This is a genomic window from Sphingosinicella sp. BN140058 (assembly GCF_004135585.1).
In the GTDB taxonomy this organism is placed as follows: domain Bacteria; phylum Pseudomonadota; class Alphaproteobacteria; order Sphingomonadales; family Sphingomonadaceae; genus Allosphingosinicella.
The window spans coordinates 169,881-221,476 of record NZ_CP035502.1 but is presented as its reverse complement, the minus strand read 5'-3'; the positions used below and the strand labels follow the sequence as shown (position 1 = coordinate 221,476).

The following is a 51,596-nucleotide window of genomic DNA, read 5'->3' as shown; positions in this document are numbered from 1 at the left end:
TCGAAGCTGTGCGCGAACTGCAGACAGATCTCTCCGACACCCAATCACAGCTCGACGCCTTGGCGGGCGAGTGTCCGGACATCATCGCCAAGCTCGCGCGTCGCCGCGACGCTCTCAACCGCCTGATCACCGACAAAATGGGCGAGCTTCGCCGCCGCCTCGCCGCGGCTTGACCGCAGTCCCGCAAAACCAAAGGAACCGCCATGCAGTACATCACACCCACAGGCTGGGCACGGGCGAAGGGCGCACCGGTCAAACAGCTCGGATCCACCGAGGCTGTCGTTCGGGCGCTGCCTGAGACTGGCGCGATCCTCATCATGAGCCCCAAGCAGACGCCGGAGCTACCCGCCTTGCTCGCAGCGGCCGGCCGCAAGCCATTTTCCGTCCGCGCGATTTCGGCGGGCTGCGGCCCGACAGGTCTCTACGAGATCCCCTCGCACACCCACGTCGGGGTCGCGGTGGACGCTTTCGCTGGCGTGCCTTCCGCGGTCTGGGCCGCCATGCAGCCCATCATCGCCAAGCGCTTTGCCTCCGTCGTGTGGGGCTGACGCGCGAGTTCCTGAGGGAGATGAAAGTGGATTCCGCACGTACCAACACCCGCATCGAAAAGTTTGCCAACCTCTCGACAGCGCACCTCACTGACGAAGTCCGCTGGCATCTCGACAAGATCCTGACGCCAACACCCGCCTGGCGCGACGATCTGACGATCTGCGATCGCGAGTACGGCTACTGGGTACGGGTTCCGGCTGCTGACAATAATAGCTTCGCCCAGCAGCCCGAGTGCCTTCGCGCGTGCTTCGAGCTCGCTGCCGCCGATGGCGCCAGCTGGATCTTGTTCGACGTCGACGAAGATCCGCTCTCCGCTCTGCCTGATTACGACAACGGCGCTGCATCCGTGATCAACGAAACTCCCCTGGTGCGACTGGCTCCCGCCGCCGACAAGACGCCGAAAGCCGGGGGACATCTCGATGCCTGAGTCGAAGCGGCCCCATAGCCTCATCGAGGCTGTTCGCGAGAAACTAAACAAGCCAGATGCCTTCTGGCTTGAGATCGAGGAGCGCGGCCGGTCGGGCTTCGTCACCTATGACCTTTACGAGGTCGGGGCAGACGACCTCAAAGTCTCCGTGAACAACAACACTTCCGACACTTCCGCCGGTGGGGGGGGACCCATCGACCGGCGGCGGCGCCTTTCTCCTCCACGCCGACTGCATCGGCAAGCTTCGGTTCTGCGACTAATGAGCAAGGTCACTCCTGCGTCTGAGGACGCTGCCCGGGCGGCGGGACACTCCGCGGCAGAGCGCGAAGACCCATGCATCCCGGCCGCTTGCGAAACCTACCAGCAGCTCATTGCCGGTTACCGCGTTGGCGACGGAGCGGCCCACCTGGCTCAGCGCTGGATCGAAGCGTGGACCGCTCGGCGACGCGAACTCCTGCAACTCTCCCTCTGATCCGAGAGAACCTTCATGACCGACCGCATTTCTGAAAACAGCCGCGAAGACCTTTTGGAACGCGTCGACGCCGTCTACGAGGTGACCATGCGTGTGACCGTCACTGCCAACTTGGCCGCGGGAGTTCCCGACCGTGACACCCTCGTCGCCCTTGTGAACGAGCGAGGCCTCCACGCGGACGACATCGACAGCACGCACCTCCTCGAGGTGCGAGTCGACGACGCTGTTGTCGCCGCTGCCTTCTGAACAGCCTCTCTTCCTCAATCGATTGGGCCCAGACCATGCGCGCCGGCACATTCCAGATCGAACACGACACTCCAGCAAGCGTCCAGCACGCATCCTTCATGTTCACCGCGCTCTCAACCCATCGAGACGGACTGGCCATCAGCATCGCGGTAAAGCCGGCTATTCCCGACGACGTCGACACACGCGATCCGGCGGCAGTCGAAGAGCACCTACGATTGGCTTTCGCTCCACTCCTAGAGCGCGGCTATGACGTTCAAATCCAAATCGGCTCTTCCGAGGAAGGCATCGACGGCGATGCTGCGACCGGCACCCTGCCCCTCAACAACTTGCCAGATGTCGACAGCCCTTTTTCCTCGCCGGGACACGTGACCTTCGAGGAATGGCGCGCTACCGGCCGCGACATCGAGGACCTTCGAGATCCCTCAGTTCTCGATACCACGCAGCTTTACCCCTCGGACAACCCCGACCCCATCCCCGGCCGCGTCTACGAGCCCGGCTGGATCGAGAAGCGCGCCGACGACACCTGGTACATGATCATCGGCAACTGGGACGGCTTCGCGGCCAATCTCGAAGACGCCGAGCAAGTGCTCTGGCGTGACTATGCGAGCGGCGAGGTGGGCCCCGGCTGAAAGGCCGAAAGCCCGACGTCGCCAACCAGAGTCGACAAAAGCAAAGCTGAACGTTAGCCCCGCCGGATGAGCGGCTTCTCGCGCTACTTTCTCGCGTCATGACGTCGGCGCCCCTCGGGTTCATCGTTCCCCAGGCGCCCACGCTTGCGCCAGAGCCGCCCGACGGCGAGGCTTGGCAGCACGAGATCAAGTACGACGGCTACCGTACGCTGATCGTGCTCGAGCAGCGGGCCGCCCGCCTCTTTACCCGCAACGGGCACGACTGGACCTCCAAATACCGGCCGACAGCAGCCGCGGCGTCGAAGATCAGGTGCCAGTCTGCGATACTGGACGGCGAGATCATCCTGCAGGACGCTCAGGGGCGCTCCGACTTTCATGGGCTTCGCGGTGCGCTTGCTCGTCGACCAGACAGTCTCGTCTTCATGGCGTTCGACCTGCTCCACCTTGATGGTCAGGATCTCCGCCGCGAACCGCTCATCGAGCGCCGCCGGAGGTTGGAGGATCTCGTCGGCGCGCACAACCCGACATCCTGCATTCAGTTCAGCGAGGCGGTGGATGACGGCCGCGCCCTTTTCGCCGCTGCTGACGGCATCGAACTGGAGGGCATCGTCTCGAAAAAGCGGAGTAGCCGCTACCGGAGCGGACCTTCAAAATCGTGGCTGAAGGTCAAATGCTACGCTGAAGCCATTCTCCGGGTGATCGGCACGATCCGCGGCGACGCGGCGCCGTTTGCCCTTCTTGCACGGGAGACGGCGGAAGGGCTCGAATACGCCGGCATGGCGATGGTCAACCTCGGCGGGGAAACGCGATCGATCTTCTGGGAGGCCGCAAGCGCGCTCAGCACGGTGGATTCACCCATTCCTATGCCAAAACAGATGTCCGCCGCCTGGCAGCGTCCGCTTCTCTCGGTCCGCGTCAGCTACCTCAAGGGGAGCGACAAGCTCCGACACGCAAGCGTTCGAGAGCTGCTCCTCAACGATCTCTAGAGATCAGGCTGCTTCTCGATGAGCGGCAGAGGCAGTCCGGCCCCGCGGCGCCGATCGACATCGTCCCGCCAATCCCGAGCCCGCTGCCGCATCTCGACTATCGCCAGAGCTTCCCGAATAGGCTGGCGCGGGTTGCGCGCCTGCATCGCCTGAATCTCGGAGGGGTGCGATGCGCCACGACGCGTCGCGCCGGGGAACTCTCGATCCTCAATCGCAAGGCTCGGGAGCGTGTCTACAACAGCTACGTTCGCGATCATATGGCTGCCTCCTCTATCGGAGGATAATTGTATGAGGGTGCAAACGCCCGCCGCAACCCTCTTGAAAAATATCCTGATTTCTTCCTGAGCGGGTTTACATCCCTACCGGACTGCGCTCAGGGCGCGTCGCCGCAGCAGACCGGTTCCGACTGTCGGCTCGTGTCGCTTCGTCGACCGCCGCCGCAAGCGCGGCTTTCCTGCTCTTCACCCGCTTGCCAGGTCGCGCCTCTAGGCTTCCCGGGCTCGCTGCGGGCTCCGGCCTCGCAGGCGCTGGTTTCAGGACGGTCGGCGCCTGATCCTGACTGCCCTGCTCGAGCGACTTTCCAAGTTCGGTCGCAAGCACCCCGGAGTAGTTGAATTCAGAGCCGATGACGTGCGCACGGTTTTGCTCGCCCGCAGCGTCAAGTTCCGCTGCTTGTCGAGGCGCCGAAACAGCGGCTTGCGACGTGGCAACACCCAAGGTGACGACACCCGCGAGCAAGCTCCGACCCATCCGCATACACTACTCCCACTGGTGCCTTGCGCCCGTGGCGCCTTAGTCGTTGTAGACGCAGATTGTGGATCTTTCGAGGATTTTTCTCGCCCGGCGAGGTTTCGCCGTATATATACAAGGATCCAGGCCTTTGTAGGCATGCCCTGAGTTTCAGCAATGAAGGAAAGAGGGTGCGATGGCGCTCGTCCCCGCTTACGATACCAGCGAAGCGCACCCAAGGACGACCAGCCAAGGTTGCGAGCTGATCCGCGTGGGAATCGGCTGGAGTCTCTTCCTCCTGGTGCTGTCCCTTCTGCTTGAGGCGGCTCCGCGTGCCGCCGGGGACGTGCCCTGGACCGCGGCATGGATCTTCTACCTGCCGTCGCTTCTGACGGTCTTCGCTTTCATCCGTCCGGGCTCTCGGAACGTCCCGATCGACGCGGCCCACCTGGTCCTTGGCACGGGAGCTGCCGCGTTCATTGTTCGAACTGTGCTCTACACGAGCGCGCCTCCCGTACCAGACTGCGAAGCGAGCTTCTCCAGTTACTGGCTCCAGAGCGGCGCCTACTGTCGAAACCTGTTCGAGGCTCGCTGGGGAGAGACCGGGAAGGTCGTTCCCGTCGCGGCAGGGGTTTTGCTCACCTCATTGTCGCACCTTGTCTGGCGGCTGGCCCAGACGCTCATCCGTCGCTGACGCCAGAGCGATCTTTTCGCCTCCTTCGCGAAAGCGCTCTGAAGATCGTCTATTTAGATATCACGGGGATAAACATGTCGATCGACGTCGGAACATTGCACGCGGCCGCTGGCTACGACCACGAGCATCAACTCGTTGGTGAGCTCGCGCGCGAGGCAGGCCAGCCGGGTTCTCGCCGTCGCTTGATCTTCGGCTTCACCAAGGAGCGAGCGGGCCTGTTCGGCACCGTTGCAGTCCATGCTTTGGCGATCGTTCTCGTAACCCTGCGGTTCGCAGACCCGCTTCCGCCATCCGGCCGCACTCCGGCGCTTGATATCACCTTCATCAACCTGTCGTCGGCACCTCCTGCGGGGAGCCCCGACGGCGACTCCGCTCCTCCGAAGCCCGTTGAAAAGCCCGCTGCCGAAGCGCAAGAGGTGAAGCCTGTCGAGCCGGACGTCGCCGACCCCGATCCCAAGCCACTTCCGGACTCTCCGCTCAAGTCGGAGGTGCCTGCACCGGCCAAGTCGCCTGCAGTGCTGGCCGCCCAGGCTCCGGAGGCCCGCCTTGCGCTGGTGCAGGGAACCGGATCAATTGCCTTGGGAGCCAAGACGCACGGGGACGGGACTGGTCTCGACGGCGATCTTGCCGCCGCGGTTGGCAATGCAGTCGCGACCCAGATCCGCGCCTGCTGGACTGCTCCGGAGATCGAGTTTCCGGCCAATCTCTCCATCATCATGACAGCATCCTTCGACCGGGACGGCTCGCTGATGTCTGAGCCGACGATCACCCGGTTCGTTGACGAGACCGCCGAGACGATCACCGAGCCGAATGCTTTCGAGATCGCAGCTCTCGATGCGGTAACCCGCTGTGCTCCGATCCAACTACCGCCGACCCTTTACCCATACTGGCGCGAGGTCGACGTGCAGATCTTCTCCAGCGTCCTGCCGGCCGCACCGCTCGTCATGCCGCCAGCAGATGTCGCGGACGAGCCGGCACCGGCTGGCTCACAACCTCGGGCCTGACGCCCCTCACTCGGGAACACATCGACGGCGGGATGACTTCTGCCGCCCACAGGATTGCGACATGACCACGACCTTCATTCAGACCGTCACCGGCGAGGACCACGGAGACGCCTTTCTCTCCGGTGGGCTCCAGGACATGGCGTCTTACCCGCCAAGGGGCCTTGGCTTGAAGGACCGCTTCCTGCTCGTCGACCGAGCGCCAGGTCAGCACCCGGAGGAAGTCGCCGCTCGTTTGCTCCGCGACGAGACTTCGCCCATCTTTGGAGCGCGCGCACCCGCCGGCTGCATTCCGGTCGACCGCGGCGTTTATCTATTCTTCGGCTGGACGATGCCCGCCTAAGCGGTCGCGCTCGCCGTGGTCCGGCTAGCTCCTCACACCCTTTAAGCATGCTCCCGCAGTGGGCAGCGTCTCGTCGGTTCGGTAAGAAACGGCGGCGCGCCGCCCTGTTGCGCCTCGCTGCTGATCCAAGTTCACCGTCCCGGCCAATCGTCTGCGGCTGAAAGGATCCCCATGCTATTCGAAGATTTCGCTCCAAGCGCCCACTGCGCCGCTACTGACACCATCAGCTTGCCAGCGCCGTCAGCAGAGCGAGCTCGCTCCGCGCGCCTCGAAGTTCGCAACCCCGTGTTGGGCATGCCGGCCGTGCGAACCGCGATAGAGCAACTTACCGACCGGGAGGCGGCAGCCGTAAGGGCGATCTTGCTTGCGATACAGGCGGACGCCCGCGAGCGCGCCGACAAATCGTGGAGCAAGAAGAAGCCGCCGCTCGCGGCTTACTGGGCCGCGGTTGGCGTATACTGTGGGCACATCTCTCGGGCGCTCCGGCGCCGCAAATAGAAATGGCGCCGAGGTATTCCACCCTCGGCGCCATCGGCTATCACAACCTTCGATCGATCGATTACGTCTTGTCCGCCTCACATGCCACGCGGAAGGTTCCACACGTCCAGCCGTTGCCCTCCGCCTGACACTGCCCAGGCAGGTAGCCAGACGGATACTCGCAACCGCCTACTGGCTCGGCCCCTCACCCCGAAGACGGGCAGGATTCCTGCCCCGACCGACTCCCGTCAGTATTCACATGACCATAGGCGGTGATGCCGGAAACCATCTTCTTGCGATCGAACGAACGCCGCGTCTGTTCGACCTTGTTGAAGCTCCCGGACGGGCCGCTCCCATTCATGCCGCCTGCGGGCTCCCAATTCGGGAAGCCGTAGTCTTCCCAGGCTTCACCGGTCCACTGCCAAACCGGCTCGCCAGACCCGTCCACAGACCCACATGCAACAATGGGACATGCGCTCGCGTCCGCCGTAGCAGGTTTCGGATCGGTGCAGGCGCTGTCAGCGGCGGCGGTGCCGTCCGAGCCACGGCAAACCACCGACCGCGTTTGCGTCCGCTGCCCTGTGGTCGAGCAGTCGGAGTAAGGACCCCACGAGCCGATCTCCCAGGAATAGGTGACAGGAGCGGTGCAGGCTTGGCTTTGCGCTGAGGCAGGCTTTGCGCCGGTGCAGGAGCTGTCGGGCGCAGCGGTGCCGTCGGAGCCACGGCACACCACAGATCGGGTCTGCGTCTGCTGCCCTGAGGAACAGGTGCTGTAGGGACCCCAGGAGCTGCTCTCCCACGCATAAGTCACGGTCGGAGTACATGTTTGGCTCTGCGTCGTCGCGTTGCCAGAAAAGCCACACCACGACGTGGGGACCTGCGCACCGTCTGGCGCATTGCAGACGACACTGCGTGACTGCGTGCCGCTGGCGCAGCTGCTCCATGAGCCGTAGGCGGCGGCGCAGCCGCCGAACTGCTGTGAGGTCTGCGTCTCTGTCATATCCATGCCGCGGCTCGTGCACTCGCTGTCGGCAACGGTGGCGCCGTCGCTACGCACGCATTGCGCGTTGCGGGTCTGCGTCGCCTTATCCGAGCACGTGGAGTTCCAACCAGACCAAGTCCCCACTACCTGGTAGGTGCAGCTTCCAAACTGCCCCGACGTCCGGCTTTCGGACATATCGAGCCCTCGGCTAGTGCACTCTCCATCGGCCACGATTGTACCATCGCTGCGTCTGCACTCCGCGTTACGGGTCGACGTCGCGCTCGCGCTGCACGTCGAGCTCCAGGCAGACCACGACCCGACCACCTCATACGAGCAGGTGCTGAAGTTCCCCGTTTCCGTCGCCGCAGGCTTCGGCGCAGAGCAGCTGCTGTCGGGGAGCGTTGCGTTCGTAAATTCCTGCTTACACTCGACAGTGCGCGTCCGCGTGGTCGTCGCCGAACAGGTTCCGTTCGACCAAGCGCTCCATGTGGGTGACACCGACCAAGCCGCGGTGCAAGCCGCAGTCTCGGTCACGGTGCGGTCGTACCCAAGCGCATCCGGGTTGCCCGCTGCAACCAGATCGTAGTCCGGGCGATCGTTGATGCACATTGCGTGGTCGCCGTTGGCCAGCACGGTGTTGTCCGATCGCTTGCAATACGGATCGAACTGCGAGCGCACAGTCCCGCATTGATCGCGACCCGCCTGCACAGTCCGGACCACAGGAGGCTTCACCCAATCATAAGTGCAGCCCGTCAGAACCGTGCACGCCTGCGACGTATTTGCGGGAGCTGCACCGACGTTGGCGGTGCACGACGAAGCGGACTCCGCCGGGCCGTAGCTGCCGCCGCTCAACTGAGTGATGTCCTGGCACTGGTAGGTCGTGGTCCGAGTGCCCGTTCCGCAGGTCGTCGAGCACGTTCCCACCTGATCCAGCCAAACGTAGACCGGATCCATCGTCTGCGAGGAAGTGACCTGGTCGAGCGGAACCCGAAACGCGGGCGTTCCCTGCGCGAGCGCCGCTGCGCCGGGAAAGACCAACGCGCTTGCCGCAAAAAATCCAGCGATCATCTTCGCCACAGACGGTACCTCCCAAAGATTGCAACTATTGTAGCTGTCGTCCACGTGCGGGGAAAGCGCTACCTGCAAAATTCCTGAACCATCAGGCGCTATCCGGGTACGTTTGCCAGCGCAAGTGCCGTTTCTTGGCGGCTGACGGAGCGCGGCTCGGGATCATAGCTTTTCCCTAACGAGCCTTCACCATTATCCACACTCCATCCATGAGACAACCCAACGATGCTGTGGAACTTGATCCCCGGGCGCCATTATCGCGCTGTCCAGCGTCCCCGTCGACCTCGCGATCACCGTTTCTACCTAGGTCCTCGTCGTCGCCGTTTGGTCCCTAAGAATGAGCTCGCATGTCGGCGGGCTTGCCGTGGCTCGCTCAGCAGCGAAGCCACTTCTCTGCTGTTGCGCTATCGCTTCTATCGCTTCAAAAGAGAGAAAGCGTCCTTCGGACGCGTAGGAGTTTTCAGATGGTTTCATACAGACAGATCAAGGTCCTCGTTGACGAGAACCTCCTCAGCTTCGCCACCCCTGAGGCGCTTGGAGAAATGGACGCCGCTCTCGAGGCTCGCCAGAAGCCGAATGCGGGCAGCACCTTTTCTGGCGAAACTCTGGACCTCGCGGAGATCCAGCAGCTACGCGACGCGATCGCGGAAGAGCAATCTAGCAGGTAGCTCGCCGCCGCCGTGTTTCCCATTTCGGCCGCAATTTTTCCTGCTAAGATGCGAGGGGACCCAGGGCGGATGGAGGATGTCGATCTGAGACTTTCTCCGCTCGTGGCCTCGTCAAAGAGCGGAGAAAGTTGATGAAGAAGATTGTCGCAGCGCTGCTGCCCCTCGCCCTCGTTGCCGGCTGCGGCCTTTTCGACGACGGAGAGGGCAAGGTCTACGGACCCGAGGATTACAGCCACTTCAGCTCGTTCTTCAGCATGAATGAGTCCTCCGCCAAGGAGATGACGGTCGACGGCGGCAACGGCATCGTCGCACCGACGAAGGCAGATCCGGTTGCCGCGCAGCTCAGCGCCCGTGCGCCCATCGGGGATGCCACAGCAGCTGCGCTCACTGCTCAACCCGCCGATTCACCCGCGGTTGGGGTTCGCTAAAGGGTATGACGACAGACGTCGCCGCGAAGCCAACCGACTATCGCTGGCCAATCCACTCGATCGACTTTGAGGCGTCCGGGCTCGGGGCGGCGACCTACCCGATCGAAGTAGGTCTGTCGACCTGGAGTGGCCCGCTGAAGCCCGTTCGCACTTGGTCGTCCCTGATTTGCCCTACGGAGCGTTGGCACCTGCGAGGCTCGTGGCATCTCGAAAGCGAGCTAATCCATGGCATCTCTGCTGGCGATCTTCGCGCCGGGATCACGCCCGGCGCGGCCATGAGATTCCTCATCCGCACCATCGGAGGAGGCGGCGTCGCGCTATGCGACGGCGGGATCCACGATCGCTACTGGCTCAGCGAGCTCGTCGACGCCGCCAGCATCCCTCTTCCATTCTTCCTTGCTGACTGGGATCCTTTGTACGCTCCGTTTAGCATCGACCAGTACCGAGCCGCGCACAGCTTTCAAGCGGCCAACCCAGCGCCGCATCGGGCCGGCCGCGACGCGGAAATCAACTTGCTCGCGTTCGCTGCGGGCCTCGGCTTGGCACCAAACATCGCAGAACAGCTGCCATAAGCCGGCAAGAAAGTAGTGCAACGCTACGTAAAACATAAAGGCTAGCCGATTCTGCCTTGTGCCGTTCGATGGCGTTCCTTACGCAAGAGGTCCTCGAAACAGCCGCTAGAGCAAGGATGCCCATGGCACTCACCGATGAATCTTCTGAAACCATGATCCAGCTGACTGCAGACATCGTGGCATCCCACGTGTCCAACAATAGCGTTTCACCGACAGATCTTCCCGTTCTGATCAAGAACATCCATGCGGCCCTTACTGGCCTCACCGCAGCTCCTGCGGAGCCTCCCGCGGAAGAGCTGAAGCCCGCCGTGTCCATTCGGTCTTCTGTCAAGCCGGACTACATCATCTGCCTCGAAGATGGCTGCAAGCAGAAGATGCTGAAGCGCCACCTCCAGTCTGCGCACAAGCTGACGCCCGAGGATTATCGCCGCAGATGGGGCCTTCCCGCGAGCTATCCGATGGTTGCGCCCGACTATGCAGAGCAGCGGCGCGCGTTGGCCCACAAGATCGGCCTTGGTCGTAAGCCGTCAGCGAAGCCCGCCGCAAAAGCGGCCCCGAAGGCAAAGCGGACAAGCCGCTCGCGCTGAGATCTACCAGATCTACCATTTGAGAGGCCGGGACACGCTCCCGGCCTCTTTCTTTGCACAAGACCGATCCCACGGTCATCCGTACGCGTGACCACGGCAGTGGAATTATTCGGCTGAGGTTGAAGACCGGTGGCCTAAAGAAAGGGCCTCCTGCCCAGCGAAAGACGGATCCGCTATGCCCATCGACAATGACAGCCGCTTACCGCCGCGCATTGAGCCTGCTCGTGCCGCTCTCGCCGGCGCGATCGTCGAGCAGGACTTCAGCGGTGCGGACGCTCGCATCGAGATCTCCAGTGTTCCAGAGGAACAGCCCCTTCGAACCGCTGGCATCTGGACGATCGTCGATCAATACGACGATCGTCACCTGGTCGAGTTGAACTGCGACACCTGGGTCGCCGTCAATCCGGCCGGCGTCGCCAGCTTCTGAGGCAAAGCACATGATCACCAACGCCAGCGCATCGCTCTCCGCCATCGAGCGTGCCGTCCTCGCTGACCTCCAGACCATGACCTATGATGAAGTGCGTGCGAAGCACGGCTGGTCGCGTGGCAAGATCTATGCCCTCGCTTGCCGCGAAGGGGCACGCAAGACAGAGGCCAAGATCCGCGAACGTGCTGCCGATCGCAAGGCTCGGCAGCAGGAGTTCCTGGCCGAGATGATCGACCAGACGGCAACCGCCGACGTGCTCGACTACCTCGACAGCATGCCGGACGGGTGTGCCCAGCTCGTTTGCACGTCCCCGCCTTACAATGTCGGCAAGAAGTACGGCGAAGGGGCCGGCGCCGACACCATGAGGCATGTTTACTACCTCGGCTGGCTTATGCAGATCGTCTCGGAGGCGGCCCGTGTCCTTGCGGACGGCGGCGTCCTGTTCCTCCAGGTTGGATCCACGCGGGACGAGCATGATCATCTCATGCCGCTGGACATCGCCGTCTACGACTTCATTCGCAAAACGGGGCTGACCTTCCAGAATCGGGTGATCTGGACTATTCCCCACGGCCTCACCCCGCGGCGGCGCCTTGCTGAGCGGCACGAGACCGTTCTCATCTTCTGCAAGGGCGATCGGCCGCGGCACTTTCATGCCAATCCTCTGCGCATCCCGCAGAAGGATCCGGGCAAGCGGGCTTTCAAAGGACCCAACAAGGGCGAGCTCTCGGGTCATCCTTTGGGCGCGTGGCCTTCCAACGTCTGGGCGATCCCCAATGTCGGCCACAATGCCCCCGAGCGGACCGGCCACCCGGCGCAGATGCCATCGGAATTGGTGCGACGCGCTATCCACCTTTACACCGTCCCTGGCGATCTCGTCATCGACCCTTTCTCGGGATCAGGCACCACCCACGCCACCTGCGTTGAAACGGCCAGGCGGTTCAGCGGCTGCGATCTCTTCTATGGCGACCTGCGAGCTAAGCGCTTGGCCGCGACCAAGCTTGCAGCCGTTTGCCCCCTGCCTGGCGTGACACCGGAAAGCATCGCTGTCTGGCAGGCTGAAACCGTGCGCGTGGACCACGATCCTTCGCTCCAGCTCGACTTCCTTGCGGTCGCCTAATCGAAAACAAGAAAGCCCGCCGGAGGAGTGACTTCCGGCGGGCTTTAGCGCGATCAGACACGCTGCGGGGGAACCGTTTCCGCACCTGACGCGATGTGTTGAGGAGACCGGCTGACCACCATTCCTCCTGCCATACCATGGTACCAGCTCATGCGGCCGGGGCAACCTGCCTCCTCAAAATTAGCTGACGGAGACCGAGCTGGTTTTCGTTCTGGAACACGAAAAGGAAACGCCGATGTCACTCCTGGGCAAACGGGTGCTCTGGTCAGCCACCCTTCCCTGCGCGGCGCGCGACTGTCAGAAGCGCACCTCTGTTGCTTTCGCCGATCTCTTCCACCTCCAGGTCCCCGGGCCTGTTGGTGGCAGCGAACGTCGCGTCGGCTTTGCCTGCGCGAGATGCGGCTACTTCAACCCCATTCCAGCCTCCATGTTGCCGCGCGGCACCAATCTCGCCTCGGTCCCGTCAGCGTTCACCTACATGGGGTGGACGGCGAACCGATTGGCGGGCGACCTTCTCGACGGAGGTGCACCGACTGATCGGTGGGTCACCGGCGAAGACGCTCTTCGTCGCCTCGTCGATACCATCAACGGCGTACGCTCGCGGCCGGCTGCCCTCGCCGCACTTGCATGGGATGGCACCGTGGCGGCCGACCAACTGCGTCTCTCCGGTCACCGTCTACTCGACAGTTTCGACCGCGCCGACTGCAAGGTGTTCGCCGCAGCCTATATCTCCGAGGGTCAACAGATCCGCGCCGCCGTGTTCCACTGCCAGTTCGGGGCCTTGATCGAACGGCGAAACGGCTTGCTCCGCTAACGAGCCGTGCAGGACTCCCGTTTCGCCGGATCTACCCTCACCTCGCAAGGCTGAGGCTGCTCACGCGGTCCGAGCGACCTTCCGAGCGGTTGGGACCACTCCAGCTTCCGCAGCCATCAGGATCGCCTCGGAGAGACTCCCGACGCCCAGCCGTGTCATCATGTTCTGGCGGTGCATCTCGACCGTCCGAACGCCAACACCCAGATTCTGGCTCATCTGCTTATTGCTTTGGCCATCGACGAGCTGCTGGAGAACCTCGCGCTCGCGCCGCGTCAACGATTCCACCTTAGCCTTTGCGCCATTCGCTCGCTCCGCCTCGGCGTCCTTCGTGGCCATAGCGTCGAACGCTTTGCTGATGACACGGATCAACTGCTCATCATTGAACGGCTTCTCCAGGAAATCGAGAGCGCCTTGCTTGATGGCGGCGACCGCCATCGGGATGTCGCCATGGCCGGTCATCATCACGATCGGCCATCGGCATCCTTCTTCAACCAGTCTCTCGAACAGCTCCATGCCGTCGATGCCCGGCATCCGAACGTCAAGCACGAGACATCCAATTTCCAGGGAGCCGTAGCTCTCAAGGAACCTGGTACCGGATTCAAAAAGCTGGGGCCGGTACCCGGCAGATCTCAAAACGAACGCGAGACTCTGACGGACCTGCTCGTCGTCATCGACGACGTAGACAATCTTCGACTGCACCAAAAACTCCGTTGATGGTCCCATCTACGTGGCCCCAGCACTGCGGGCAATAGCCTGATCGACAGGCCGCCCCGGACGTCCCGCCGATCGCAGCGGAACCGTCTGGAAGTTTTGATGATCACCCCCACCGCTGATGCGGTCGCCGGCGACCTCCATCCGCCAGCAGAGAAGCTGACCCACAGCTGGCTTCACCGCGGATCAGCACCAGGTTTCGAGGCATGGCCACGAGATCTGACAAAGGAGAAAAATCATGATCATCAACTTCGCCGCGATCCTGAGCTTCATCGATTCTGCCGACAGCATCATCGGTGTTGCCAGCGCGATCGTTGCCGCTGCCCGGGCTCTCCGGGCTATCCGGCGCGCTCTGGCGCGGGCCCGCGAGCGGCGAGCCCGCCGGCGGCGTCAGCTGCAGCAGCAGCGGCGGCGGCCTCGGGGCCGGCGCCGGTCGCGTGGGCGCAAGGCCGACTCTGCAGGCATCGGTCGCCCATGGCTTTATCAGCCCGCGAACATGCGTCCGCGACGGAGGGCCGCCGCGGACGCTTCTATCCAGTCCCCGTGGGCGATGCTCGGATAAGGATCCAGCTGAGGGAGATGAAAGGGAGACATTTTTCCTCCCAATCGTCTCCCTCTCGCTATGATGAGAGCGAGGCTTCGGATCATTAAGGTTCCCTTGGAGATCAGCCGATGAACATCACCCAGTGCACCAACGCGAACCAGCTACGCCAGCGTGTCCGCCTTGCGTTCACCCAATCCGTCGACCTGACCCGGGCTTTGGTCATCAAGACCAACAACCACGCTGCGACGGTCGAGGCGATCCAGATGTTCGCGAGAGAGCTCGGCGCCCGCGCGATCCTGCTGACGATCGCGGGCAAGATCACCGAGGAACAGCATCAGCAGCTCCGCCGCCCTGGTCCCCGTCTCGTTCTCCTCGACGGCCTCGAAACGATGGCGCCACAAGATCTGAAAGAGATGCCGGCCGCGCTGCGGCAAGGCGGCCAAGCCCTCCCCATTATCGTCAGCGCGTCGCAATCTGTAGACGCGCCGGCCGCGGCTAACGACGCTTCCACCGAGGTCGCCGTCTGACGACCCGATCGCGCGCGCCCCTAGCTCGCCTCGCAGGATTGATCCCCGCCTCTCGCAACGCTATCCTACTAGGCGAGCCTCCCCCCGACTGAAGCACGGCTTCTGGAACCCGGCGGTTCGCTTCCCCGGGTTGCCTTTAGCAAGCAGATCTTGGGTGGGAGGTTCACCGACCTCCCACCATTTCTTCTATATCGAGAAGGTCTGGTTTTTCCTGTCCCACGGGCAAGCCACGGACAGGAGGAAATCATGGCATTTGGACGGCAGCACGCGCAGCAGAAGCCTGCGCCCATTGCAAAGAGCGGATCGGCGCCCCTCCGCGCGACAATGTACTTCGCGTACCGCGGAGACGCACGCCGAGACATTCGATCGCTCACGACGTTCGAGGCGATCCTCGCGGGCGAACGCACATCAACGACACGGTACCCGGATTGGCCGGGCTACGGACGTTGGGAGCGGCTGCAGCCAGGCGAGCACGTGCGCTTCTTCGAAGATCGGCACATGACGGGCCGCTTCGTCGACGTTGTCGTCGACAGCATCGAGCCGATAAACCTCGCCACCTGCCCGGCGGAGCGGCTCGAGGCGTGGAGCAAGGCAGAGGGTTGGTCGCCGGCGTACGGCCGCCGGTCTGGCCGTCAGCACGGCCCGGGGCTGCAGATCCGGTATCGACCGGTCTGATACGACACTCAGAACAGAGAACGCAGGATCATGACATCTCGCTCGATCAAGTTCGGAACGCTTGCGCGCGTCGTCGGGGCGGTGCTCTTCGCCGCCCTTACGGTCGCGAACGCCATAGCAGCAGACCGTCTCCTCGCCGGTTTCGTCGCGGCCACGGCAGCCGCCGCCTCTTTCACTTTCCTCGCCCTCTTTATCAAAGGCTTCGCAGAGCGCGATGAGCGATGGCGATTCGCGGCGTCATCCGGACTCGGCAACGCTGCGCTTGGCCTTTACCTGCTCTCAAGCAGCGTTCTGACAATGAACGAGGGCCTCCCACGCTAGGCCTTTGTTGTCGTAGGCGCCTGTTTCGCCGCGTCCGCGACACTACGCCTGCGGGCACTTCGCTCCGGCTCCTACCTTGCTCGCTTTGAGCCGAAGACACGCTTTTCGGCCCGTGCTCTGCTAGACGAGGCTCGTCGGGAGGCTGCATCAAGGCGACAAGAGCGTAGTCACTCCTCCTCACGAACGAAGCATTGAATCAGCAGAAGCAGCTCGCTGATGACGCCCTGCCGCTCATGCTCCGGAAGTGACCCCCTCAGCAACGGCGAGATCTTCTTGTCGACATACTCCGCGGTGCCGGCGTAGGCCATGCTCCAGTCTGAGAAGAAGGCCTGCTCACGATCCTCTGTCCAAACGACCGTGACCTCGGTATGACGCCGATCTCGTTCGATGCTGGCCATCACGTCGAAGACGGCATCACGGCGACCCTCCAAAATCTGGGCGAAGTGCGCATCGGTCGCGACCAGAGCACCCGAGATACCTAGATCAGCGTTTCGGGATCGCGCGACCTCCACGATAGCAGCAATCCCCCCCGCAACCTCTTCCGGCTCGAGCGTCATTCTGCTGACATACAACAATGACGTAACCAAACGCACCTCCGACCAAACTAGCCGGCCCCCCGGGCACGACCCCCCGGCGCTACTGTTACGACAAGCTCCAAAATGGGTCTATCGCTCTTTTGTCGGATTCAGAGCCTTCTTTCGCGCAAAATCAAACGCCTAGCCGTCGCGCCGGCAGAGCATTGATGACGGCCGGTCGTGAAAAGCTACAGGCTTGATACGGTGTCGATTGGCCGACCTCCAGATAGCCGTTCGCGCGCGGATCCCATTCCCAGCACCAAAGGATTAAGTCGTGCATATTCTGCCGATTGACGCGCTTCTCCGGCCCTCAGCTTGGGACGCTAACCATCTTGAGAGCTACCGGCGGCTACTCTGGTCTACATCATCCTGGCGCAACAACTATTCGGCCTATGAGAGACGTTTCGGCGCAGGCTCATACAGCCGCCTCTGCGCCGCATTTGCCAATGCCACAATCTATCTCGACCGCCTTGGCGTGATCGAAGTCAACGACCTGACGATCATCCAAGCCTATTTTGATCAACCGCGGCGCACATACACTGGTCACGATGACAAGATGGACTTCAAAGGTCCTCGACGGCGCCTAGCTCAAGCCCTCCTTCTTCCAGACCTGGGAAAGCGACGCCTGTTAGAACACGGAATCGATCTCGAGGCAGAAAGCGCCAAATCGGCGCCGCTGCCAGCTGCAGCTTGACGCCTGCGGCGCACCAACGCCCTCCTTCCCGACCTATGTCGTCGCAGGGCAGTTTGCACGATAACGCGATAACGCGATAACGCGATAACGCGATGCTGGCCCCGCGTCCGGCCAGCACACCGGCGCCCCGACTACCGGAGCCGCCTGGTCGCACGTTGCACCGCTCCCGTCCTCCGGGGCTCACGGCAAGCTGAAGATTGCCCTCGCGCGGTTCTAACGATGCCGCTGGATGCTCGGCCGGCAGATCAGCCGCGAAAATTTTCCCGGCAATCTTCCTGCTCCCCACATTGATCGCTAAAGTTAGAGGTACTGGTTCCGGCAGGAAAAAGACGGCGATTGCCGTTCGTCGCCAGTTCCGGCCTCGACAGGTGCAGATCGCACCTGTCTCTCACATGAAGGGAAGACATGAAGAAGCTCTCGATCCTGGCTGCCGCCGCAGCCCTTTCCATGACCGCCGCGGCACCAGCGCTCGCGGCATCCGCTCCGGCGGCTGCACCCGCACCGGCCGCCGAAACCGTGACCGGCGGCTCGGAGCTGAGCACGGCTGGTGGCATTCTGGCGCTGATCGCCACCATCGGGCTGATCATCGGCTTGCTCGAGCTCACCGGCAACAGCGACGACGAGCCTGTCACCCCGTAAGCCGCTCACAATCGATCGCAGCAGAAGCCCCGGACGCTCCCGCCTCCGGGGCTTTTGTTTGTCCAGCGGACCAAGGTCGCCCCTTCTGCAGAGAGGAAATCGAATGATCGTCTATCTCGATATCGACGGCGTGATAATCCCCAAGGGGTCGGATCCCAACGTGATCTCTCCCGACTTCGCAGCGCGGCTGACCCGGATCCTCGATGCCACTGGCGCGCGGATCGTCGTCTCTAGCCATCGGCGCCGGTCGCCTCACGCGGTGCGAGCGCTGCTCACCGCCAGTGGCGTCGCCCGCGATCGGTTCGCGGCCGATCCCTTCACGGCGCTCGTGCTTCCGGACCTCGACGACGACCTCTCGATCCGGGGACAGGAGATCGCTCGCCACGTCCAGCGGAACAATGTCGAGGCCTACGTCATCCTCGACGACTGCCCGTGCTTACCCTCTCAGGCTTCCCTGCACGTTCAGACCGACGATCGCCGCGGCTTGAGTGACGTAGATGCGGACGTCGCCATCAATATCCTTCGACCGATATTCAGCTGACCCGCGGAAACCCGCTGCCAGTCCTCCCTCCGCACGCAAAGGTTCAACCATGGATAGCCGCCCCACCTATCATAACGGCATGGTCATCCCCCTTGCGGTCGCCCGGTGGTTCTTCCTGAACCCGGTTGACCGCATCAGCCTCATCCCAGTGTCCCAGCGCCGGGACGATGCTCCCGGGCATATGCGGTATCACTCCGGTCGCAAGTCCATCCTCTGGCACAACTGGGGTATTTCTCTCACCAAGGGGACCGACCGTCAGGGACGCGCCTCCCTGGTCGACATCGACTGCCACGACGAGTTGGCCGAAATTGTCGCCTGGGAAGCTCGCCACGGCCAGGCGAAGCCCGTCCCTGTCAGCTGACGTCCCCTCCCGGGCAGCTGCGATTGGATCTTTCCGGTCCCTTAAGCCCCGACGGACTATCCTGTTGAGACTCAAGCAGGGGAAAGAAAGAATGAGACTGATCATTGCGTTCGTCATGACGCTCTTATGCGCGGCGGCGCCGGCCGCCGCGGCGAAGTTCGACATGACGTTTCGGGCCGGCGAAGGCCAGGAGCTTCGCATGCAGGACGGCGTCGGCGCGGTCGACAGCCACGCCGAGAAGACGTCGGTCCGCCTCGTCCAGCAGGACGCCGCCATCAAGAAGCGTGGCGCGATCCAGCTCCAGGTGATGAATCACGGAGACAAAGCCTTCAACGTCGGCCCGGAAAACGTACGAGCTGTGCTGAACGACGGTTCGCCGATCGAGATCATCACCTACGAACGCCTTCGGAAAGAGGAGAAGAAGCGCCAGATGTGGGCAGCCGTCGCGGCGGGTCTCGCAGCGGCCGGCAACAACATCAACGCGTCGAACGCGGGCTACAGCAGCGGCGTCGGCACCTATCGGACGACGACCTACGGGTCGTATGGCTCCGCTCGAACCTACGGCACTGCGCGATGGTCGAGCTACAACTCGGGCGTCGCCTATGCGGCTCAGTCGCAGGCCAATGCCGAAAATCGAGCGATGTTCGCCAATTTGGCGGACCAGAATGCAGCTCGTATGGACGCACTGCGGGAGAATATGCGAACGAGCACGGTCGATCCGGATGATTTCTTTGGCGGCCAGATCGTCTTCGAGCTGCCGAAGGCTGCCCGCAACGGCAAGAAGCCGATACCGGTGACCTTCATCGTCACGATCGATGGCGAGGAGCACCGGATCGCCGGCACCCTTACGCCGCGTTGACCGATGCAGATTGGGGCCGCTCCCGGGCGGCCTCCTTCTGCCCACAGGACCCGTGCCTTCGCCTCGGGATGTTGTCCTCGCAGGGAATGAGGAAATGGGAGCGGATCCCCGACGAAGCGCCACGCTGTGACGCTTCCTCCGGCATCCGGCCAAAGGCTCGACGGAGCCTCCCGCACGCAGGGACGATGGTCCCCACGGGCAATCCGTTCGCAAGATCAAACGATCCCGAGGACATCACCTCCGTAATCATCGCCTCTTCAGCGGCGCGGATGCGGGAAACGCGTGCACCCGAGGCGGCCCCTGGCCGTCGCACTTGTCTGCGCCCTGAAAGGGACGACCATGACCAACACCACGACTGCCGCTCGCGCGCTTGCTGCGAACCTTTCCGCTCGCGCCATCGCCATCAAGCACGTGCAAGCCCTCGATCTTCTCGCCGCCGGCGCTGGGCTCGCAAACCGTCACGTGCTCGCGCAACAGCCTTCGCTTCCGAGCATCAAGCGCGTCAACATCGCGCTCCTCTCATCAACCGCCACGGTTCTCGCGCGCCACGATCTCCAGCGCCGACAAATCATCATCGACGAAACGTCCGCCGTCCTTGCGCCGGCCGCCGCTTTCAAGGAACTCCTCGAGGTCGAGAACATCCGGATCTCGATCGCGGAGATCGAGAGTCCTGACCTATTCCTCCAGACGGACCGCGGAGAGGGCTTCGTCAAGGACCTCTGCAACGACCTCTACTACTCGCGGTACAGCCGCTACTCGAACGATGGCCCCATGAGCCTCAAGCAGGGCAACGAGCTGGCTGCGATGATCCTGGAGGCGAAGGCAGCGCCGCTTACCGAAGATGGTCCCTCCGATCCCGTCGAGGCCGCTATTGCCAGGTTCTTCCGCTTCGGCGAGGAGACCGATGACTTCTGGTACGGCTCTGGGCGGTCAGAAGTCGAAACCATCGTTCAGAAGCTCGCCGATGCGATCGAAGAACTCGAGATCGACGTCGCGCTGGACGTGGACGATTGGGTCAGCGCTCTCGAAGATCCCGTCTGCCAGCTACTGGCCGACGAGGATGACTCAGAGGCATCCGATCTCCTCGGAAGCTATGACAAGTGCGAGGTCAACTTCTTCCTGATCCCCCAAGGCTATGTCCTTGACCAGATGGTGCGCTCGCACAAGCCGTGGCCGGACTTTGCGCACTTGGGAGTGGGGCCGGAACTGCAGCACGCCCTGTCATCGCTCGGCTACACCGTTGCAGAATACCGCCGCATGTCTGGAAATGGTCGCGAGAACGACGAGCCCCTACTTCATGGCCTCAAGAAGCGTTCCGAGCCGCTGGTCACCCCGACGGAGCTCAAGGAGCTCGTCGAAAATGCGTGCTCCGATTACTTCGCATTCTCTCTCTACGCCGTGATATCGATCCAGGACCTGATCAAGCTGGATCTGACGAAGCCAATCACGTTTAGCCAGGCCGCGATTTCCGTCTCGCATCCGTACTCGGGCACGTTCTACGACACGATCAAGAAGCACCCGATCACCGTCTTGCCACGAGAGGGCGGCCTGTTCGCGAACGTCGGCTATTCGCCGGCCGATTCGTGCGGCCTCTACACGCCTGCCTACGCTGCCTCTCTGTCGAATCCGCAGCCCGCAGCGCGCGCCCTCGAACTCGCCTAACTCTTAATCTGGAGACGACGCGTGACCAACATAGCTCCTGCCATTCTCGAACGCGCCCAGGTCGAAGTCCTACCTCGGCAACCCACCCGCATCGAGGCCGCCTACTTGGAAGGCCAACCTTGGGGCCAAGCATTCTTGCGCGAGATGGACCTCGTGATCGCCGCAAACGAGTTCGAATCCATCTGCCAGGGATTCGTGCTCTACGACGCAGTCCTTGAGCAACGGGTGGCCGCGTTCTGCCGACCGCTCGACCCGACGGTCGAAGAACGGTTTCTCGGGGTCATCTCACTTGAACAGCTCGGGGACGAGCCGGCGTGGATGACCCTCAAGCGCGCCTTAGCGAGCCTCGCTGAGCAACCTCGCGGCCATTGGGCGGTCTACGAGCAGGCCGGTCGCTTCGACAGCTACATGTCGAATGGTGTCGGCGGCACAGACACGGCCAGCGGCGAGAAGTTCTTGAGCGCGACCCCTGCCGCTCCCAACTTGAGCTTCGACGAGACGTTCCCGCACGTCTACGGCTATGAGGTCTACAAGCGGCGCAGCCGGATCCGAGATGAGATCATCACGGCGTCGGCGGCAGCTGCTAACGTTCAGCCTGGCCGTGTCTTCAAGGACGTTCGCCTGAGCGGCGCAACCTGGTCAAACGTCACCTTCGTAGGCGTCATGCCCAACTACTTCGTTGGTAGAACAAACGCCTACAAGGTCAGGGCCACTCGCCGCGGCGTGCGCGCGCATGAATTCGTTCTCGAGCCGAAGGCGTTCTTCAGCATCGCGAAGCTCCAGCCAGTTATGCCCGCGGCATATGTCGACGACGGCAACCGCGCTCGCCTTCAAACCGTCGGGGAACGTCGCGGCGCTGCGGCCCAGTCCCTCTGGGATCGGCTGCTCTCGACCGACACATCAGAGGCCAGCCGGGCCGAAGCCCTCGCGGTGTTCGACCGGTTGGCAACGGCCAGGTTCGGTCCGTATGCCAGCCGCGCCAGCTTCCGGAGTGAGGGCGACCAGATGTCCCGACCGGCTTACGAGACGGACGGCACAGATCGCCCCGCCCGATCCCACACCTTCATCGTGCGGTTCCGTCCGGGCTCCGACGTAATCACGAGCGCCTCCATCGAAAGGACTTCATCATGACCCTTGACTCCCTTCAAGCGATCGCCCGCGACCTCCTTAGCGAGGATGAGCTTCGACAGCTCGAAGCCATGCGCGAACGTCTTCAACGCGCTCCGATGCCGCCTAGAGGCGCCTGCCGGGAGATACGGTTCGCAATCGAGGACGCCCTGAACGGCGTGATTTCCATTGCTCACGGGTCTTTCGGTCTCGCTCCCAGCTCGTTGAAGGATGCCGCGAGCCGCACGCGCAAGGCGGTCCTCGCTTCCTGACGATCGCTTGGCGATGGAGCGGAGAGATGCTGGTTTTCGAAAATGTCGCTTCGAAAGATCCTCACAAGCCGCTATAAAGATCCAGACTTCTGGAGAACACGACCGATGGACGCCAATTTTTCCTCAGCCGATAATGCCGCCACTGAGGTGTGGCCAGCGGACCTCCCCAATCAGAGCGCAACTGCCGAGCAGTCGTCGTCCATCGGGCAAGCGGAGGATCCCCTCGTTGTTCTGGACGAAGTTCGCCGAACCAACGGCGCGCTTCGGGCCTCGCTTGCTGAGAAGACATCGGAGGCGTCACAGATGCAGCAGCGGCTTGCCGATGCCCTTGAAGAGGTCGAACTCGTCCGGACGGTCCTCCAGGTTGCTGCCATGCGGCGGGCTGGCGTGAATTCCGAAGGAACGCTTACTGAACAACTCATTCGGCATATCACCACGCCAGTGCTCGAGAGATCGTCGGAGGACGACCTTCCTCCGCGACCGGCGCCGCAGCGCTTTGCTCGGCTGGGCTTCGACACCGGGGTCGTAGGGCTCGTCGACGACATCGAGATGGGAGCGGTCGGCCGCAGCCGCATCGAGCGTCGCTGATCGCGTCCACCCGGGCGCGAGCGGCAGGTATCAGTTGAAGCCTTGAGCGAATCCAGTCTCAGGGAAGAAACCAGATGCTCAAGAACCTGATCTTGCTGTCGCTCGTCCTTACGGCGGAAGCCATTGTTGCCGCTCCTGCCAACGCCCAGGGCTTGGGCCGCACGATTGACACCCTGCTCGAGGGCAAGCGTGCAGTCGACAGCTATGCATCACCCTGGAGCTGCCCTTGGATGAAGGGCATCGAGCTCGCTGCATGTCGCCTCAGCCAACTGCGGAGCGGACAGCGCCGGCTCACCGCGGTTCAGAACCGGTATCGAGACGATCGTGCCTCGACCCAGGCCCAGATCGCCCCGCCCGCCGCGCTCGCGGCAAAGGTCCGCGCCACCAGGGCCTCCATCTCTCGTGCGGAGCCGTCCGAGCCGCGCGCCGCGACGGTTCGGCTCGACCATGCACTCCGGGTATGCGCGAGCGGCAACTTCGACGCTTGCGCAGATCTCCAAAAGACTCCCGATCGCGCGCGCGGCCTCCTGTCCCGCTTTACCTCTCGCTGAGCAACGCCATCATGAGCTCCGCACACCTCGTTGCAATCGTAGCCGTTCACCATCGGCATGCTGATGCCCCCACCGTCATCGCCGCCCTGCCTGCCCTTGTTGATCTTCTCAGTCAGAGCCCGGAGGAGCGCATCAGCATCGCTGACATGCTTGGCCGTCGCCTCGACGACCTTGGGATTCTGATCGTGGACCCCGCCGACCACGACGACGGCCGGGGCATTTGGCTCGATCGCGGCTGCTCCCAGATCGAGGTCGCGGCCGCCGAGATGCTCGCTGTCGTCCACTGCGGGACCAGCAAAGCTTCGAACGACCAGGACCATCGAGAGAGCTATCTTGAGCGCAATAGAGCGCCACGCTCGCCCCGCAGAGTGCGCTGATCGATCCGGTCGCGAGCTCCCGCTTTGGGCCGCGTCCACTCGAATCCCCATCCGTATCGCGGCGCGACATGATTCCCTCCCCCCATCGAGGATCATTTCGGCTCCCGATGCCGCACGGAGCGTCGATTCAGGAACATTCGGTATTTGCGGTAAACCTTCGGTTTATACGGGATTGCGGATCCAGACATGATCCTGTAGGACCTTCGGTTATTACGATATCTTAACCATGATCGTAGATATACGGACCCGCCTGTTTCCGATTTTCTTCTAAAATCACCCTGATTAGCGCTTCCATCAGCAGTTTCGGTGCGTCACAATAATTGGCATCGACGCTCACACTAAGGGTGACAAGATCAATGCAGGCATACGATTGGGACGGCTTCCTCAAGCAGGTGAGCCAGAATGACACCCGTGCATATATGATGGTCAGCTGCGACTATGTCGCCGCCGAACTATGCTGGGGTCGCGCCGAGCGCGTGTTCCGCGCAGGCCTCACCGGGGAAGCGCTCGACAAGCTCATCGGCTCCGGCGCCGCCTTGGTCATCTTCGACGACATCGAAAGCGCACAGGCCAGCTATGTCGCTCTCCAGAGCGCAGCCGAGTCCTTCCACGACATCGGCTTCGCATCGATGGTCTTCTATCAGGGCCATTCGCTGCTCGCCTTCGCACAGAACCGCGAGCAGGCCTTGACCACCTCCGAGTACGGTTCCGTCGCCTACATGTAATCTCCCGAAGTGACCTGCACCCACTTGAAAGATCGCCAATGAGCCATCGGCTGAGCGCATTGCCTGGGTCCTCGACGCAGCTTCGGGGTCTTGTTGCAATCATGCTCGCCAGTGGCATCGGGGGCCTCGCCGCCGTTGCTTCGCTGCCTTATGTGACAGCGGCGGCGGCAAGCGCCTACGAGCCACGTTCGCATATCGCGGACGACGGCAGGATCCGGCGCTTGCAGGTTTTCCGCACCAAAGCGCTCACCTACGAAGTTCCGGCCGCGATCAACGGGCACTCTCTCGACATGCTCGTCGACACCGGCGCCAACATCACTGTCCTCACAAGGTCGGACGCCGCGGCGGCCGGGCTCTTGGATGATGTCGCAGGCCACCGGGCCGTGATTGGCATCACAAGAGAGGTCGTGCAGATCGCCCGTGCCGGTCAACATAGGATCGACCTCGGTCCCATTTCCATCGAAGCTGTTCCCGTCGCAATCGACCAAAGCGGCGAACTCAACATGTCCATCCTCGGGCAGGATGCTTTCTGCGGGCTGCGCCGGATCACGATCGAACAAGGCAAGCTCGAGCTCATGCACGACGGCCCGACGGCTACTGGTTGCCCCACTTAGCTCCCTGGCGCCAAGGTCCCCGTTCTCGGCAGGCCAAAGGATCTTCTTCAGAAAATTTTTTCGGGCTCTAGCCGAGTTACGCAGGATGCGGGTATTCTGGAAGCATGATCAAAAACTTCCTCGCCGGCAGGGATGACGCGTTCTGGTCGATTGATTGCAGCACGAGCCCGGCCTCGGATCACGCCGAGCCACATTGGCCGTCATCGGGCGGCCGCACTCATATCGTTCTGTGCATCGAAGACGCGCCTGCTCGGCAAGCCGCATCCAGCCGTCTGACTATCACGGAGGCCCTGTCGCTATCCGCAACCCTGGCCGACGCGGCCGAGCATTGCCGCGAAAACCTGCCCTGGTTCTTCTGGAGAAAGACACGCTCGTTCGAGATCAGCGTCGACCAAGGCGAACAGACCGTCAGCATGACGATCCCGAATGTCCCTAACGAACCGAAGCAACGAGCGACCCTGTTGCTCGATCTCAGGGACGTTCTCGGCCTTGTCGTGGAGATTGCGCAGGCCTCAAGCGCCATGTTGAGCCATGTCGTAAGCCAACCACCGCGGCGCCGCGTCGCTGCTGACCAAGCCCTCCCGAGCGATGCAGAGCAGGAAGGCGACGCTCAGCGAAACTTTCCACTCGCTCTGGTTGCGTGAGATTGTTCCTGCGCATCATCCGGTAACCACGCGCACCGGTCCTCGTCCCACCAGCTCGCTGCCGTAGTTGCGATCGCCGATGCCGCACCTGAATAAGCAGGGAACCAAGAGCCGGCGCCGGATCACTTCGGAGCTGTCGTTCGCTCGGACCCGCGCCCCGCAATCGCCGCGTCGCTTCGTGCGCGGCCAGCAGAAAGCGGGATTGCAGGGAACATGTCCCTCCCATCAGCAGTCAGCCGGAATTCTCGGGCTCATCCCGCCTCGAATTGGGAGTGCCGCACAGATCCGGATTTCCCTAGTGTGTTGCGGCGACCTCCGCATACGGTCCGGCCCGGTTCTCGACCACGCAGGGGCCACCGGCTAAACCGATGGCCCGTCCGGAGGAATCCTACTTCAGGTGCGCCGACAGGAGCTTGTTCATCTCGAACATCGAGACCCGGTCCTTGCCCATCACCGCCTTCATTTTGTCATCGCAATTGATCTCCCGCTTGTTGGCAGGATCCTGCAGGCTGTTCGACCGGATATGGTCCCAAAGCTTGCTCACGACAGAGCTCCGCGGCAGCGGATCGGCACCCACAATGGCCGCCAGCTCCGGTGATGCCGTCAAGGGACGCGACAGCCCACCCCGTGCCTTCTTCACTTCAGCCATGCCTATTCCTTTTCGCTTCAGTTGCGGCGCCTCCTTAGCGGGAGCCTCGCCCAGAGAGAAGGTCGCTACGGCTCTCCGCGGATTCTTCTCGCCGTGCGAATTCGTGCACGACTCCCTGCCCGGCGCCTCCCGTGCTCGGCTGGAAAAATTCTTTAGGTGGTCTTGCGTAGCGCTAAGTCGGGATGCACCCTGCAGGGGCACCCGTTGGGGAAGATTGCTGGCCCTTGGGGCCAGAAGGAAGACTAAGGAAAAGGAGCAGAAGTGCCGGACGAAGGAACCAAGACGGAGCTGCACTGCTCATTCTGCGATGGCGCCCAAAGCGAGGTCGGCATTCTGATCGCCGGCGCTGCGAGCAACATTTGCGGCGGCTGCGTTGATCTTGCCTCGGATGCCGTTCGCCGGCAGCAGGCCGGCAAAGAACGCATCCTCAGCGAGGACACGCCAAGCCCGCGTCAAATCCGCGAGCACCTCGACGGCTACGTCATCGGCCAGGACCGAGCCAAGCGTGTGCTCTCCGTGGCGGTCCACAATCACTACAAGCGCTTGGCGCACGGCGCGGCGGGCGCCGAGGTGGAGCTCGACAAATCTAACATCCTGCTGATTGGGCCGACCGGTACCGGCAAGACGATGCTGGCAAAGGCCCTCGCCCGCATCCTCGACGTGCCATTTGCCGTCTGCGATGCAACGACCTTGACGGAATCCGGCTACGTCGGAGAGGATGTCGACAGCATCGTCACCAAGCTGCTCCAGGCCGCCGACATGAACGTCGAGCGAGCGCAGCGCGGTATCATCTACATCGACGAAATTGACAAGATCGCCCGCAAGGGAGACAGTGCCTCGATCACACGCGACGTTTCTGGTGAAGGCGTCCAGCAGGCCTTGCTGAAGATCATCGAGGGCACGATCGCGAACGTGCGAGGCCAGGTCGGACGGAAGAATCCGATGGAACAAACCATTCAGGTTGATACCTCCAACATCCTCTTCATCTGCGGTGGAGCGTTCGCAGGGCTCGAGCGCATCATCGCCAGCCGCCTTGAGGATAAGTCGATCGGATTCAGCGCGAACGTCGATAGCGGCACAGCCCAGAAGGCAGGGGCTCTCTTCGCCAAGCGCCAGCCCGAGGATCTGGTACGGTTCGGTCTCATCCCTGAGTTCATCGGGCGACTGCCGGTGATCGCAACGCTCGATGACCTGGACGAGGCGATGCTCGTCGACATTCTGACCCAGCCGAAGAACGCCCTGGTTCGTCAGTACCAGAAGCTCTTCGCTCTGGAAGACATCGATCTCGACATTGACGCTGAGGCTCTGACGGCGATCGCGCGGCAGGCTATCAGCCGCAAGACTGGTGCCCGCGGGCTTCGATCGACCATGGAGGAGCTCCTCCTCGACACGATGTACGAACTCCCCGACCTGCGGGCGAGCGTCGAGAAAATCATTGTCGACGGAGAAGTCGTAAAAGGTGCATCCGAACCAAAGCGTGTCCTTCGGCCAGCTAACGACGAAGCGACCGCTATCGCCGCGTGACGTCCCGCCGGAGCAAGCACAATGACCCGCCGAAGCCCAGGCTTCGGCGGGCTTCTTTTTGCCGGCTGCGCCGCGGCCGACCGTCTGCCGATCGGCCTCCGCCTTCGCCCAGCGCCTTCGTGGCGCCGCGCTCACCCAAGGTCAGGATTTGATCAGGGAAAGCGATCCCCATCGAGGGGATGAAATCAAGAAGGACACATCAGATCATGAACGACAACAACGGCACCACCGAGACCCAGGGCAACAACGGGTTCCGCGCGATCTTCCATGCAGACGTCACCGTGGGCGCGGTCGAGACCCGCACGTCGGCCACCAAGGGCGACTACAGCTACATCGCCGGCTCGAAGATCAGCTACAAGGGCCGCGAGAATCTCGGCGTCGTGATGGCGTTCGGCAACCAGCGCGCCGAGGTGCTCGAGCAGCTCGTCGAGGGCAATACCGTGAAGCTCGCGCTGCAGCGCGACGGCGGCACCCTGCGCGTCGTCGGCTTCCCCAAGGAGCGCGCCCCGCGCCAGGCGAAGGCGGCCTAAGCCTCACCAGGCTCGCCACCCGATCAAGGCCCGCCGGCGTCACCGGCGGGCCTTTTTCATTCCATCCGGTCCTCTGATCTCGCGCAAGCCTCCGGCTACGCGACGCGGCCGCTGCGGCACAACCAGCAAGCGATCAGATCACCGGAAGCGGGTCCTCCGACGAGGACGAAAATGAAGTGAGGCTTCCATCATGAACGACAACCACACCCGTCGCCGATCGCGCGCGTTCGTTGCGACCATCACGCCTTCGACCATCGAGGTGAAGAAGTCGCAGCACAGCGCGGAATACATCCTCTGCAGGGACGCTGGCTTCCAGCGTCCCGGCGATCCTCCCCAGGTACGAACGGCGATGGCCTTCGGCGAACTCGCCCAGTCGGTGAAGTCGCTCCTCCGTGAAGGCGAACCCGTCACGCTCGCAGTCCAGTATGACGGCGCTACGATCAAGCTGCTTGGTCCGCCACGCGAAGAGCAGCTCGCCTCTGCAGCCCGCCGGCTCGAACGAGTGGCGGCATAGCCAAGAACCCCCTGCGCCAGCCGGCGCAGGGGGTTCTTTATGGCTGGCACAGCGACTTACGGAATCCCTTCAGGATGAGCTTGATCCAGGAAGGAGATGAAAATGACGCCCTCACTCACAGAGCTCACCGACCTCGGGCTCCTCCACTGGCAGCTCGAAATGGGCTTCCTTCCATCCGTGGTCGTCACCACCAACGGCCTCTGCTCTAACGTTCCCGCCGAGGCGGTGAAGAGCGTCTGGACACCGAACGGCGAATACATCCTCTACGGCGACTTCGCATCGCTCAACGAGAACGAGGTCGAGCTTTCGCTCACCGACAAAACTACCGGCGCCGTCACGATGCAGCTGGCGGACGGAACCTTCATCTCTATCGAGCCAAGCCAGCCGCTCGTTGCCAAGGCCCTCTAAGCGACCGCTCCGCAGCGTTTGCTGATCGTCGCCAGCCCGCCCACGATCTCCAATCAGAGCTAGGGACGGCGCAGACCCAGCGCGAGATAGATCCCCTTCAAGCTGGCGTTGACATTCTGCGCCCGGCCGATCTCGTGATCGCCTGCCAGCGACTTCCAAAACCAGTCGAATTGGTCGCGCTCAGCCCCACTGGCAGCCCATAGATAGGCAAGCGCGAACCCAAGCGCCTTTGAGCGCTGGACCGGCCCCTCGGCCGCAGCTGCTGCAGCCTCTTCTAAGGCCTCTAGGGCCTTATCCCTCAGGGTGTGCTTCGCGAATCCCATGGGCCCGTCTACCGTGCGGAACAAGACAAGAACAAGCCTCCAGCCGGCCGCGCCGGCAACCTCCTCGATCAACTTCATAGGGAGCTCGATCAATGGGAGGAAACAATGGGGCATCCGCAGACCTCGGCGAACTCGCGCAAAACCAATAAGCCTGGGATCTACAGCTACGCGGTTCGAGCCGTAGGACCGCTCCAGCACGTCGCGGCTGGCACACCTGCGGCGCGGCTCTCCTTTGAGGGCGAGCTGCGGACGAAGGACGGTCAGACAAGGCTTCAACCGGTAATCGTCGAGAATACCGACGATAACCCCCACTTGGTCAGCAACGTCGCGGACGCCCTGCGGCGCGGCGATCCGGCTCGACTGCTCGTCTCATTCACCCGCAGAGCCGACACCGGCGTCCACAGCCGCCTCCGGCTCTCGGCCGTCGCGAAGGTTCAGATGATAACCGAGCCGCGTCTCGAGGACCCGCGTCAATTGCTTCTCTTTGGATAGGACAGAATGAAGATCCTTACTCCGATCGACACTGCGAAAGCGCAAGCTCGGGAGAGCGGCCACTTCGTGATCTTCATTCGCGCCCAATCAATCCTACGGCAGGTTCTCTCTCCATCCCAGATCGCACCCCTGCTTGAATCGTTGCTCGCGCCTGCGGCAGCTTTTGGGTCCTGCGCTGCAGAGTTCAGGATCTACAGCGTTGCGGCACGCGTCTATGCAGAGCTCTTGCGGGCTCTTACCTCCCAGATCGGGACTGGTGATGCCGGCCTCCTTCTCATCGGCCGCGAAGGCGAGATTATACAGGCAAACGGGATCTCCTAAGTCCGTGGCTGCGCCTATTTTGTTCTAAGATTGATCCATCTGGGGTGTTCACCCTTCAGATGAGGAAATCCTGACATGGCCTTCGGTCGCCCTTCTCGCTCTGCTCCTGCTTCTTCGGCCTCTGTCCGGTCGCCTTCGGCTCGGTCTGGTGGCGCCGATCGTCGGCCGCGGTCTCGCTTTGACATCCGCCTGATTGCTTCGCTCCTGGCGGCACCCGCAGGCTACGCCGCTTACGCCGGCATCGGCTCGCGCAAGACGCCGCAAGACGTCTGCGACATCATGACGGAGATCGCGCAAGCGCTGGAGGTCCTCGGCTTCACCCTGCGCTCCGGCTTCGCCGGCGGGGCGGACACTGCGTTCGAGCTCGGCACGACCCGAGAGGACCTCCGAGAGATCTTCGCGCCTTGGCGGGGCTTCGGGGCAAATCCCAACTCGAAGTGGGATAAGCCCCGCTGGGACCAGATCCGCCGTCACGAGCGCCTGACCGGCAAGCCGTTCCGTCCCGCGAAGCAGTTGCTCCTCGCCGGCGAGTACATCGGCAAAGCCGAGATTCTCGCAGCCCGCTATCACCGGCTCTGGAACACGCTCCCTCGGTCCTTCCAGCAGCTCCACTCTCGCAACATGGGACAGGTCCTCGGCGCCCGCCTCGACACTCCGGCCCGTTTCGTGATCTGCTGGACTGAGGACGGCGAGGATTCCGGCGGCACCGGACAGGCCATCCGCACCGCGGATGACCTCGGCATCTGCGTCCTCAACCTTCACGACCTCGAGGTTCGCGCCGAGATTCTGCGCGTGCTCGGCATCGCCTTGGGTCCAGCGACGTCGGCGTCGCCGTCGGAGTGCGCAGGCGGAGCTGGTGCTGGATCGGTCCGCTATTGCTCGGGCAACATCGTCGACGACGGTGCAGACCTCCTCGTGAACACGAACAACGTCGTGTCGGTCGCCGGCGCCGGGGTTGCGCTCGCGTTCAAGAAGCGCTTTCCCGAGATCATGCCCGACTATGTCGGCGCGTGCCGGTCTCGCCGACTGAAGCCGGGTGGCTGCCTCCTCTTCCCCCTCCCCGACGGCCGCCGCTGGGCTGCGCTCGCGACGAAGGACCACTGGCGTGATCCCTCGCAGCTCTCCTGGGTCGAGTCCGGCCTTCGCGAGCTCGCGACGCTCGCCCGCGCGGCCGGCATCCGCTCGATCGCGCTGCCGGCACCAGGCTGCGGCAACGGCGGGCTGGATTTCAGGACCGTCGAACCGCTCGTGCTCGACATCCTGAGCGGCTTCGACCTCCGCATCTACGCCCGCTCGACCCGCGCCGCCTGAGCCTCTCGACTCTGATCTGCCTGAGGGCGGCGCCGCGGCGCCGCCCATCCTCCCTGCTTGCCTCAAAAGGACCGATATGTCTGACGACCTTCCCCGCATCACCGATGATAGCAGCTGGGTAGACCTCGCAGAATGCGACCAAGCGCTTGTGCTTGGCACCCTCGAAAGCATCGCGAGCGATTGCCTTGTCGTTCGCTTCTCCGACTGGTCGCAGCTCCTGATCGCCGCCGACGGAGCAGAGAAGCTTGCGCCGATGCTGAACGAGCCCATCCAGATCGAGGTCGAGCGAACCGCGGATGGCATTCTCGCGTCGGCCGATGACATCTCAAACGCGATCGTTGGCTTCGGCACCATATGACCATGCAGGACCTCGCCATGGATCTCCCGCTCGGCGCCGCCCACACGAGGGTGACCTCTACATCTTCCCAGAAAGAGCGTGCGGATCTCCTCCGAGACATTCGCTCCGTCGTGAGTTCGCTCGGCGTTTCGATCGAGGTCACGCCCTACTCGCCCCGTCATGACGTCCTGACGCTGTCTGCCGCGGAACTCCGGGCCGACGTCGACATCGACGCCGCCGACGGCGCAACGCCGTCGATGATCCACTGGCACGGAGCCGGCCGCCCCCTCGTGCCGGTACCCGGCGCCTGGTCCGCGAACGAGATCAACACCGCCCATCGACGGAAGGCAACTTCCTACCCGCCGACGTTCCAAGCCCTTCTTGGAATTTTGGCATGCGGCTTCGCCGCCGCAAACGACGGCTCAGCATTCCAGGAACTTTGAGGTAGCGGCAGCGATGGATCATGCCTTTCCGGTTGGCGGCTGGATCTTTTGCCCTTAAGATGCATCGATCAGGAAACTTCCACGGGGCGTGAGGATCTTTTCGCCTCTGCAAGAACGGGCAAAACACCCATGAACAAAGCCGTTTTTTCCACTCTCCTTTGCGCGACGCTCCTTGCGGGCGCTTCGGCTGCGCAGGCTCAGACAGCGGTGGCGCCAACCGCCGCCGAGTGCGAGGATCTTATCTACGGAGAGGCGGTCGTTCCATCGACGCCCGCCGCCGGCGGGTCCGGGGCAAATAGCGGCGCACCGCCCTGGGTCGCAACGACGCCGGGTACAGGAACCGCTCCAACGCCTGGCACTGGCTCGGCTCCAGGAGCCAAGCCAGGAATCGGCACGGCGCCCCAACCGGGCACTCTCAACTCGGGCACAAAGCCTGGGACGCCGTCAACCGCAACGCCCACGCCGCCGCGTGCGCCAACCCCGAGCCCCGGGCTGCCGACGGGATCGGCCAGCCAGTGCAGCCGAGGCGTCGCCATGGCGCAATCTGAACGGGCGGCCATTCAACGGGCCATGCAGGCCAAGGCCACTCTTCAGGCTGCAGCAAGGAAGTACGGCATAGATTGGCGTATGCTCGCAGCAATCGGCGTCCGAGAGACGAACTTCCTCTCGATCGACAACCCCAATCCGGCTGACCCCGGCATGGGCGTCTTTCAGCTGACGAGGCAGCCGGGCGTGACGAGGGAGCAAGCCCACCACCTCGCTTACGCGGCCGATAAAGCGGCGGCGATCGTTAAGAGCAACATGAGCATTCTCAAAAGCAAGTATCCTCGCTTAACCCCGGCTCAGCTGATGCAGGCAACCTTCGCGTCCTACAATTTCGGTCTCAGGAATATCTCTGGCGACCCGGCGACGATCGACAAAGGCACGACGAGGAACAATTATGGAGAGAATCTTCTCCTTCTGATGAATTGCTTCTCATGAACCCCTCCGAGGAACGAAAAATGCTCAGAAACCTCAGAATGACCAGCCTCTCCACTGCAGCAGCAGCTATGATGGCTATCGCAGCTCTCGGGACTTCGACGGCCTCCGTCGCGCAGGCGCGCAACACCCCGGCATCTCAGGTCAATTCAACGTTCCCGGACTCGATTAAGCGCGCGGCAATCGCGAGCAGCGAAGGCGAGCATGGCAGCATCGCCGGCACCCGGATCGCGAACACCAATTACTTCGTCGTCTACATCAAGTCGCAGGGCTGGTGCGGCAGCGGCGGGTGTCGCGCCCAGATCTGGACGCTAGCTGGCGGCAGGCCCGTCCGCAAGGAGTCGATCTCCGTCGGCTACCTTCCCATTGTTCTGCTCCCCGGCGTGGACAATGGCATGCCGCGCATCGGCGTCACCACCGTTGCCGCTGGCAATCGCCTTGCCATCTTGCCGATCGCATTCGATGGCCAGAGCTACACGAACGCGATGCACGACAATCTCCTCACCCCCAATTCCGGCAAGCCGATCCTTACTCAAGCGATGCTCAGACCGTTCTGACCACATCCCGCAACGGTCTGCTCTCGCGACCCGCCTCGGCATCCCGAGGCGGGTCTTTTTTTTGCCCGCTAACGTGTTCGCTGCCGACAGCGGCCGGGTGAATGGCTCGGTGTCCTCATCGATCTTCTCAGGCTTGAAACCATCATGAGGGATGAAAGATGATCACGATCGCAACCGATGGCAGCTGTATCGGCAACCCCGGCGCTGGCGCCTACGGTCTCGTCGCCCAGGGCAACGGCCTTCTCATCGAACGCGCCATCCCAGTCGCCGCTACGACCAACAATGAGATGGAGCTCCGCGGCCTCCTCGAGGCACTGCTCCTCTACGCAGATAGCCTTCAGTCCCAAGGGCCGGCCACCATCCTCTGCGACAGCCAATTGGCCGTGAAGGGCTACAACGAGTGGTTGGACGGCTGGCGCTCCGGCGGCTGGCGCAAGAAGGGCGGCGCCATCGCACACCTGGCACTTTGGCAGGAGATCGCCTTCCTCAAGTCACTTGTCGGCGATCGAGTTGCTGTCCAGTGGATTCGCGCTCACCAGAATCGCGGCACGATCAACGACCGCGTCGATGCCCTTGCCAACGCGTGCGCCCGCTCTCAACGAGCTGTCAACGGACCAGCACTCCAAGACACCCTCGACGGCTTCGCAGAGCGCCTCGCTGCTGCCTATCCAGGCCGTACCGGGACCGCCGCATCTGTACCCTCCCCTGCGACGATCCGGGCGCCGGGCACTCACACCCCGGAAGATGCCGGCACGGTTCTCTCGGCGGCGCGGCGCCTCATCACCGACCGCCTCGGCTCTGACCCACACGCGATCGCGCTTGTCACTCGCATCGATGCCGTCCTCGCCGCCTGACACCCACAAGGAGAGACACTCATGCGCTTTAGCCCACCACCGCCTCCGGCCGCACGCCGTGCCTTCCTCCGCCTGTTCGGGCGAGAGCAGATGAACGGGCGCGAGCCGTTCACCGGTTCGTATCTCGCCTTCCGTCGTCGCATCAAATGGAACGGCCTCAATGGCTGCTGGATGGTCCAGCTCCAAGGCATTTGGCTCGGCATCGAGCGCGACGGTTACACCCACAGCTAAGGATTGCCATGGCTTACCTTTTCGACATTCGCGACCGCCACGGACGGAAGGCCAATCTGACCGTCCGGAAGCTGGCCGAGGTCCACTCGGAATGGGCCCGCTTTGAGGCCGCACGCGACGCCTTCAACCCATGCATCGAAGGTCGCTGCACCCGCAGCCGGTTCGATGCGCTCCGTTCCGCGGGTGAGCGTCTAATCGCGGCCCAAGAGCGGCTCGGCGTCTGGCTAATCCATCCCGCCAATGCGGTGCCAGGACTTCGCCCGGATGATCCGCGGATCATCGAGGATATCGATGCGCTAATCGCTGCATAATTCATTCGCCCTGCAGCCGTTCGGCAAGGTTGCCAGCTGTGATCACCGTAAAGACCTCGGGAGAATGAAATGCTGGCGCTTGTTTCCTCGTCTGCCGACTGCCCGGCGCCTCGCGGGGCAATCGTTGCCAAAATCCGCCCGCAGCTGCGACCTCGCATGCCACTAACCCTCGCTGAGGAGTTCGATGCTCTCAGCGATCCTCTGAAGGAGGCAATCGAAGCGGAGTTCTCGCGCCAGATCGGCCGGGGCACAGCGCACCAGATGCGCCATTACCCCGTTCTCGCCACCCGATCCTTCGATGGTGTCTACGAAGCATGACGCACGCCCCACGCCCTGATCGGCAAAGGGAGCTCGCAGCATGCCGGTAAAGATCGTTCTTGGACTTCCATATCTGTCCGATGGCCCGCTGCTGAAGAAGGCAGTTGCGCTCCGCGCCCCTGTGCTCGTCAGCGCAAATTCCTTCTCGCGCTGGAAAGACCTTGGACCCGCCCCGAAGGGCATGGAGTATTCCCGCGCGCAGTGGCTTGCTCACGAAGCTCGTGGCACGACCGGACCGATTACGCACGGGCGCAAGCAGAGAATGCGTGAATGGGAAGGTTGGAACCTTCGCCCGCTTAAGAATGCCACGTCTATCGAAGAACTCTGGCTGGACTCAGCTGGTTTTCATATGATGTTTGCGGAGGGCGGATACCCTTGGACACCTGAGCAATACATATTTGGTCTTTGCGCGGCTTATCCATGGACGCGATTTTCTAGCCTAGACCTTTGCGTTGAGGAGGAGATAGCTCACAACCGCCACGAAGTCAACGAGCGTATCGCCAAGACAGTGCGCTTGAACATCAAATGTCATACGCTTGCCGAGGAGGCCGGCCTCCTCGATCGTCTGATGCCCGTAATCCAAGGGGCAAACGCGGACGACTACCTGCGCTGCTTCGAGAGGCTCCACCCCTTCATAGGGGACGAGCGCCTCATCGGAATAGGTTCAATGTGCCGACGGAAAGCGACCGGTGAGGACGGTATCGTGTCCGTCGTCGACGCACTTGATCGCCGCCTGCCAAAAGGTGTACTCATTCACATGTTCGGCCTCAAGTCGGATGGAGCTGAATCTGTCGCAAACATGACAGAGCGCGTCTACTCCATCGACTCGCAAGCGTACGGCGTCCGTGCCCGGCACATTGCGAACGATCGTCGCAAGGAAGACCCTGAGTTCTCCAAAAGCAACGCATTCGTCGCCGAGGTCATGGCGTCCTGGTACCAGGGGCAGGTACGGCGCATGGACCGGCCGCGGGCAAGGCCCATTCAAAACAGCCTGCTTCTCGAGATGGCTGACCGGCGCCAGCCCTCCGCAATCGACGTGGCGGTTGCCCGTGCCCACGCCATCTTCAACGAGCTCATCGAACGCGGGGACCTCGCATACGATCAAATCATCAGCGATAGATGGATCGAGGAGACGGTAGGGGAGATCCTCCGCGGGGAGCACAACCACGACGACGATGGGTCTGATTTCCCGAGCGAAAGCTTTCCACTAGCCGCCTGACGTCGCCTCCAGCGGAGCATCCCGCTCGCGGCCAAGCCGCGCAGGGTTCGCATCTACTTTCAGTACGAGCGAAGCTATCAAATGGAGGAAATGCAATGGCGTACTCGATGTCTCTCGACATGGACCTCATCGCCGGTCTCGGACTGTCGCTCGGCCCGATCGAAGCGCTCGAGGAGAACGATATCGACGGCCTTATCTCGGAGCTCGTCGGCCTCGATGATGAACCGCTCGATCTCGTCGATCATAGCACGTGGACCCGCATGCGCGCCGATCAGGACGAGATGATGCTCCGCGACTATCGCCTCGACCGCGTCCACTGTCGGTCGCTCGTCGACGAACTCGTGCTCGACTGAGCGTTCGCGCCCGAAAGCCATCCTGGAGCCCGGCCTCGCTGGGCCTGCCCAACTCGCACACGTGCAGGGTGCTCCGGCAACGCCGGAGCGCCCTTTACTTTTTCGACCGGGGTCGCAAAATCGAACCAGAGAGGGAAGCCCATGTCCAACACCCCAGCTGATGCATCCACTGCCTGGCGCGCTCCAGCCGACTACACGCCCGCCCGGGACGGGACCGCATCTTTTTACTTCCTGTCCGAGCCTTCTTACCCTTGCTTCGCTCACGGAACGCACTGGAATGGCTTCGACAACGTCTCGATCTCACCCGAGACCCGAGAGATCATCCTGGCCGACTGGGAGCTCCAACGAGACACCGATCTCGACACGGTGGCGGACTTGCGAGAACTGTCACCAGACCATCACGGGAGGATAGATCTGGCCGGCGGCTTCGCGACCGAACTCGATCGGCCGTCCCTCGCTCCGAGCACGTGAGCGACAGGGCGCTCCGCCACCGGCGCCGCGCCCTGTCGCCTCCTCCAGAGAGAGCGAGGCGTTGCTATTCGCTCCCTCCACCAGCTTTCGGCCAGGAGAAGCCTTCCGTCGGGAATATCATGCTCTGCGAGCCATCTTGGTAAAATTCTGCCTGTATGATGGTCTGGTCCGCAGTCCTGATCGCTTTCTCCATGCGATCCCGACCGCGGATGAAGAACATATCGGTGGAATGGTCGCTTGGCCCCACCGCCGCCATCGTCTGGACTGGTCCCTTATCAAACCGAACCTGGACGTCGCAGTCCTCGTACGAGCGGCACAGAATCTGCCCATCGCCCATCAGCGACACGTAAACGTCTCGGCCAAACTGCGGGGAGTCCCTCAAGCACAATCGCGCATACGTCGGCTCGTATGGCGGTGAGAGCTGCACCTGGTTCGTCGACTGGACGCAGGCCGTCCGTGTTTCCTTGTCGGTGAGAGGGTCGGTCTGCGTCTGATAATCCCAGTTCCCGGCTTGCTCTTCCTCGCTCCCGGCCTCATTACCAACCACATCCAACGCTTCGTTGACTGCGTCTACCGCACGATCCGCCTCGCTGAGGTTGGAAGCTTGGCTGTTGCCCAGCTCCGCACTGACGATCTGCTCCGCTGAATTCCCGCCCGGCGCCACACTGCCGCAGCCGCTCACCACCAGTCCAATCGCGGCCACACATCCGAATAGTCTCATAAATCCCCCTTCTTCTTCCACTTCGATATCCTCCAGATCAAGGCCGTCGCAAGAGGCAAGTCACCGGCTCGCATTGAGGTTGCGGCAGGGTGAAGGCTGTAGGACCGGTGGGGACGCTTGGTAACGGCGGCGCCCTAGTTGCTGTGTCCGGCGGGTCCGTATAGATCCTGACTTCTCCCAGTATCGTTTGGTCCCTAAGAGGCGCGAAACTTCCTAAGGGGATTGAGGGTGGATAACCAGGAGCACGCGGCCTCGGCCTCGAATGTCTTATGCTGGCTTGAAGAGCGCCGCGGTCGCGGCTTGGATGCCAGCAGCCGGCTTCAGGCGCCCAACGACAACCAGGAAGCAGCCTTCTTCGGCAGGAGGCGCGAGGCCAGCAGATCTCGTCTCGCTCTCATCGACCCCATCCAGGTCAAGAGCGAACCGACCCGCACGAGACGGCGGCTCGAGCTCCCTGACGCCGCGACTGTTTTTCGCTCTGCCGCCTGGAAGAGCTCCGCTCAAGCTGATCGGACCCGCGGTTGCGAGCGGCGATTGCCGCGTAGACGGCGCGCTCGGTCGAAATGGGCAACTCCGATCCCTCCGACCCGCGATGGAGCAGCGTGACGCCGTCTCCGGCCTCCATCGCTGTACCCGCCCTCCCCGCACACCGTCGAGGTGTGCACCGACAATCAGGATGTTTGCCCCGCTAATCGCGCTTGACGTGCAATCAAAAGATCCAGAAGCTTGTGGCACCTCAGGATCTTTTCTCGGGACACCCGTATGACCGCGCAGGTCGATCACATCTCCTCGATTGCCGCCATGGCTGCCGCAATCTTCGCTAGCGACCACGATGTCGATGCTCAGGATTACATCGGACAAGCATACCTCTTGATCGTGGATAGAGCGCGACGCCGGGGCACGGCCATCAAACCCAACATGCGTTTTGCGACGAGAACAAGGATTGCCCGCGAGATCGCGTGCCTCCTCACCAACGAAGACACCATGGAGGCCGTCGACGAGCCATCGCTCACCTTGCCGCCTCCGTCTCCTTTCAGTCTCGCCCTCCAGGCCGAGATGCGCCAACGACTTACCGCGCTGCTGTGCACTTTGAATGAGCGCGAGGAGCGTACACTCCGGATGCGGTTTGGCATCCTTCCGGATCGAGATGCCTCACTGCTGGAGGACGTTGCGCACGATTTATCGGTCACCAAACAACAGGCTCGGCAACTCGAAGTGGTCGCAATGCGCAAGCTGAAGCATCCTATGAGATCGCGGATGCTGCGATCCTATGTCGCCGGCGCTGACGATCCCGCCGCGCAGCTGCCTTTGCAGCCCTTCTTCTGCTCGCGGCCTGCGGCTCCTGTCGCGGCGCCGACCGAGGTTCTGACGCCCCGGGTGCCAGAGGGACCGAGGCTTGCCTCAGCGGAGGCAGTGCCTTCCTCGGAAGCGCTACGCACGGTTTCGCGCGTAGCGGCAGTCTTCGGCTCTCTTCTCGCTGGTCCGAGCCGAGCCCCGGCGTCGGGCGGCGCGGCCCCTGTGATCTACCGCCACGATCACGAAATCGAGGCCATCAAAGCGGCTTGGGAAGGCCCCTTGAAGAGGCATCCCGGCCTAACTGTCGAACTCCAAGGCACGACCGGCTCGCCCTTTGTCTGCTATCGCATCAATGGATCGTACGGCACATTCCGGACCACCGATCTTGATAGCCCTCCCCTCCTCTCCGACGATTTCCTGCCCTTCGACGAGATCATGGCGATCATGCCGGACTTGAGCGCCGACATGGATCGCTTCGAGGCTGCCTGGAGAATTGCTCGCAAACCAGTGACCGTCGATCTACCCTTCTGAGATCTTGGACGACTTCTTTCCGAGGCCGCTAGCCGGGAGGAAAGATGTTCGAGTTGTTGCTTATCGCGATCGCGCTCATAGCTGGCGCCGTCGTTCTTCGATGGCCACGAAAGGTTCGAGTGCTCCGTGTCACCGATGGAGACAGCATCGAAGTACAACTCGGCCGAAGGCGCGTCCGTGTGCGGCTAGCGGGCATCGACGCCCCGGAGTATCACCAGCCGGGCGGCCGAGCCGCGCGCTTTGCATTGGACGCCTTTCTCACCGGACACCCGATCCGCCTTTCGATCCGCGGCCGCGACCGCTTCGGCCGCGTGGTCGGCCGCGTCTTCGTCGCCGGCCGTTCCGCATCATGGCAGATGCTCCAGCGCGGTCACGCTTGGCCATCCACGAAGCTCGGCTTCATCGTAGCGCTGCCCGCGCGTCTTGCGGGACGCGGCCTCTGGGCCGATCGTCACGCCATGCGTCCCGCAACCTGGCGGCGGCTTCATCGACTAACCGCGATGCACCCGAACGATCGTCATCCATAATCCCCTAGCGGACTGATCGCTTTCCTGCTTATCTCTTGGAACGTCTCGCTGCGCGCATTGCAGCTTCACATCGGTTTAAGCAGGACCAGGTTCGAATGGATCAGGCGCATGACGCCCCGCGCAGCTATCTCTACCTCCACCAGATGGATGCGACCGATCACCGCTACTATGTCGCGCGGCTCAATTACGCCCACGAGATCGTCGACGAGTGTGGCGAGGAGAGGACCGGCCCAGCCAGCGACGGTTCGTATCGCTATCGCTGGGCGAACGGTGAGACCCATAGCGACGTTCACGTCAAGGTGATCACCGACGTCGCCGGCCGCCAATGCTTCTCGCTTTGGGCGGACTTCTCGGACGGACGATCGTGCTTCGTCCTCACCGATCCTCTCCGCTTGGGGGAAACGCCGATCGACGTCTCCGACTTTCAACAGGTGCTCGATCGCATTGAGCTGCTCGCGCAAGAGGCTCAGCACGCCTTCAGCGATCACGGCTTCATCGGGGCTGCGTTCCACCAAGTCGTCGCACGCCAGGACGACGAGTGTCGCGCTGTCTTGAACGCTCTCATTCACGCATATCTTGAGTTCGCGGAAGGCCGCCGCTTCGTCCTCGAGATCCAGGCCAACAAACCGTACGCCCCGTCCGGCTTCTTCGAGCTCGCGGATGGCAAGCGCTGGGAGTTCCTCTCACCTCAAACGCATGCAGCGGTGGACCAACTGGTCCCCTCGGTCTCCAAACTCGAATGGCGTCGTAGCCGCGGTATCTGCCACTACGATCTTGGGCCGCTCGACCCAATCGAGATCGTCATCACCGCCGAGGACATCCCGTCCGCCGCTGATGCCGCGCGAATCCTCCAGCCTGTCGCTGCGATATCGGAGGCGCACCTGCTCGACGATTTCCGCGCTGTCGCGGATCTCGAGGTGGAGCATGTGCCTGAGCTTCTTCCCGGAGAGTGGCGTCGGCGAGGCCGCCGGCCGCGCTACTGATTGGCCGGACAACTCTGGGCGCGCGGCGCGGTGTCAAAGGCCGCTGCGCTCAGTCTTTTCCCCAACGGCCAGGCGCACGGTATCCCTGCTTCTTGATCCAGACGTCCATACAGGACGCGGCTCCCGCGTGGTTCACCTTTCCAGCTGCGATCTTGTTTTCGCGCAAACACCGTTCGACCACCGGCTCTGCCTTCTTCCCATAGACGAGCATCGCGCCCATCATCTTGCGCTTCATCCTTCGTTCCGGCGTTTCCGGCGCAGCCGCGGCGCTAGAGAAGCACAACACCAAGACTGAAACCGCCAGCCTCTTCCTCCACATACGCATACCTCTCGACCATCTTCCTTGCGCAACATCTGTGCGTTGCCATCCGGCCAGCGAGAACGCAATGCGAGGGGCGACGCATCTCGCCTTCGTCAGGTTGAGAAAGCTTACACCCTGAACCGAGCCTTTCCGCTGGCGGCAGTTGCGTATCCTTTCTGAAGTCCCCTGCCGCCTCGACGCGCCACGGTGGCCGCTTCAGCGATCGGCCCGCATGCTCCGCTGAGGATCCCTGAGCAAAGGTCCTAGTCCCCTTTGCTTCCGTTAGGGGGAAAGAAAATGCTCACTCGCTCGCTCGGTTCGGCCTTCCTCACTTTGTTCGTAGCCTGCTCCCTCGATGTGGCTGGTCTTTGGAATGCCAACGCCCAGGCGATCACCTGCGCTCTCGACGGCGAAGGAGCCTGCCGCTCCCCGGCGCCATGGTCCAACATCTCCGCCATCGTCGCTTCGATCGAGCGCAAGCTGACCACCGGCGCCCCGCTCATTCAGGAGGAATCCATTGTCCGCCATCGTCTATGATCTCCCGATGGAAGTCGCTCGCCTCAAGTTCGGGGCAATAGCACGCCGAGACCGCTGGCCCGTGCTTCCCCTCCCGCTGAGGCGCCGTCTGGAGGACCTCCGACGGAGGCGGGACACGCGGGATCATATCGCCGCTCACCGCACCCATCACGGAACCGTCTTCGTGCACCACTACGGGCATGATTGCGACGGCGTGACTTTCTCCCGCCTCCTCGAGCTTCCCGCGGATTTTGCCGCGTTCATGGCCGAAATCGACACGATCCACGCTGATGCGGACGGTCCATGCTCGTTCGAGCTGCTCGTCGCGGCAGACGCCGCTCGGTTTCAGGCATCGGCCTCTCGGGACCTTCATGCCGAAGCCTTCGAGAATGGCCATCCTTACTCAATAGCTGCGTGAAGAGATCTCGTGAGCTGTGCTGACCGAGGCCGCTCCGCTGCAAAGCAATCTTCCGGAGGAAATCAGTGAAACACAGTCCCCTTACCCGGATGAGCGACGATCGCTTACGTCTCCTGTTCGATCGCATGGACCGGGCGGACGACGTCAGCGGGCAGGAAGCCGCCTTCCGGCTCGCTCACCAGGCCCTTTCCGCTGCCGGGGTCTCCTGGGCCTCTCTGCTCGAGGCGCGCCTCACTGCCAATGGAGCGGCTGCTGCTGTTGGCGTCGGGCAAGACTTCATGTCCGTTTTCGACGGACTTTTCGAAGGGCTGCAACGTGCGTCTCCCGAGCGCACACCCGCATCCCCTTTCGCCGCGGCCGCGACGCCGACGCCCAAGCGGACGGAGCACCTCACAGGGGCGAGCATCCCGTCCGAGATCTGGGGGGCGATCAAGGTCGAGGATCGGCGCTCCGTCCGCAACGGGACCATGCTGATCGTCGACGTCCGCAATTCCTTCGGTACCTTTGGACCCCTGGCGATCTTCGGCGCCCGAGACATCGAGAAAATCGATGCGCATCCTGAAGCTGCGTTCGCCGGCCGCGTGCGTCAACCGACGAACCCTCGGCACCAGCCTACCCTCTACGCTCTTCGCCACGCCTGACGGGCCTCATCAAGGACAGATCGATGCATCTTCGGGTCACTCTCTCACGCTGGCTGGCAGCGGATGTCAGCTTCCAGATCGATGACATCAGCGTCTACGAGCGCGACAAGCTGATCGCCGGCTGCAAGCGCCTTGCGGAGCATGATCTCGGTCCTGCCTTCGCGGAGCACGGCGAGGCGGCCAACAGCGCGGATCCGGCAATCGATGCGTTCTTCGCTCAATTGACGTCCACTCAGATAGACGAGGATCTCCGGAAGAGCTTCCCGGAAAACGATGACCCCCTCTTCGAGGGATACCGTGTCGTCATCGAGGTCACCAGCAAGGCGACCCGCAGGCGCCAATCAGAATTCCTGCGGGGTCGCCTGCACCGCGTTGGTCAGAACAACCCCATTCAGAAGGTTGCCCTCTATATTTCCAAGGAGGGAGAAGTTCAGCGATCCGAGTGGATCCACGGTGGCGCCCAACGCTCCTCCACTGACGTCGTTTTCTCGGAGGAGAGGCCATGAATGCCATCACCCTATCGGTTCAGGCGAGGGAAGCGCGATCGGCGCCCGTGGAGGCGCGCGCCGGCCGTCTCTCGCCTCGGGCCACCTTGGCCACCTGGATGGCGCTTGTTCTCGCATTCTGGGCTCCGGTCATCGTCGTAGCCACCGCCATTTATGGCGATCAACTAGAGGCGTTCGCAGCGGCCCTTCGCGCGCAGCTTGTCTGAATGAGCCGATAAGGAAAGATGTGATGGCGGCTGCCCAACGTAGCAATGGATCCGCCGGCGCCGCCGTCCCTATGGCTGCCGACCCCGGACTCTCCGCCTACATCCGGGCGGCCCGGAAATATCCGATACTCTCCCCGGAGGTTGAGGCCGACCTTGCTCGCCGCTGGCGAGACGAGCGCGACGAGCGAGCCAAGAGCCAAATCCTCGGCGCGCACCTGCGCTACGTCGTCAAAGTGGCGATGTCGTACCGCGGCTACAACGTCCCGATCGAGGATCTAATCTCCGAAGGCAACCTGGCGATGGTCCGATGCTTCGACAGGTTCGAAATCGAGCGCGGCTTTCGGTTTTCCACCTTTGCCATGTGGTGGATCCGCGCCGGCCTCACGGAATACGTCTTGCGCACGTCGACACTGGTGAAGTTTGGGGCCAGCTCGTCTGACAAACGCCTCTTCTTCAAGCTCCGCCGAGCCAAAGCGAGCCTCGGCTTTTACGAGGCCGGCGACCTGAGCGAAGGCGCTGCCGCTGCGCTGGCGGACCACCTCGGCGCCAGCCCCGAAGACGTTGTCCGCATGAACCAGCGCCTCTATCTCGACGGGAGCCTGAACCGGCGCATCGGTGACGGAGAGGGCCTCGAATTCGGCGACACCCTGGCCGCCGGGGATTCCCTCCCCGACGAGCTCGTTGCTGACCAACTCGACCGGGAACGCCATCGAGCTCTCATCGAGAAAGGTCTTGGCGCGCTCTCCGAACGTGAGCGCGACATCTTCGTTCGCCGCAACCTCACGGACGAGCCGGTGACGCTTGAGGATCTCAGCCTGGTGTATGGCGTCTCTCGGGAGCGCATCCGACAGATCGAGGTTGCTGCGAAGCAGAAGTTCGCCGATCGGCTGAAGCATGTCCTTGCGTTCGGCGGTCAGATCGGCCGCGCACAGCACCGCGGCCCGCTGATCCTGTAGGCCGCTAGAGACTTGATCGACGGCTGAAATTCTTCCTGCACCATGCAAGAGGCGCGGGACCTGCATCTATGAAAGATCCAGAGAGCGCTCATTCCGCCGCGTCTCGCACGGCCCGGACCCGTACACGTGAGAATTGCATGATCGATCCCGATTACATCCCGGCGATGGTCACCGGATCCCCGGCAGACCCGGTAACCTCGATCCGCCTCTCGCCCACTGCTCGGGCGCCGCTCAAACGCTTGGGCCTTCTAACGGTTGGGGAAATAGACGAGGTCTCTGACGGGGAGCTCCTTGGCACCCCAGCGTTCCATGAAGAGGCGCTCGTCGAGCTGAGGACCGAGGTGAATCGCTATCTCGCTCGCTCTTCTCTCACCTACCGGCCAATGCCACGTCGTAGGCGACCGCTTAACACCCACGTGGAGGGTCGCGCGATGCATTGCGAGCCGACATCACCTCGCCTGGCGACCGGGGTCTCTTCCGATCCCGCCGCAAACCTCGACTTGGAAGCCGCGCCGCGGCGCGCGATCAACGACCTCGGCCTCCAGACAATTGGCGAGCTTGACGACTTCCCCGACGGGAAGCTGCTCTATCATCTAGGGGTTGGCCGGCAAGCCCTGCGAAAGCTCAGATCGGAAGTCGATCGCTATCTTGGCCGCCGGAGCCCGGTCGAAGACGCTTTGCCTCGCCTGACGGACGAGATCCCCGTTGTGAACCAGCCCCGCCCCGTACGCGGTGGCCCGGCTCGGATGAAATCGATCAAGCACCTCCGCATCGATATCCGCATACGCGGCATCCTATGCCATCATGATCTCCGAACCATCGGGGACGTGGACGCGGCTCACGACAGTGATCTCCAGGCGATCAAGAACATCGGGCCGGCGCGCATCGCAGAGCTGCGCGCGGCGGTCGACCGCTACTTCATGCACCACCCTGGCTAGGCGCCGCCTGTCGAATGCCCTGCTTACTCGGAGCCAACCGTTTGAACATGCACAGCACCAACTCTCGCAAAGGCAACTGGCGAGCGCCGGCGAAGTCGCCCGCCGCAGCCCAGCAGCGGGCTCGTCGCGTCGCCGACGGCGAGCGACAGCGGGAGGAGGAGCGACGCGCCTGGATGGGACTTCCCATCACACGCAGCGAGATCATCCTTCCGATCCTCCAAATCATCCAGGATAAAGGCAAGGCCGCTCCAAAGGATCTTTACGACGACATCATCCAGCTCTTTGGTCTGGATCCGGCCATCCGTGACGAGGTCGTCACCTACAACGGTCGGCCGTCTCGTCTTTGGGATCGATCCGTTCGCTGGGCGATCCAGGATGCCAAGCGGCAGGGCTGGCTCTTCTCGGAGATGCGCGAGGACTGGCGGCTCACAGAAGCCGGCAACGACGCCCTGGGCCGGGTGAAGCCGGGTGTTCAGATCGTTATCTTCCGGACTGAGCTCGGCCAAGCCGTTGCGGCGATCGCACGCGAGGCGTCCGCGATCATCGAGCCCGGTAGCGTCCAGACCCTCTTTACATCTCCACTCTTCCCCATGTGCTCGAAGCTGAAGACCTACGGCACGTGTGAACCCGGAGCCTGGCTCCCATGGATGGTCGAGCTAATGGAGCACTGGCTGCCCCTGATGAAGGATGACGGCACCATGGCCATCCACCTCGGCAGCGCTATCTATTACCGCGGCGTCCCCGCGATCTCCTCGTACAGAGAGCGGTTCGTCATCGCCGCTCAGGACGAACTTGGCCTCCACCGGATGCCCGATCTCTACTGGGAGCAGCCTTCCCGCCTTCCCAATCTGGAGTGGGGCGCGGTGCGAGGCATGCACCCCCGGCCGACGGTCGATCCGATCTACATCTTCTCTCCGTCGCCGACGCCCTACATGGCTGCCGGCGATATGCGCCAGGACCGCGCAGAGCCGCTCCGCCAGAGTGATTTGAGCCGCGGCACCGAGAAGCGCCCATCCGGTCTGGATTTCGGCTCCACGAGCTTCACTGGAGCCAAGACGCGCTTTCCGTCCGCTCTCATCACCGCCGGAAACGCGAGCGGTGCTGAGGCATGGCGCAAGCGCCTCAAGACCGAAGGCCTGCCTGCGCATCCCTGTCCCATGCCCATCCCGGTGCCCAAGACAGCCATCCAGATGCTCACCCGGCCAGGGGATCTCGTCTTCGACCCGTTCTTTGGGTCCGGGACCACCGGCGCCGCCGCTGAGGAACTCGGAAGACGATGGGTCGGCTTGGACCACCACCAGGTTCTGCTCGACGGCGCCGCGCTCCGCCCGCAGTTCGAGCACGCGCCGGGCTACTCCCGTCTCGCGCGCGCAGCCTGACCCGACGAGGACAAGCGACATGCCCGCGCACCATGATCCGATCTCCATTATTTCCGACGCCAGCCGCCTCGCGAAACTGCATTCGACCGGGCTGTCGTACGAGCTTGCTCGTAAAGCCCGCGAAAGGGGCTACGCCAGCTGGGAGGAGCTGTTGGCAACCCAGGCCGAAGCAATCCGGATTGCCCTCGGCTTGCGTGACGAATGGCTACGCCCTGTGTCGCCCGAAGATGGCGACGTCGGCGGTTGGGATCGGGTGCCAGCCTTCAACCCACTCGCAGAAGACGCGCTCCCCCAGCATAATCGTCTTCGGGATGACCGAATAGCAGCCATCGTCGACCTGCTTATGTGGACCAGCGGATCTGGCGGAGCCGTCCTCCCCGGCAGCCTTCCGCTGGCGACGGCGCTTGCTGCCGCAATCATCCGCGAGGAACTTACACTCGCCTCGCAAGAACGCCGGGTCCCGACGCTTGCCAATTGCGATCGCATTTTCACCTCCTGGGAAACGATGGAGTGGAAAGGTGGGCGTGCCGTCCGCGATAACTACGATCCCTGGCTGAAGACCCTCAGCCGACTCGCTGATGATCGCCGCCCGTGGGACAGCCGCGCTGCCGACACGTTCGCGGCCCTCGCGCAAATGGCGGTCGGCGAGCGCTCCAAGAACCTGCACGCGGTTCGATATGCCTTCCTGCGCTTCAGGCACCCAGTCATAGCCCAGCTAGCGGCCTGATCCGTCGCCTGCGGCCGTTCGCTGCTCACCCGTCCAATCGTCCCCTTCTGCTTCGCGTGGGATTGAACCCACTTCGAAGGAAGAAATCATGCGGAGCATGTTCGCTCTCCCCACGGCTCTAGCTGCGATCTTCGCACCATGGCCAGCCTGCGCCTCTAACGACGACCACCTGGCCGACCCCTCGCCGATTGCCACGGCGGCTGAGGCTCTCACGCGCGCCGCTCTTTGCGGCATTGCTGGCGAAACTCTCGCCTGGCGGATCGAGGATCCACGCACCTGCGTCGAGGTGGACATCGATTCCAGAACGATCCCCACCCGGCGAGACATCGCAAACGATACGGTCTTCCAGGTGGAGGGAGAACTCCGTCTCTACCGTGCCGGGCGCACGTCGACTCCGGTTCGCATCAGGCTCAGCGGCATCTTGATGCAGGACAGCGTCGCTTGGACGAGCGCGATCGCAATCGCCTGACCCTGCTCGCGTCCAACAACTTCCACTTCCGCGGTCATTGGCAATCGCGCCTTCTACAAGGATGAAATGATGTCTTTTTCTCATGCTCCGCTGAGGTCGATAGAGTTGTTCGGTGGAGCGGCGGGACTCGGCCTCGGCCTTGCTCAGGCAGGGTTCCACCACGAGATCATCGTCGAACAGGATCACCAGGCTTGCGAGACGATCCGCCACAACCAACGTGCCGGCCATCCGCTGGTGCAAGGCTGGCGGGTGCTCGAAGCAGACGTCACGTCCCTCGATCTCTCGGACGTGGATCCAGAGCCCGATCTCCTCGCCGGCGGTCCGCCTTGCCAGGAGTTCAGCATCGGCGGGAAACACCGCGGCGCCGCCGGCGAGCGGAACCTCTGGCCGTGGACCGTCCAAGCTGTCCGCTTACTGCGCCCGCGCGCGTTCGTGTTCGAGAACGTTCCAGCGCTCATGACCACTCACCGCGCGTATTTCGACTACCTGCGGCTTGCCCTCACGCTGCCCGACGTCGCCTCGCCACACATTGCTGACTACGAGGCCGACGCGTCATTTCTCCGCAAATGCCTCGACCAAGGCATCAAGTCAATCCCAACGTATCGCGTGTCGACGGCCAAGCTCGTCGCTTCGGACTTTGGCACCGCACAGAAGCGGTCCCGCGTTTTCCTCGTCGGCATCCGAGATGACATCGACCAGACCTGGCTGGCGCCTGACGCATCCCACAGCGAGGAGGAGCTGATGGTCGAGAAGTGGATCACCGGCGCTTACTGGCGTCGGCACGGGCTTCCCCATCCCGAGATCGATGCAGCTGGGACCGCGTTCCTGCGCAAGCACAACCGAAAGCCGGTCGGTGACCTCTTCGCCGCGCCGCCGTCGCGGCTGCAGCCAACGCGCACTGTTCGCGATGCGATCGCGGATCTTCCGACCGCTCGAGCTGACATCGAGACGTTCGCCGACCACCTGCTTGCTCCTCGTCAAGCCAAGGCTTACAAAGGCCACACAGGATCGCCAATCGACGACCCCTCGAAGACGCTTAGGGCCGGTGTTCACGGCGTCTCGGGCGGCGAAAACATGGTGGACTACGGTCCTCATGCTTCTCCCGATCGATATCGACACTTCACTATTCGTGAAGCTGCTCGGTTGATGGATTTCCCAGACGACTACCGGTTCCCAGGGACATGGTCGGACGGTTTGAAGCAGCTCGGGAATGCGGTACCAAGCGCCCTCGGTCATGCCGTGGGCAGCAGCGTAGCTCGCATCCTCCACTGAGCGGGAACCCCCTCATGGACGTCGCGTTGAATCCGTTCACTAGGCATGCTACATGCAACGGAGTGAACGAGGAGACTATCGTGGTTGCCACTGCCGCTCAGCGCCCGCCCCATAGCAATGAACAGCGTCTCCAGCCCAGCAGTGAAAAGCTGAAGCTGGCAGCTGACCGTTTCTTGAACAGCGTGGCTGGCGATATCCCCGCAGCTGCGCTGGACAGTGCCTTGGCTGCGAAGGACACGATTGGCTTCCTCGTGGCGATGCTCCGCGCGGCGCCTGTCTCGAACTCGACGGACGAGCGTTTACGTGAGCAGCAGCTGCACGCGGCCCGGTTCAAGCGCGAGATGGCAGACGCCGCGGGTGGCCTGTTTGACGCCGCCGAGGTCGCAGACCTGCTTGGGTACAAGTCTAAGAACGCCGTTTACAAGGCAGCGGCGGAGCGCCGGATCTTCGCGGTTGACGATGGTGGGCGTCATAAGTTTCCGACGTGTCAGTTCAAGGACAGTGCGCCCCTGCCTGGGCTGCGGGAGGTGCTTGCCGCCGCTCCAAACACCGTTGGATGGCGCATCCTTCAGTACCTCCTCGTGCCGGAGGAAGGTCTGGACGGCCGCCGGCCGATCGATCTCCTGAGATCTGGCACGTCCAGCGATCGTAACATCGCAGTCCGCTTCGCGGCACGCCTGGAAGACTGACTTGGCCATCACTCCAGACATCATCCCGACGGTGCAGATCCCGTCGCAGACTACCCTTGCCCGCATTCATGCTGCGGGCAAGGGTGCCCTGTTCTACGGGCTGCGCAATCAAACGTGGCGCTGGGACGCCCCGGACGGCTCGTTCGGACTACTCTACCTCGGCGAAACACCAA

At 62.8% G+C, this 51,596-nt stretch carries 75 protein-coding genes (2 of these 75 cut by a window edge); 67 read left to right on the top strand and 8 right to left on the bottom strand.

Annotation, left to right across the window (positions count from 1 at the left end; all coding sequences use genetic code 11):
* The 10 genes from ETR14_RS27315 to ETR14_RS27270 all read left to right on the top strand — a co-directional run.
* Positions 1 to 173, top strand: the 3' portion of a protein-coding gene (locus ETR14_RS27315) for a hypothetical protein (RefSeq protein WP_129393153.1). It extends 64 nt beyond the left edge of the window; the window shows 173 of its 237 coding nt (coding positions 65-237); its start codon lies beyond the left edge, outside the window; it ends in the stop codon at positions 171 to 173.
* Between the two features lie 30 nt (positions 174 to 203).
* Positions 204 to 548, top strand: a complete 345-nt coding sequence (locus ETR14_RS27310; protein WP_129393150.1) for a hypothetical protein — start codon at positions 204 to 206, stop codon at positions 546 to 548.
* Positions 539 to 976: a hypothetical protein gene (locus ETR14_RS27305; protein WP_206186129.1), complete on the top strand. Its 438-nt coding sequence runs from the start codon at positions 539 to 541 to the stop codon at positions 974 to 976. The genes ETR14_RS27310 and ETR14_RS27305 overlap by 10 nt, the downstream gene beginning before the upstream one ends.
* Positions 969 to 1,448, top strand: coding sequence for a hypothetical protein (locus tag ETR14_RS27300; RefSeq protein ID WP_129393147.1), 480 nt, complete (start codon positions 969 to 971; stop codon positions 1,446 to 1,448). Before ETR14_RS27305 ends, ETR14_RS27300 begins: the two co-directional genes overlap by 8 nt.
* Before the next feature lie 15 nt (positions 1,449 to 1,463).
* Positions 1,464 to 1,694: a hypothetical protein gene (locus ETR14_RS27295; RefSeq protein ID WP_129393144.1), complete on the top strand. Its 231-nt coding sequence runs from the start codon at positions 1,464 to 1,466 to the stop codon at positions 1,692 to 1,694.
* A gap of 98 nt (positions 1,695 to 1,792) precedes the next feature.
* The gene (locus ETR14_RS27290; RefSeq protein ID WP_129393142.1) at positions 1,793 to 2,323 is read left to right on the top strand and encodes a hypothetical protein; all 531 of its coding nucleotides are present in this window, start codon (positions 1,793 to 1,795) and stop codon (positions 2,321 to 2,323) included.
* A 98-nt stretch (positions 2,324 to 2,421) separates the two neighbouring features.
* Positions 2,422 to 3,309 (top strand): RNA ligase family protein, encoded by an 888-nt coding sequence (locus ETR14_RS27285; RefSeq protein WP_129393139.1) that lies wholly within the window; start codon positions 2,422 to 2,424, stop codon positions 3,307 to 3,309.
* A 925-nt stretch (positions 3,310 to 4,234) separates the two neighbouring features.
* Positions 4,235 to 4,732, top strand: coding sequence for a hypothetical protein (locus tag ETR14_RS27280; protein WP_129393136.1), 498 nt, complete (start codon positions 4,235 to 4,237; stop codon positions 4,730 to 4,732).
* A 74-nt stretch (positions 4,733 to 4,806) separates the two neighbouring features.
* Positions 4,807 to 5,736: a hypothetical protein gene (locus tag ETR14_RS27275; protein WP_129393133.1), complete on the top strand. Its 930-nt coding sequence runs from the start codon at positions 4,807 to 4,809 to the stop codon at positions 5,734 to 5,736.
* 61 nt (positions 5,737 to 5,797) lie between these two features.
* On the top strand, positions 5,798 to 6,076 hold the full coding sequence (locus ETR14_RS27270; RefSeq protein WP_129393130.1) for a hypothetical protein: 279 nt from the start codon (positions 5,798 to 5,800) through the stop codon (positions 6,074 to 6,076).
* Positions 6,077 to 6,758: 682 nt separating this feature from the next.
* Here ETR14_RS27270 and ETR14_RS27260 read toward each other — a convergent pair.
* Positions 6,759 to 8,612 carry a hypothetical protein gene (locus ETR14_RS27260; protein WP_129393127.1) on the bottom strand — a complete coding sequence of 618 codons (1,854 nt, stop codon included), beginning with the start codon at positions 8,610 to 8,612 and terminating at the stop codon, positions 6,759 to 6,761.
* 455 nt (positions 8,613 to 9,067) lie between these two features.
* Between ETR14_RS27260 and ETR14_RS27255 the strand changes: the two genes are divergently transcribed.
* From ETR14_RS27255 to ETR14_RS27225, 7 genes are all read left to right on the top strand, one after another.
* Positions 9,068 to 9,271, top strand: a complete 204-nt coding sequence (locus tag ETR14_RS27255) for a hypothetical protein (RefSeq protein WP_129393125.1) — start codon at positions 9,068 to 9,070, stop codon at positions 9,269 to 9,271.
* A 131-nt stretch (positions 9,272 to 9,402) separates the two neighbouring features.
* Complete coding sequence (locus ETR14_RS27250; RefSeq protein WP_129393123.1) at positions 9,403 to 9,699, top strand: hypothetical protein; 297 nt, start codon at positions 9,403 to 9,405, stop codon at positions 9,697 to 9,699.
* A 5-nt stretch (positions 9,700 to 9,704) separates the two neighbouring features.
* Positions 9,705 to 10,271 carry a hypothetical protein gene (locus ETR14_RS27245; RefSeq protein WP_129393120.1) on the top strand — a complete coding sequence of 189 codons (567 nt, stop codon included), beginning with the start codon at positions 9,705 to 9,707 and terminating at the stop codon, positions 10,269 to 10,271.
* A gap of 122 nt (positions 10,272 to 10,393) precedes the next feature.
* Positions 10,394 to 10,858, top strand: coding sequence for a MucR family transcriptional regulator (locus ETR14_RS27240; RefSeq protein ID WP_129393117.1), 465 nt, complete (start codon positions 10,394 to 10,396; stop codon positions 10,856 to 10,858).
* A 175-nt stretch (positions 10,859 to 11,033) separates the two neighbouring features.
* Positions 11,034 to 11,285 carry a hypothetical protein gene (locus ETR14_RS27235; protein ID WP_129393114.1) on the top strand — a complete coding sequence of 84 codons (252 nt, stop codon included), beginning with the start codon at positions 11,034 to 11,036 and terminating at the stop codon, positions 11,283 to 11,285.
* A 10-nt stretch (positions 11,286 to 11,295) separates the two neighbouring features.
* Complete coding sequence (locus ETR14_RS27230; protein ID WP_129393111.1) at positions 11,296 to 12,402, top strand: site-specific DNA-methyltransferase; 1,107 nt, start codon at positions 11,296 to 11,298, stop codon at positions 12,400 to 12,402.
* Positions 12,403 to 12,637: 235 nt separating this feature from the next.
* Positions 12,638 to 13,216 carry a hypothetical protein gene (locus ETR14_RS27225; protein ID WP_129393108.1) on the top strand — a complete coding sequence of 193 codons (579 nt, stop codon included), beginning with the start codon at positions 12,638 to 12,640 and terminating at the stop codon, positions 13,214 to 13,216.
* A gap of 60 nt (positions 13,217 to 13,276) precedes the next feature.
* Here ETR14_RS27225 and ETR14_RS27220 read toward each other — a convergent pair whose 3' ends face one another.
* The gene (locus ETR14_RS27220) at positions 13,277 to 13,915 is read right to left on the bottom strand and encodes a response regulator transcription factor (RefSeq protein ID WP_165356673.1); all 639 of its coding nucleotides are present in this window, start codon (positions 13,913 to 13,915) and stop codon (positions 13,277 to 13,279) included.
* A 250-nt stretch (positions 13,916 to 14,165) separates the two neighbouring features.
* On the opposite strand from ETR14_RS27220, the gene ETR14_RS27215 reads away from it, so the two are divergent.
* The 4 genes from ETR14_RS27215 (at position 14,166) to ETR14_RS27200 (ending at position 15,994) form a co-directional block, all read left to right on the top strand.
* Positions 14,166 to 14,489 carry a hypothetical protein gene (locus tag ETR14_RS27215; RefSeq protein ID WP_129393102.1) on the top strand — a complete coding sequence of 108 codons (324 nt, stop codon included), beginning with the start codon at positions 14,166 to 14,168 and terminating at the stop codon, positions 14,487 to 14,489.
* 110 nt (positions 14,490 to 14,599) lie between these two features.
* Positions 14,600 to 14,998 (top strand): hypothetical protein, encoded by a 399-nt coding sequence (locus ETR14_RS27210; RefSeq protein ID WP_129393099.1) that lies wholly within the window; start codon positions 14,600 to 14,602, stop codon positions 14,996 to 14,998.
* 324 nt (positions 14,999 to 15,322) lie between these two features.
* Positions 15,323 to 15,673: a hypothetical protein gene (locus tag ETR14_RS27205; RefSeq protein WP_129393096.1), complete on the top strand. Its 351-nt coding sequence runs from the start codon at positions 15,323 to 15,325 to the stop codon at positions 15,671 to 15,673.
* Positions 15,674 to 15,703: 30 nt separating this feature from the next.
* Entirely contained in the window at positions 15,704 to 15,994 is a 291-nt protein-coding gene (locus tag ETR14_RS27200; protein WP_129393093.1) for a hypothetical protein, read from the top strand.
* A 167-nt stretch (positions 15,995 to 16,161) separates the two neighbouring features.
* On the opposite strand, the gene ETR14_RS27195 is transcribed toward ETR14_RS27200, so the two are convergent.
* Positions 16,162 to 16,587, bottom strand: coding sequence for a BLUF domain-containing protein (locus ETR14_RS27195; protein ID WP_256370220.1), 426 nt, complete (start codon positions 16,585 to 16,587; stop codon positions 16,162 to 16,164).
* Between the two features lie 256 nt (positions 16,588 to 16,843).
* On the opposite strand from ETR14_RS27195, the gene ETR14_RS27190 reads away from it, so the two are divergent.
* The 14 genes from ETR14_RS27190 to ETR14_RS27125 all read left to right on the top strand — a co-directional run bounded on the left by ETR14_RS27190 (position 16,844) and on the right by ETR14_RS27125 (position 26,203).
* Positions 16,844 to 17,263 carry a hypothetical protein gene (locus ETR14_RS27190; RefSeq protein WP_129393087.1) on the top strand — a complete coding sequence of 140 codons (420 nt, stop codon included), beginning with the start codon at positions 16,844 to 16,846 and terminating at the stop codon, positions 17,261 to 17,263.
* A gap of 405 nt (positions 17,264 to 17,668) precedes the next feature.
* Complete coding sequence (locus ETR14_RS27185; RefSeq protein WP_129393083.1) at positions 17,669 to 17,902, top strand: hypothetical protein; 234 nt, start codon at positions 17,669 to 17,671, stop codon at positions 17,900 to 17,902.
* A 103-nt stretch (positions 17,903 to 18,005) separates the two neighbouring features.
* Complete coding sequence (locus ETR14_RS27180) at positions 18,006 to 18,443, top strand: HAD domain-containing protein (protein ID WP_129393080.1); 438 nt, start codon at positions 18,006 to 18,008, stop codon at positions 18,441 to 18,443.
* Between the two features lie 49 nt (positions 18,444 to 18,492).
* A complete protein-coding gene (locus tag ETR14_RS27175) occupies positions 18,493 to 18,804 on the top strand; it encodes a hypothetical protein (RefSeq protein ID WP_129393077.1) in 312 nt (103 codons plus the stop codon).
* 91 nt (positions 18,805 to 18,895) lie between these two features.
* Entirely contained in the window at positions 18,896 to 19,663 is a 768-nt protein-coding gene (locus tag ETR14_RS27170) for a hypothetical protein (RefSeq protein ID WP_129393075.1), read from the top strand.
* A gap of 339 nt (positions 19,664 to 20,002) precedes the next feature.
* Positions 20,003 to 21,325 carry a hypothetical protein gene (locus ETR14_RS27165; RefSeq protein ID WP_129393072.1) on the top strand — a complete coding sequence of 441 codons (1,323 nt, stop codon included), beginning with the start codon at positions 20,003 to 20,005 and terminating at the stop codon, positions 21,323 to 21,325.
* Positions 21,326 to 21,346: 21 nt separating this feature from the next.
* The gene (locus tag ETR14_RS27160) at positions 21,347 to 22,456 is read left to right on the top strand and encodes a hypothetical protein (RefSeq protein WP_129393070.1); all 1,110 of its coding nucleotides are present in this window, start codon (positions 21,347 to 21,349) and stop codon (positions 22,454 to 22,456) included.
* On the top strand, positions 22,453 to 22,704 hold the full coding sequence (locus tag ETR14_RS27155) for a hypothetical protein (protein ID WP_129393067.1): 252 nt from the start codon (positions 22,453 to 22,455) through the stop codon (positions 22,702 to 22,704). The genes ETR14_RS27160 and ETR14_RS27155 overlap by 4 nt, the downstream gene beginning before the upstream one ends.
* A 105-nt stretch (positions 22,705 to 22,809) precedes the next feature.
* Positions 22,810 to 23,292 carry a hypothetical protein gene (locus tag ETR14_RS27150; protein WP_165356672.1) on the top strand — a complete coding sequence of 161 codons (483 nt, stop codon included), beginning with the start codon at positions 22,810 to 22,812 and terminating at the stop codon, positions 23,290 to 23,292.
* Between the two features lie 74 nt (positions 23,293 to 23,366).
* Positions 23,367 to 23,843 carry a hypothetical protein gene (locus ETR14_RS27145; protein ID WP_129393061.1) on the top strand — a complete coding sequence of 159 codons (477 nt, stop codon included), beginning with the start codon at positions 23,367 to 23,369 and terminating at the stop codon, positions 23,841 to 23,843.
* An 11-nt stretch (positions 23,844 to 23,854) separates the two neighbouring features.
* Positions 23,855 to 24,220, top strand: coding sequence for a hypothetical protein (locus ETR14_RS27140; RefSeq protein WP_129393059.1), 366 nt, complete (start codon positions 23,855 to 23,857; stop codon positions 24,218 to 24,220).
* A gap of 356 nt (positions 24,221 to 24,576) precedes the next feature.
* Complete coding sequence (locus ETR14_RS27135; RefSeq protein WP_129393057.1) at positions 24,577 to 24,945, top strand: hypothetical protein; 369 nt, start codon at positions 24,577 to 24,579, stop codon at positions 24,943 to 24,945.
* Positions 24,946 to 24,983: 38 nt separating this feature from the next.
* Complete coding sequence (locus ETR14_RS27130; protein WP_206186128.1) at positions 24,984 to 25,559, top strand: TIGR02281 family clan AA aspartic protease; 576 nt, start codon at positions 24,984 to 24,986, stop codon at positions 25,557 to 25,559.
* A 104-nt stretch (positions 25,560 to 25,663) separates the two neighbouring features.
* Positions 25,664 to 26,203, top strand: coding sequence for a hypothetical protein (locus ETR14_RS27125; protein WP_129393054.1), 540 nt, complete (start codon positions 25,664 to 25,666; stop codon positions 26,201 to 26,203).
* A gap of 388 nt (positions 26,204 to 26,591) precedes the next feature.
* On the opposite strand, the gene ETR14_RS27120 is transcribed toward ETR14_RS27125, so the two are convergent.
* Positions 26,592 to 26,873, bottom strand: a complete 282-nt coding sequence (locus ETR14_RS27120) for an SWIB/MDM2 domain-containing protein (protein WP_371416862.1) — start codon at positions 26,871 to 26,873, stop codon at positions 26,592 to 26,594.
* Between the two features lie 240 nt (positions 26,874 to 27,113).
* Between ETR14_RS27120 and clpX the strand changes: the two genes are divergently transcribed.
* The 4 genes from clpX to ETR14_RS27100 all read left to right on the top strand — a co-directional run bounded on the left by clpX (position 27,114) and on the right by ETR14_RS27100 (position 29,828).
* On the top strand, positions 27,114 to 28,376 hold the full coding sequence (gene clpX / locus ETR14_RS27115; RefSeq protein WP_129393049.1) for an ATP-dependent Clp protease ATP-binding subunit ClpX: 1,263 nt from the start codon (positions 27,114 to 27,116) through the stop codon (positions 28,374 to 28,376).
* Between the two features lie 206 nt (positions 28,377 to 28,582).
* Positions 28,583 to 28,906, top strand: a complete 324-nt coding sequence (locus ETR14_RS27110) for a hypothetical protein (RefSeq protein ID WP_129392925.1) — start codon at positions 28,583 to 28,585, stop codon at positions 28,904 to 28,906.
* Between the two features lie 190 nt (positions 28,907 to 29,096).
* Positions 29,097 to 29,420, top strand: a complete 324-nt coding sequence (locus ETR14_RS27105; protein ID WP_129393046.1) for a hypothetical protein — start codon at positions 29,097 to 29,099, stop codon at positions 29,418 to 29,420.
* Positions 29,421 to 29,522: 102 nt separating this feature from the next.
* Positions 29,523 to 29,828, top strand: a complete 306-nt coding sequence (locus ETR14_RS27100; RefSeq protein ID WP_129393043.1) for a hypothetical protein — start codon at positions 29,523 to 29,525, stop codon at positions 29,826 to 29,828.
* Between the two features lie 59 nt (positions 29,829 to 29,887).
* Here ETR14_RS27100 and ETR14_RS27095 read toward each other — a convergent pair whose 3' ends face one another.
* On the bottom strand, positions 29,888 to 30,229 hold the full coding sequence (locus ETR14_RS27095) for a hypothetical protein (protein ID WP_129393040.1): 342 nt from the start codon (positions 30,227 to 30,229) through the stop codon (positions 29,888 to 29,890).
* Positions 30,230 to 30,256: 27 nt separating this feature from the next.
* Between ETR14_RS27095 and ETR14_RS27090 the strand changes: the two genes are divergently transcribed.
* From ETR14_RS27090 to ETR14_RS27030, 14 genes are all read left to right on the top strand, one after another.
* On the top strand, positions 30,257 to 30,643 hold the full coding sequence (locus ETR14_RS27090; RefSeq protein ID WP_129393037.1) for a hypothetical protein: 387 nt from the start codon (positions 30,257 to 30,259) through the stop codon (positions 30,641 to 30,643).
* A 6-nt stretch (positions 30,644 to 30,649) separates the two neighbouring features.
* Entirely contained in the window at positions 30,650 to 30,964 is a 315-nt protein-coding gene (locus ETR14_RS27085; protein WP_129393034.1) for a hypothetical protein, read from the top strand.
* Positions 30,965 to 31,243: 279 nt separating this feature from the next.
* Complete coding sequence (locus tag ETR14_RS27080; RefSeq protein ID WP_129393031.1) at positions 31,244 to 32,275, top strand: macro domain-containing protein; 1,032 nt, start codon at positions 31,244 to 31,246, stop codon at positions 32,273 to 32,275.
* Between the two features lie 76 nt (positions 32,276 to 32,351).
* A complete protein-coding gene (locus ETR14_RS27075) occupies positions 32,352 to 32,633 on the top strand; it encodes a hypothetical protein (RefSeq protein ID WP_129393028.1) in 282 nt (93 codons plus the stop codon).
* Between the two features lie 2 nt (positions 32,634 to 32,635).
* Positions 32,636 to 33,055, top strand: coding sequence for a hypothetical protein (locus tag ETR14_RS27070; RefSeq protein ID WP_165356671.1), 420 nt, complete (start codon positions 32,636 to 32,638; stop codon positions 33,053 to 33,055).
* 534 nt (positions 33,056 to 33,589) lie between these two features.
* Positions 33,590 to 34,036, top strand: coding sequence for a hypothetical protein (locus ETR14_RS27065; RefSeq protein WP_129393022.1), 447 nt, complete (start codon positions 33,590 to 33,592; stop codon positions 34,034 to 34,036).
* A 20-nt stretch (positions 34,037 to 34,056) separates the two neighbouring features.
* A complete protein-coding gene (locus ETR14_RS27060; protein ID WP_129393019.1) occupies positions 34,057 to 34,590 on the top strand; it encodes a hypothetical protein in 534 nt (177 codons plus the stop codon).
* A gap of 158 nt (positions 34,591 to 34,748) precedes the next feature.
* Positions 34,749 to 35,444: a ribonuclease HI gene (locus ETR14_RS27055; protein WP_129393016.1), complete on the top strand. Its 696-nt coding sequence runs from the start codon at positions 34,749 to 34,751 to the stop codon at positions 35,442 to 35,444.
* Positions 35,445 to 35,465: 21 nt separating this feature from the next.
* Positions 35,466 to 35,675 (top strand): hypothetical protein, encoded by a 210-nt coding sequence (locus ETR14_RS27050; protein ID WP_129393013.1) that lies wholly within the window; start codon positions 35,466 to 35,468, stop codon positions 35,673 to 35,675.
* An 8-nt stretch (positions 35,676 to 35,683) separates the two neighbouring features.
* The gene (locus tag ETR14_RS27045) at positions 35,684 to 35,986 is read left to right on the top strand and encodes a hypothetical protein (protein ID WP_129393010.1); all 303 of its coding nucleotides are present in this window, start codon (positions 35,684 to 35,686) and stop codon (positions 35,984 to 35,986) included.
* Between the two features lie 156 nt (positions 35,987 to 36,142).
* Positions 36,143 to 36,304, top strand: coding sequence for a hypothetical protein (locus ETR14_RS28670; RefSeq protein WP_165356670.1), 162 nt, complete (start codon positions 36,143 to 36,145; stop codon positions 36,302 to 36,304).
* Between the two features lie 40 nt (positions 36,305 to 36,344).
* A complete protein-coding gene (locus ETR14_RS27040; protein WP_129393007.1) occupies positions 36,345 to 37,523 on the top strand; it encodes a hypothetical protein in 1,179 nt (392 codons plus the stop codon).
* A 95-nt stretch (positions 37,524 to 37,618) separates the two neighbouring features.
* Positions 37,619 to 37,876, top strand: a complete 258-nt coding sequence (locus tag ETR14_RS27035) for a hypothetical protein (RefSeq protein ID WP_129393004.1) — start codon at positions 37,619 to 37,621, stop codon at positions 37,874 to 37,876.
* A gap of 141 nt (positions 37,877 to 38,017) precedes the next feature.
* On the top strand, positions 38,018 to 38,347 hold the full coding sequence (locus ETR14_RS27030) for a hypothetical protein (protein ID WP_129393001.1): 330 nt from the start codon (positions 38,018 to 38,020) through the stop codon (positions 38,345 to 38,347).
* A 64-nt stretch (positions 38,348 to 38,411) separates the two neighbouring features.
* Here ETR14_RS27030 and ETR14_RS27025 read toward each other — a convergent pair whose 3' ends face one another.
* Positions 38,412 to 39,050, bottom strand: a complete 639-nt coding sequence (locus tag ETR14_RS27025) for a hypothetical protein (protein WP_129392999.1) — start codon at positions 39,048 to 39,050, stop codon at positions 38,412 to 38,414.
* Between the two features lie 780 nt (positions 39,051 to 39,830).
* Between ETR14_RS27025 and ETR14_RS27020 the strand changes: the two genes are divergently transcribed.
* The 3 genes from ETR14_RS27020 to ETR14_RS27010 all read left to right on the top strand — a co-directional run bounded on the left by ETR14_RS27020 (position 39,831) and on the right by ETR14_RS27010 (position 42,405).
* Positions 39,831 to 40,895 (top strand): sigma factor-like helix-turn-helix DNA-binding protein, encoded by a 1,065-nt coding sequence (locus ETR14_RS27020; protein ID WP_129392996.1) that lies wholly within the window; start codon positions 39,831 to 39,833, stop codon positions 40,893 to 40,895.
* A 179-nt stretch (positions 40,896 to 41,074) separates the two neighbouring features.
* On the top strand, positions 41,075 to 41,422 hold the full coding sequence (locus ETR14_RS27015; RefSeq protein WP_165356669.1) for a thermonuclease family protein: 348 nt from the start codon (positions 41,075 to 41,077) through the stop codon (positions 41,420 to 41,422).
* Positions 41,423 to 41,457: 35 nt separating this feature from the next.
* Complete coding sequence (locus ETR14_RS27010) at positions 41,458 to 42,405, top strand: hypothetical protein (protein ID WP_129392990.1); 948 nt, start codon at positions 41,458 to 41,460, stop codon at positions 42,403 to 42,405.
* A gap of 49 nt (positions 42,406 to 42,454) precedes the next feature.
* Here the strand turns inward: ETR14_RS27010 and ETR14_RS27005 are convergent, their stop codons facing one another.
* Positions 42,455 to 42,640 carry a hypothetical protein gene (locus tag ETR14_RS27005; RefSeq protein WP_129392987.1) on the bottom strand — a complete coding sequence of 62 codons (186 nt, stop codon included), beginning with the start codon at positions 42,638 to 42,640 and terminating at the stop codon, positions 42,455 to 42,457.
* A 565-nt stretch (positions 42,641 to 43,205) separates the two neighbouring features.
* Positions 43,206 to 43,619 carry a hypothetical protein gene (locus tag ETR14_RS27000; protein WP_129392984.1) on the bottom strand — a complete coding sequence of 138 codons (414 nt, stop codon included), beginning with the start codon at positions 43,617 to 43,619 and terminating at the stop codon, positions 43,206 to 43,208.
* 86 nt (positions 43,620 to 43,705) lie between these two features.
* Here ETR14_RS27000 and ETR14_RS26995 point away from each other — a divergent pair, with 86 nt between their 5' ends.
* The 11 genes from ETR14_RS26995 to ETR14_RS26955 form a co-directional block, all read left to right on the top strand.
* Positions 43,706 to 44,281, top strand: coding sequence for a hypothetical protein (locus ETR14_RS26995; RefSeq protein ID WP_129392981.1), 576 nt, complete (start codon positions 43,706 to 43,708; stop codon positions 44,279 to 44,281).
* A 23-nt stretch (positions 44,282 to 44,304) separates the two neighbouring features.
* Positions 44,305 to 44,787, top strand: a complete 483-nt coding sequence (locus tag ETR14_RS28665; RefSeq protein ID WP_165356668.1) for a hypothetical protein — start codon at positions 44,305 to 44,307, stop codon at positions 44,785 to 44,787.
* Positions 44,784 to 44,993 carry a hypothetical protein gene (locus ETR14_RS28660; RefSeq protein WP_165356667.1) on the top strand — a complete coding sequence of 70 codons (210 nt, stop codon included), beginning with the start codon at positions 44,784 to 44,786 and terminating at the stop codon, positions 44,991 to 44,993. The genes ETR14_RS28665 and ETR14_RS28660 overlap by 4 nt, the downstream gene beginning before the upstream one ends.
* Positions 44,994 to 45,016: 23 nt before the next feature.
* Positions 45,017 to 45,949, top strand: coding sequence for an RNA polymerase factor sigma-32 (locus tag ETR14_RS26990; RefSeq protein ID WP_165356666.1), 933 nt, complete (start codon positions 45,017 to 45,019; stop codon positions 45,947 to 45,949).
* Between the two features lie 137 nt (positions 45,950 to 46,086).
* A complete protein-coding gene (locus ETR14_RS26985) occupies positions 46,087 to 46,887 on the top strand; it encodes a hypothetical protein (RefSeq protein WP_129392975.1) in 801 nt (266 codons plus the stop codon).
* 47 nt (positions 46,888 to 46,934) lie between these two features.
* Positions 46,935 to 48,266: a site-specific DNA-methyltransferase gene (locus ETR14_RS29700; protein ID WP_165356665.1), complete on the top strand. Its 1,332-nt coding sequence runs from the start codon at positions 46,935 to 46,937 to the stop codon at positions 48,264 to 48,266.
* Positions 48,267 to 48,285: 19 nt separating this feature from the next.
* The gene (locus ETR14_RS26975; RefSeq protein ID WP_129392969.1) at positions 48,286 to 48,993 is read left to right on the top strand and encodes a hypothetical protein; all 708 of its coding nucleotides are present in this window, start codon (positions 48,286 to 48,288) and stop codon (positions 48,991 to 48,993) included.
* Between the two features lie 88 nt (positions 48,994 to 49,081).
* Positions 49,082 to 49,462 carry a hypothetical protein gene (locus ETR14_RS26970; RefSeq protein ID WP_129392966.1) on the top strand — a complete coding sequence of 127 codons (381 nt, stop codon included), beginning with the start codon at positions 49,082 to 49,084 and terminating at the stop codon, positions 49,460 to 49,462.
* A gap of 66 nt (positions 49,463 to 49,528) precedes the next feature.
* On the top strand, positions 49,529 to 50,734 hold the full coding sequence (locus ETR14_RS26965; RefSeq protein ID WP_129392963.1) for a DNA cytosine methyltransferase: 1,206 nt from the start codon (positions 49,529 to 49,531) through the stop codon (positions 50,732 to 50,734).
* 80 nt (positions 50,735 to 50,814) lie between these two features.
* Entirely contained in the window at positions 50,815 to 51,423 is a 609-nt protein-coding gene (locus ETR14_RS26960) for a hypothetical protein (RefSeq protein ID WP_129392960.1), read from the top strand.
* A 1-nt stretch (position 51,424) separates the two neighbouring features.
* Positions 51,425 to 51,596, top strand: partial view of an RES family NAD+ phosphorylase gene (locus ETR14_RS26955; protein WP_243455980.1) — the 5' end (the start) only. 398 nt of this gene lie beyond the right edge of the window; the window shows 172 of its 570 coding nt (coding positions 1-172); its start codon is at positions 51,425 to 51,427; its stop codon lies beyond the right edge, outside the window.

What these genes read in the sequence shown, in the direction of transcription:
- ETR14_RS27240 (WP_129393117.1), top strand. Translation starts at nt 10,394, where the DNA reads ATGGCACTCACCGATGAATCTTCTGAAACCATGATCCAGCTGACTGCA.
- ETR14_RS26975 (WP_129392969.1), top strand. Translation starts at nt 48,286, where the DNA reads ATGCCCGCGCACCATGATCCGATCTCCATTATTTCCGACGCCAGCCGC.
- ETR14_RS26970 (WP_129392966.1), top strand. Translation starts at nt 49,082, where the DNA reads ATGCGGAGCATGTTCGCTCTCCCCACGGCTCTAGCTGCGATCTTCGCA.
- ETR14_RS27100 (WP_129393043.1), top strand. Translation starts at nt 29,523, where the DNA reads ATGACGCCCTCACTCACAGAGCTCACCGACCTCGGGCTCCTCCACTGG.
- ETR14_RS27180 (WP_129393080.1), top strand. Translation starts at nt 18,006, where the DNA reads ATGATCGTCTATCTCGATATCGACGGCGTGATAATCCCCAAGGGGTCG.
- ETR14_RS27125 (WP_129393054.1), top strand. Translation starts at nt 25,664, where the DNA reads ATGATCAAAAACTTCCTCGCCGGCAGGGATGACGCGTTCTGGTCGATT.
- ETR14_RS27005 (WP_129392987.1), bottom strand. Translation starts at nt 42,640, where the DNA reads ATGAAGCGCAAGATGATGGGCGCGATGCTCGTCTATGGGAAGAAGGCA.
- ETR14_RS27210 (WP_129393099.1), top strand. Translation starts at nt 14,600, where the DNA reads ATGAACATCACCCAGTGCACCAACGCGAACCAGCTACGCCAGCGTGTC.
- ETR14_RS27245 (WP_129393120.1), top strand. Translation starts at nt 9,705, where the DNA reads ATGACGACAGACGTCGCCGCGAAGCCAACCGACTATCGCTGGCCAATC.
- ETR14_RS27065 (WP_129393022.1), top strand. Translation starts at nt 33,590, where the DNA reads ATGGCGCAATCTGAACGGGCGGCCATTCAACGGGCCATGCAGGCCAAG.
- ETR14_RS29700 (WP_165356665.1), top strand. Translation starts at nt 46,935, where the DNA reads ATGCACAGCACCAACTCTCGCAAAGGCAACTGGCGAGCGCCGGCGAAG.
- ETR14_RS27275 (WP_129393133.1), top strand. Translation starts at nt 4,807, where the DNA reads ATGTCGATCGACGTCGGAACATTGCACGCGGCCGCTGGCTACGACCAC.
- ETR14_RS27095 (WP_129393040.1), bottom strand. Translation starts at nt 30,229, where the DNA reads ATGAAGTTGATCGAGGAGGTTGCCGGCGCGGCCGGCTGGAGGCTTGTT.
- ETR14_RS27205 (WP_129393096.1), top strand. Translation starts at nt 15,323, where the DNA reads ATGTACTTCGCGTACCGCGGAGACGCACGCCGAGACATTCGATCGCTC.
- ETR14_RS27135 (WP_129393057.1), top strand. Translation starts at nt 24,577, where the DNA reads ATGCAGGCATACGATTGGGACGGCTTCCTCAAGCAGGTGAGCCAGAAT.
- ETR14_RS27310 (WP_129393150.1), top strand. Translation starts at nt 204, where the DNA reads ATGCAGTACATCACACCCACAGGCTGGGCACGGGCGAAGGGCGCACCG.
- ETR14_RS27270 (WP_129393130.1), top strand. Translation starts at nt 5,798, where the DNA reads ATGACCACGACCTTCATTCAGACCGTCACCGGCGAGGACCACGGAGAC.
- ETR14_RS27170 (WP_129393075.1), top strand. Translation starts at nt 18,896, where the DNA reads ATGAGACTGATCATTGCGTTCGTCATGACGCTCTTATGCGCGGCGGCG.
- ETR14_RS27140 (WP_129393059.1), top strand. Translation starts at nt 23,855, where the DNA reads ATGAGCTCCGCACACCTCGTTGCAATCGTAGCCGTTCACCATCGGCAT.
- ETR14_RS27185 (WP_129393083.1), top strand. Translation starts at nt 17,669, where the DNA reads ATGAAGAAGCTCTCGATCCTGGCTGCCGCCGCAGCCCTTTCCATGACC.
- ETR14_RS27200 (WP_129393093.1), top strand. Translation starts at nt 15,704, where the DNA reads ATGACATCTCGCTCGATCAAGTTCGGAACGCTTGCGCGCGTCGTCGGG.
- ETR14_RS27230 (WP_129393111.1), top strand. Translation starts at nt 11,296, where the DNA reads ATGATCACCAACGCCAGCGCATCGCTCTCCGCCATCGAGCGTGCCGTC.
- ETR14_RS28665 (WP_165356668.1), top strand. Translation starts at nt 44,305, where the DNA reads ATGCATCTTCGGGTCACTCTCTCACGCTGGCTGGCAGCGGATGTCAGC.
- ETR14_RS27050 (WP_129393013.1), top strand. Translation starts at nt 35,466, where the DNA reads ATGCGCTTTAGCCCACCACCGCCTCCGGCCGCACGCCGTGCCTTCCTC.
- ETR14_RS27110 (WP_129392925.1), top strand. Translation starts at nt 28,583, where the DNA reads ATGAACGACAACAACGGCACCACCGAGACCCAGGGCAACAACGGGTTC.
- ETR14_RS27300 (WP_129393147.1), top strand. Translation starts at nt 969, where the DNA reads ATGCCTGAGTCGAAGCGGCCCCATAGCCTCATCGAGGCTGTTCGCGAG.
- ETR14_RS27130 (WP_206186128.1), top strand. Translation starts at nt 24,984, where the DNA reads ATGAGCCATCGGCTGAGCGCATTGCCTGGGTCCTCGACGCAGCTTCGG.
- ETR14_RS27000 (WP_129392984.1), bottom strand. Translation starts at nt 43,619, where the DNA reads ATGGCCATTCTCGAAGGCTTCGGCATGAAGGTCCCGAGAGGCCGATGC.
- ETR14_RS27290 (WP_129393142.1), top strand. Translation starts at nt 1,793, where the DNA reads ATGTTCACCGCGCTCTCAACCCATCGAGACGGACTGGCCATCAGCATC.
- ETR14_RS27235 (WP_129393114.1), top strand. Translation starts at nt 11,034, where the DNA reads ATGCCCATCGACAATGACAGCCGCTTACCGCCGCGCATTGAGCCTGCT.
- ETR14_RS27175 (WP_129393077.1), top strand. Translation starts at nt 18,493, where the DNA reads ATGGATAGCCGCCCCACCTATCATAACGGCATGGTCATCCCCCTTGCG.
- ETR14_RS27055 (WP_129393016.1), top strand. Translation starts at nt 34,749, where the DNA reads ATGATCACGATCGCAACCGATGGCAGCTGTATCGGCAACCCCGGCGCT.
- ETR14_RS27155 (WP_129393067.1), top strand. Translation starts at nt 22,453, where the DNA reads ATGACCCTTGACTCCCTTCAAGCGATCGCCCGCGACCTCCTTAGCGAG.
- ETR14_RS27035 (WP_129393004.1), top strand. Translation starts at nt 37,619, where the DNA reads ATGGCGTACTCGATGTCTCTCGACATGGACCTCATCGCCGGTCTCGGA.
- ETR14_RS27150 (WP_165356672.1), top strand. Translation starts at nt 22,810, where the DNA reads ATGGACGCCAATTTTTCCTCAGCCGATAATGCCGCCACTGAGGTGTGG.
- ETR14_RS27030 (WP_129393001.1), top strand. Translation starts at nt 38,018, where the DNA reads ATGTCCAACACCCCAGCTGATGCATCCACTGCCTGGCGCGCTCCAGCC.
- ETR14_RS27075 (WP_129393028.1), top strand. Translation starts at nt 32,352, where the DNA reads ATGTCTGACGACCTTCCCCGCATCACCGATGATAGCAGCTGGGTAGAC.
- ETR14_RS27145 (WP_129393061.1), top strand. Translation starts at nt 23,367, where the DNA reads ATGCTCAAGAACCTGATCTTGCTGTCGCTCGTCCTTACGGCGGAAGCC.
- ETR14_RS27285 (WP_129393139.1), top strand. Translation starts at nt 2,422, where the DNA reads ATGACGTCGGCGCCCCTCGGGTTCATCGTTCCCCAGGCGCCCACGCTT.
- ETR14_RS27250 (WP_129393123.1), top strand. Translation starts at nt 9,403, where the DNA reads ATGAAGAAGATTGTCGCAGCGCTGCTGCCCCTCGCCCTCGTTGCCGGC.
- ETR14_RS27105 (WP_129393046.1), top strand. Translation starts at nt 29,097, where the DNA reads ATGAACGACAACCACACCCGTCGCCGATCGCGCGCGTTCGTTGCGACC.
- ETR14_RS27045 (WP_129393010.1), top strand. Translation starts at nt 35,684, where the DNA reads ATGGCTTACCTTTTCGACATTCGCGACCGCCACGGACGGAAGGCCAAT.
- ETR14_RS26990 (WP_165356666.1), top strand. Translation starts at nt 45,017, where the DNA reads ATGGCGGCTGCCCAACGTAGCAATGGATCCGCCGGCGCCGCCGTCCCT.
- ETR14_RS26985 (WP_129392975.1), top strand. Translation starts at nt 46,087, where the DNA reads ATGATCGATCCCGATTACATCCCGGCGATGGTCACCGGATCCCCGGCA.
- ETR14_RS27090 (WP_129393037.1), top strand. Translation starts at nt 30,257, where the DNA reads ATGGGGCATCCGCAGACCTCGGCGAACTCGCGCAAAACCAATAAGCCT.
- ETR14_RS27070 (WP_165356671.1), top strand. Translation starts at nt 32,636, where the DNA reads ATGCAGGACCTCGCCATGGATCTCCCGCTCGGCGCCGCCCACACGAGG.
- ETR14_RS27080 (WP_129393031.1), top strand. Translation starts at nt 31,244, where the DNA reads ATGACGGAGATCGCGCAAGCGCTGGAGGTCCTCGGCTTCACCCTGCGC.
- ETR14_RS28660 (WP_165356667.1), top strand. Translation starts at nt 44,784, where the DNA reads ATGAATGCCATCACCCTATCGGTTCAGGCGAGGGAAGCGCGATCGGCG.
- ETR14_RS27225 (WP_129393108.1), top strand. Translation starts at nt 12,638, where the DNA reads ATGTCACTCCTGGGCAAACGGGTGCTCTGGTCAGCCACCCTTCCCTGC.
- ETR14_RS27040 (WP_129393007.1), top strand. Translation starts at nt 36,345, where the DNA reads ATGCCGGTAAAGATCGTTCTTGGACTTCCATATCTGTCCGATGGCCCG.
- ETR14_RS27215 (WP_129393102.1), top strand. Translation starts at nt 14,166, where the DNA reads ATGATCATCAACTTCGCCGCGATCCTGAGCTTCATCGATTCTGCCGAC.
- ETR14_RS27165 (WP_129393072.1), top strand. Translation starts at nt 20,003, where the DNA reads ATGACCAACACCACGACTGCCGCTCGCGCGCTTGCTGCGAACCTTTCC.
- ETR14_RS27060 (WP_129393019.1), top strand. Translation starts at nt 34,057, where the DNA reads ATGCTCAGAAACCTCAGAATGACCAGCCTCTCCACTGCAGCAGCAGCT.
- ETR14_RS28670 (WP_165356670.1), top strand. Translation starts at nt 36,143, where the DNA reads ATGCCACTAACCCTCGCTGAGGAGTTCGATGCTCTCAGCGATCCTCTG.
- ETR14_RS27085 (WP_129393034.1), top strand. Translation starts at nt 30,650, where the DNA reads ATGAAGATCCTTACTCCGATCGACACTGCGAAAGCGCAAGCTCGGGAG.
- ETR14_RS27020 (WP_129392996.1), top strand. Translation starts at nt 39,831, where the DNA reads ATGACCGCGCAGGTCGATCACATCTCCTCGATTGCCGCCATGGCTGCC.
- ETR14_RS26965 (WP_129392963.1), top strand. Translation starts at nt 49,529, where the DNA reads ATGATGTCTTTTTCTCATGCTCCGCTGAGGTCGATAGAGTTGTTCGGT.
- ETR14_RS27255 (WP_129393125.1), top strand. Translation starts at nt 9,068, where the DNA reads ATGGTTTCATACAGACAGATCAAGGTCCTCGTTGACGAGAACCTCCTC.
- ETR14_RS27280 (WP_129393136.1), top strand. Translation starts at nt 4,235, where the DNA reads ATGGCGCTCGTCCCCGCTTACGATACCAGCGAAGCGCACCCAAGGACG.
- ETR14_RS27295 (WP_129393144.1), top strand. Translation starts at nt 1,464, where the DNA reads ATGACCGACCGCATTTCTGAAAACAGCCGCGAAGACCTTTTGGAACGC.